General features: G+C 67.0%; 49 protein-coding genes and 2 pseudogenes (2 of these 51 cut by a window edge). 31 read left to right on the top strand and 20 right to left on the bottom strand.

Annotation, left to right across the window (positions count from 1 at the left end; genetic code table 11):
* Together BLS50_RS20445 and BLS50_RS20440 are read left to right on the top strand one after the other, a co-directional pair.
* A protein-coding gene (locus tag BLS50_RS20445; protein WP_069230936.1) for a c-type cytochrome crosses the window boundary here: on the top strand, nt 1-2383 show its 3' portion. 38 nt of this gene lie to the left of the window's left edge; 2383 of the gene's 2421 nt are visible here — the last part of the coding sequence; its start codon lies beyond the left edge, outside the window; the stop codon is at nt 2381-2383.
* Nucleotides 2384-2607: 224 nt separating this feature from the next.
* The gene (locus tag BLS50_RS20440; RefSeq protein WP_011548018.1) at nt 2608-2940 is read left to right on the top strand and encodes a hypothetical protein; all 333 of its coding nucleotides are present in this window, start codon (nt 2608-2610) and stop codon (nt 2938-2940) included.
* A gap of 115 nt (nt 2941-3055) precedes the next feature.
* Here BLS50_RS20440 and mmsB read toward each other — a convergent pair whose 3' ends face one another.
* From mmsB to BLS50_RS20425, 3 genes are all read right to left on the bottom strand, one after another.
* Complete coding sequence (gene mmsB / locus BLS50_RS20435) at nt 3056-3946, bottom strand: 3-hydroxyisobutyrate dehydrogenase (protein ID WP_069230937.1); 891 nt, start codon at nt 3944-3946, stop codon at nt 3056-3058.
* 14 nt (nt 3947-3960) lie between these two features.
* Nucleotides 3961-5487 carry a CoA-acylating methylmalonate-semialdehyde dehydrogenase gene (locus tag BLS50_RS20430; RefSeq protein ID WP_074803763.1) on the bottom strand — a complete coding sequence of 509 codons (1527 nt, stop codon included), beginning with the start codon at nt 5485-5487 and terminating at the stop codon, nt 3961-3963.
* A gap of 111 nt (nt 5488-5598) precedes the next feature.
* On the bottom strand, nt 5599-6918 hold the full coding sequence (locus BLS50_RS20425; protein WP_074803761.1) for an MFS transporter: 1320 nt from the start codon (nt 6916-6918) through the stop codon (nt 5599-5601).
* Between the two features lie 158 nt (nt 6919-7076).
* Here BLS50_RS20425 and BLS50_RS20420 point away from each other — a divergent pair, with 158 nt between their 5' ends.
* Nucleotides 7077-8036, top strand: a complete 960-nt coding sequence (locus BLS50_RS20420; protein WP_069230939.1) for a LysR family transcriptional regulator — start codon at nt 7077-7079, stop codon at nt 8034-8036.
* Between the two features lie 150 nt (nt 8037-8186).
* Nucleotides 8187-9020: pseudogene (locus BLS50_RS20415) on the top strand (IS630 family transposase).
* A 160-nt stretch (nt 9021-9180) separates the two neighbouring features.
* Here BLS50_RS20415 and BLS50_RS20410 read toward each other — a convergent pair.
* From BLS50_RS20410 to BLS50_RS20400, 3 genes are all read right to left on the bottom strand, one after another.
* Nucleotides 9181-10635, bottom strand: coding sequence for an amidase (locus BLS50_RS20410; RefSeq protein ID WP_074803759.1), 1455 nt, complete (start codon nt 10633-10635; stop codon nt 9181-9183).
* Nucleotides 10636-10887: 252 nt separating this feature from the next.
* Nucleotides 10888-12213: an MFS transporter gene (locus BLS50_RS20405; RefSeq protein WP_080486899.1), complete on the bottom strand. Its 1326-nt coding sequence runs from the start codon at nt 12211-12213 to the stop codon at nt 10888-10890.
* Nucleotides 12214-12262: 49 nt separating this feature from the next.
* Entirely contained in the window at nt 12263-13450 is a 1188-nt protein-coding gene (locus tag BLS50_RS20400; RefSeq protein ID WP_074803757.1) for a M20 aminoacylase family protein, read from the bottom strand.
* Between the two features lie 121 nt (nt 13451-13571).
* On the opposite strand from BLS50_RS20400, the gene BLS50_RS20395 reads away from it, so the two are divergent.
* Both BLS50_RS20395 and BLS50_RS35450 read left to right on the top strand, forming a co-directional pair.
* Nucleotides 13572-14480, top strand: coding sequence for a LysR family transcriptional regulator (locus BLS50_RS20395; RefSeq protein WP_080486898.1), 909 nt, complete (start codon nt 13572-13574; stop codon nt 14478-14480).
* A gap of 162 nt (nt 14481-14642) precedes the next feature.
* Nucleotides 14643-14759, top strand: a pseudogene (locus BLS50_RS35450) (IS630 family transposase); the annotation flags it as partial.
* A 13-nt stretch (nt 14760-14772) separates the two neighbouring features.
* Here BLS50_RS35450 and BLS50_RS20385 read toward each other — a convergent pair.
* A complete protein-coding gene (locus BLS50_RS20385; RefSeq protein ID WP_069230940.1) occupies nt 14773-15495 on the bottom strand; it encodes a haloacid dehalogenase type II in 723 nt (240 codons plus the stop codon).
* Nucleotides 15496-15697: 202 nt separating this feature from the next.
* Nucleotides 15698-16336, bottom strand: coding sequence for a hydrolase (locus BLS50_RS20380; RefSeq protein ID WP_023476540.1), 639 nt, complete (start codon nt 16334-16336; stop codon nt 15698-15700).
* Between the two features lie 120 nt (nt 16337-16456).
* Between BLS50_RS20380 and BLS50_RS20375 the strand changes: the two genes are divergently transcribed.
* Together BLS50_RS20375 and BLS50_RS20370 are read left to right on the top strand one after the other, a co-directional pair.
* Nucleotides 16457-17350 (top strand): LysR substrate-binding domain-containing protein, encoded by an 894-nt coding sequence (locus BLS50_RS20375; protein WP_027808942.1) that lies wholly within the window; start codon nt 16457-16459, stop codon nt 17348-17350.
* A 283-nt stretch (nt 17351-17633) separates the two neighbouring features.
* Nucleotides 17634-19883 (top strand): putative bifunctional diguanylate cyclase/phosphodiesterase, encoded by a 2250-nt coding sequence (locus tag BLS50_RS20370; protein WP_074803753.1) that lies wholly within the window; start codon nt 17634-17636, stop codon nt 19881-19883.
* Nucleotides 19884-19905: 22 nt separating this feature from the next.
* On the opposite strand, the gene BLS50_RS20365 is transcribed toward BLS50_RS20370, so the two are convergent.
* Both BLS50_RS20365 and cheB read right to left on the bottom strand, forming a co-directional pair.
* Nucleotides 19906-20967, bottom strand: coding sequence for a diguanylate cyclase (locus tag BLS50_RS20365; protein ID WP_053524310.1), 1062 nt, complete (start codon nt 20965-20967; stop codon nt 19906-19908).
* 77 nt (nt 20968-21044) lie between these two features.
* The gene (gene cheB / locus BLS50_RS20360; RefSeq protein ID WP_011694698.1) at nt 21045-22049 is read right to left on the bottom strand and encodes a chemotaxis response regulator protein-glutamate methylesterase; all 1005 of its coding nucleotides are present in this window, start codon (nt 22047-22049) and stop codon (nt 21045-21047) included.
* 312 nt (nt 22050-22361) lie between these two features.
* On the opposite strand from cheB, the gene BLS50_RS20355 reads away from it, so the two are divergent.
* Nucleotides 22362-22790, top strand: coding sequence for a hypothetical protein (locus tag BLS50_RS20355; RefSeq protein ID WP_053524309.1), 429 nt, complete (start codon nt 22362-22364; stop codon nt 22788-22790).
* Between the two features lie 48 nt (nt 22791-22838).
* Here the strand turns inward: BLS50_RS20355 and BLS50_RS20350 are convergent, their stop codons facing one another.
* On the bottom strand, nt 22839-23063 hold the full coding sequence (locus BLS50_RS20350) for a hypothetical protein (RefSeq protein WP_011548005.1): 225 nt from the start codon (nt 23061-23063) through the stop codon (nt 22839-22841).
* Between the two features lie 271 nt (nt 23064-23334).
* Between BLS50_RS20350 and BLS50_RS20345 the strand changes: the two genes are divergently transcribed.
* Genes BLS50_RS20345 through BLS50_RS20335 form a run of 3 tightly spaced genes read left to right on the top strand, consistent with a single transcriptional unit; the run spans nt 23335 to nt 26013 of the window.
* Nucleotides 23335-24024, top strand: a complete 690-nt coding sequence (locus BLS50_RS20345) for a DUF969 domain-containing protein (RefSeq protein ID WP_011548004.1) — start codon at nt 23335-23337, stop codon at nt 24022-24024.
* Nucleotides 24021-24971, top strand: coding sequence for a DUF979 domain-containing protein (locus BLS50_RS20340; protein WP_011548003.1), 951 nt, complete (start codon nt 24021-24023; stop codon nt 24969-24971). Before BLS50_RS20345 ends, BLS50_RS20340 begins: the two co-directional genes overlap by 4 nt.
* Nucleotides 24972-24990: 19 nt before the next feature.
* Entirely contained in the window at nt 24991-26013 is a 1023-nt protein-coding gene (locus BLS50_RS20335) for a DUF2891 domain-containing protein (RefSeq protein ID WP_074806550.1), read from the top strand.
* Between the two features lie 64 nt (nt 26014-26077).
* Here the strand turns inward: BLS50_RS20335 and BLS50_RS20330 are convergent, their stop codons facing one another.
* Nucleotides 26078-28318 (bottom strand): TonB-dependent receptor, encoded by a 2241-nt coding sequence (locus tag BLS50_RS20330; RefSeq protein ID WP_074803751.1) that lies wholly within the window; start codon nt 28316-28318, stop codon nt 26078-26080.
* Between the two features lie 323 nt (nt 28319-28641).
* Between BLS50_RS20330 and BLS50_RS20325 the strand changes: the two genes are divergently transcribed.
* Nucleotides 28642-29703, top strand: a complete 1062-nt coding sequence (locus BLS50_RS20325; protein ID WP_053524308.1) for an asparaginase — start codon at nt 28642-28644, stop codon at nt 29701-29703.
* 57 nt (nt 29704-29760) lie between these two features.
* On the opposite strand, the gene BLS50_RS20320 is transcribed toward BLS50_RS20325, so the two are convergent.
* Nucleotides 29761-30735 (bottom strand): LysR family transcriptional regulator, encoded by a 975-nt coding sequence (locus BLS50_RS20320; RefSeq protein ID WP_069230946.1) that lies wholly within the window; start codon nt 30733-30735, stop codon nt 29761-29763.
* Between the two features lie 142 nt (nt 30736-30877).
* Here BLS50_RS20320 and aspA point away from each other — a divergent pair, with 142 nt between their 5' ends.
* Together aspA and BLS50_RS20310 are read left to right on the top strand one after the other, a co-directional pair.
* Nucleotides 30878-32284 (top strand): aspartate ammonia-lyase, encoded by a 1407-nt coding sequence (gene aspA / locus BLS50_RS20315; protein ID WP_074803749.1) that lies wholly within the window; start codon nt 30878-30880, stop codon nt 32282-32284.
* Between the two features lie 77 nt (nt 32285-32361).
* Nucleotides 32362-33867, top strand: coding sequence for an amino acid permease (locus tag BLS50_RS20310; RefSeq protein WP_074803747.1), 1506 nt, complete (start codon nt 32362-32364; stop codon nt 33865-33867).
* 67 nt (nt 33868-33934) lie between these two features.
* On the opposite strand, the gene BLS50_RS20305 is transcribed toward BLS50_RS20310, so the two are convergent.
* Nucleotides 33935-34618, bottom strand: a complete 684-nt coding sequence (locus tag BLS50_RS20305; protein WP_074803745.1) for an alpha/beta hydrolase — start codon at nt 34616-34618, stop codon at nt 33935-33937.
* Nucleotides 34619-34780: 162 nt separating this feature from the next.
* Here BLS50_RS20305 and BLS50_RS20300 point away from each other — a divergent pair, with 162 nt between their 5' ends.
* A complete protein-coding gene (locus tag BLS50_RS20300; protein ID WP_256334103.1) occupies nt 34781-35014 on the top strand; it encodes a virulence-associated protein in 234 nt (77 codons plus the stop codon).
* Here BLS50_RS20300 and BLS50_RS20295 read toward each other — a convergent pair.
* A complete protein-coding gene (locus BLS50_RS20295; protein WP_176934267.1) occupies nt 34991-35245 on the bottom strand; it encodes a hypothetical protein in 255 nt (84 codons plus the stop codon). The two genes, BLS50_RS20300 and BLS50_RS20295, sit on opposite strands and share 24 nt — an antisense overlap.
* A 96-nt stretch (nt 35246-35341) precedes the next feature.
* Between BLS50_RS20295 and BLS50_RS20290 the strand changes: the two genes are divergently transcribed.
* The 7 genes from BLS50_RS20290 to BLS50_RS20260 all read left to right on the top strand — a co-directional run bounded on the left by BLS50_RS20290 (nt 35342) and on the right by BLS50_RS20260 (nt 42139).
* Nucleotides 35342-37729, top strand: a complete 2388-nt coding sequence (locus BLS50_RS20290; RefSeq protein ID WP_074803740.1) for an ATP-binding protein — start codon at nt 35342-35344, stop codon at nt 37727-37729.
* Nucleotides 37730-37739: 10 nt separating this feature from the next.
* The gene (locus BLS50_RS20285; RefSeq protein ID WP_412668070.1) at nt 37740-38480 is read left to right on the top strand and encodes a methyl-accepting chemotaxis protein; all 741 of its coding nucleotides are present in this window, start codon (nt 37740-37742) and stop codon (nt 38478-38480) included.
* A complete protein-coding gene (locus tag BLS50_RS20280) occupies nt 38477-39058 on the top strand; it encodes a hypothetical protein (RefSeq protein WP_074803738.1) in 582 nt (193 codons plus the stop codon). The genes BLS50_RS20285 and BLS50_RS20280 overlap by 4 nt, the downstream gene beginning before the upstream one ends.
* 22 nt (nt 39059-39080) lie before the next feature.
* On the top strand, nt 39081-40040 hold the full coding sequence (locus BLS50_RS20275) for a chemotaxis protein CheX (protein ID WP_074803736.1): 960 nt from the start codon (nt 39081-39083) through the stop codon (nt 40038-40040).
* Nucleotides 40041-40076: 36 nt separating this feature from the next.
* A complete protein-coding gene (locus BLS50_RS20270; RefSeq protein WP_006486240.1) occupies nt 40077-40442 on the top strand; it encodes a response regulator in 366 nt (121 codons plus the stop codon).
* A 145-nt stretch (nt 40443-40587) separates the two neighbouring features.
* A complete protein-coding gene (locus BLS50_RS20265; protein WP_074803734.1) occupies nt 40588-41040 on the top strand; it encodes a DUF3592 domain-containing protein in 453 nt (150 codons plus the stop codon).
* Between the two features lie 295 nt (nt 41041-41335).
* A complete protein-coding gene (locus BLS50_RS20260; RefSeq protein WP_249191678.1) occupies nt 41336-42139 on the top strand; it encodes a hypothetical protein in 804 nt (267 codons plus the stop codon).
* Nucleotides 42140-42151: 12 nt separating this feature from the next.
* On the opposite strand, the gene BLS50_RS20255 is transcribed toward BLS50_RS20260, so the two are convergent.
* Nucleotides 42152-43030, bottom strand: coding sequence for a LysR family transcriptional regulator (locus tag BLS50_RS20255; RefSeq protein WP_176934265.1), 879 nt, complete (start codon nt 43028-43030; stop codon nt 42152-42154).
* Nucleotides 43031-43167: 137 nt separating this feature from the next.
* Here BLS50_RS20255 and BLS50_RS20250 point away from each other — a divergent pair, with 137 nt between their 5' ends.
* Nucleotides 43168-44607 (top strand): MFS transporter, encoded by a 1440-nt coding sequence (locus tag BLS50_RS20250; protein ID WP_069230954.1) that lies wholly within the window; start codon nt 43168-43170, stop codon nt 44605-44607.
* A 185-nt stretch (nt 44608-44792) separates the two neighbouring features.
* Nucleotides 44793-45587, top strand: coding sequence for an enoyl-CoA hydratase (locus BLS50_RS20245; protein ID WP_027811768.1), 795 nt, complete (start codon nt 44793-44795; stop codon nt 45585-45587).
* A gap of 204 nt (nt 45588-45791) precedes the next feature.
* Here BLS50_RS20245 and alr read toward each other — a convergent pair whose 3' ends face one another.
* Nucleotides 45792-46913: an alanine racemase gene (gene alr, locus BLS50_RS20240; protein WP_074803730.1), complete on the bottom strand. Its 1122-nt coding sequence runs from the start codon at nt 46911-46913 to the stop codon at nt 45792-45794.
* Between the two features lie 302 nt (nt 46914-47215).
* On the opposite strand from alr, the gene BLS50_RS20235 reads away from it, so the two are divergent.
* Nucleotides 47216-47587: an MAPEG family protein gene (locus BLS50_RS20235; protein WP_053525340.1), complete on the top strand. Its 372-nt coding sequence runs from the start codon at nt 47216-47218 to the stop codon at nt 47585-47587.
* A gap of 45 nt (nt 47588-47632) precedes the next feature.
* Here the strand turns inward: BLS50_RS20235 and BLS50_RS20230 are convergent, their stop codons facing one another.
* The gene (locus BLS50_RS20230) at nt 47633-48580 is read right to left on the bottom strand and encodes a LysR family transcriptional regulator (RefSeq protein WP_069230956.1); all 948 of its coding nucleotides are present in this window, start codon (nt 48578-48580) and stop codon (nt 47633-47635) included.
* A 118-nt stretch (nt 48581-48698) separates the two neighbouring features.
* On the opposite strand from BLS50_RS20230, the gene BLS50_RS20225 reads away from it, so the two are divergent.
* Entirely contained in the window at nt 48699-52238 is a 3540-nt protein-coding gene (locus BLS50_RS20225; RefSeq protein WP_074803728.1) for an ABC transporter ATP-binding protein/permease, read from the top strand.
* Nucleotides 52239-52766: 528 nt separating this feature from the next.
* Here BLS50_RS20225 and BLS50_RS20220 read toward each other — a convergent pair.
* On the bottom strand, nt 52767-53078 hold the full coding sequence (locus tag BLS50_RS20220; protein ID WP_074803726.1) for a HigA family addiction module antitoxin: 312 nt from the start codon (nt 53076-53078) through the stop codon (nt 52767-52769).
* Between the two features lie 49 nt (nt 53079-53127).
* Nucleotides 53128-53406 (bottom strand): type II toxin-antitoxin system RelE/ParE family toxin, encoded by a 279-nt coding sequence (locus BLS50_RS20215; RefSeq protein WP_074803724.1) that lies wholly within the window; start codon nt 53404-53406, stop codon nt 53128-53130.
* 449 nt (nt 53407-53855) lie between these two features.
* Between BLS50_RS20215 and glnH the strand changes: the two genes are divergently transcribed.
* The 4 genes in view from glnH to BLS50_RS20195 are tightly spaced (at most 20 nt apart) and all read left to right on the top strand, a layout consistent with a single transcriptional unit that may run on beyond the window.
* A complete protein-coding gene (glnH, locus tag BLS50_RS20210; protein ID WP_012338385.1) occupies nt 53856-54608 on the top strand; it encodes a glutamine ABC transporter substrate-binding protein GlnH in 753 nt (250 codons plus the stop codon).
* Nucleotides 54609-54623: 15 nt separating this feature from the next.
* Nucleotides 54624-55331 (top strand): glutamine ABC transporter permease GlnP, encoded by a 708-nt coding sequence (gene glnP, locus BLS50_RS20205; protein WP_176934263.1) that lies wholly within the window; start codon nt 54624-54626, stop codon nt 55329-55331.
* Nucleotides 55328-56056, top strand: a complete 729-nt coding sequence (gene glnQ / locus BLS50_RS20200) for a glutamine ABC transporter ATP-binding protein GlnQ (protein ID WP_011547980.1) — start codon at nt 55328-55330, stop codon at nt 56054-56056. The genes glnP and glnQ overlap by 4 nt, the downstream gene beginning before the upstream one ends.
* Nucleotides 56057-56076: 20 nt before the next feature.
* On the top strand, nt 56077-56861 hold the 5' portion of the coding sequence (locus BLS50_RS20195) for a C45 family autoproteolytic acyltransferase/hydolase (RefSeq protein ID WP_074803720.1). 265 nt of this gene lie beyond the right edge of the window; 785 of the gene's 1050 nt are visible here — the first part of the coding sequence; it begins with the start codon at nt 56077-56079; the stop codon falls past the right edge of the window.

Below are 56861 nucleotides of genomic sequence, written 5' to 3'. Positions count from 1 at the left end.
TGTGGCGGAACCCGCGCCGCACGATGACGCGGCCGCCGCCGCCGCGCCGCCGCACCGCGCACGCTACGCCTGGCCGATCGGCGATGCGCGCACGCCTGCATCGTTCGATATCGAAACGCGGACCGCGCCCGACGGCAGGATGACCACGTGGCGCTATCGCGCGCAGGCGGTCGGCTCAGCCACGAACGATGCTCGCGGAGCCGCGGCACGCGCTGATTCCGGCGCCGCATCGCCGTTCGTCTACCGGCACGCGCAGACGTCGATCGAGCTGGCCGATGCCGATGGCGCGATTCCCGGTCACGCGCACGTCTTTGCCCGCGAATCCTTCGTCGACGAACTCGCGGGCGCGTTGCGGCGCGACCCGGTCGCGTTGCGGTTGCAACATCTGGATGCCGCGCGGGACGCAGGGCCGCGCGAAACGATCCGGATGGTCACCGAACGCGCCGCCTGGGGCGTGCCGGTTGCGTCGCGGGCGAACGCGGCGTCGCGTGTCAGCGGTCGCGGCTTCGCCTTCGATGGCGAGCGGGGCGACGCGCGCACAGTCGCATCCGCATCCGACGACGATGCCGACCGTCACGGCGATCCGCGCTGGTCAGCATGGGTCGTGGATCTCGAGGTCGACCGTGCGACCGGCGACGTCTCGGTGCGGCGCGTCGTGGCCGGGCAAGGCAGCGGCGAGCCGGGCGACGCGTCGCTGGCCGGCCTGCCCGCATGGCAGATCGAGGCCGCGATTTCCCGCGTGATGGGCGCACGGTTGTCCGCGCGGCCCGCGCACGACGAGACCGATGCCGGCGAGCGGGCCGACGCGATCGCGCACGAACTGATTGCAGTCGATGCGGCCGCGCATCGCGCGCACGGCGACCTGTCCGAACACGATGCGCGGCGAGTCGAGCAGGCAGCCGCACCGGCCGCGGCGGCCATCGCCAACGCGCTGTACGACGCGACGGGCGTGCGTTTTCGCGCGCCGCCGTTCGATGCGGCGCACATTCGCGCCGCGCTCGCGCAACCGGTGCCGGCCGATGCCGCTGACAGGCCGCACGCGGCCCCGCGCCGCGCATCGCGCTGGCGTCGCTGGCTGGCCGGCGGCGGCGCGGGCGGCGTGGTCGGCGGACTGATCGGGCTGGCGTGCGCGATCCTGCCGGGCCCCGCGCCGATCGCGCCGCTTGCGCCTGTTGCGCCCGGCGGCGCGGACGGCGGGATGTGGAGCGCGGCGACGCTCGAACGCGGCCGCCTGGTCGCGCTCGCCGGCGATTGCGCGGTGTGCCACACGGCGCCCGGCGGCGCGACCAATGCGGGCGGGCTCGCGCTCGATACGCCGTTCGGCACGATCTACACGACGAACCTCACGCCCGATCCGGAAACCGGCATCGGCAACTGGTCGTATCCGGCGTTCGCCCGCGCGATGCGCGAAGGCATCTCGCGCGACGGCTCGCACCTGTACCCGGCGTTCCCGTACACCGCATTCGCGAAGCTGAGCGAGCCCGACCTGCTCGCGCTCTATGCGTACCTGATGTCGCAGCCGCCGGTGAAGCACGTGCCGCCGCAGACGAAGCTGCCGTTCCCGCTCGACCAGCGGCGGCTCGTGGCCGGCTGGAACTGGCTGTTTCACGACGCGCGGCCGTTTGCGCCGGACCCGGCGCGCTCGGCGATGTGGAATCGCGGCAAGTATCTGGTCGACGGCGCCGGGCACTGCGGCGCCTGCCACACGCCGCGCAACGCGCTGGGTGCGGAGAAGGGGGGGCTCGCCTACCTGTCGGGCGGCGAAGCGGAAGGCTGGGTCGCGCCGCCGCTCGTCGCGTCGCCGGCTTCGCCCGTGCCGTGGACCGAAGGCGCGCTGTTCGACTATCTGCGCACCGGGTTCTCGGCACAGCACGGCGTCGCGGCCGGGCCGATGGCGCCGGTCGTCGCGGGGCTCGCGGCGCTGCCCGAATCCGACGTGCGGGCGATCGCGCATTATCTGGCGTCGCTGTCGCCGCCCGTCGATGCGGCAATCGCCGCGGCTGCGGCCGACCGCCAGGCGCGCGGCGCGGAAACCATCGCGACACTCGGCCTCGAGAACGGCCGCCGCGCGTTCGACGCAGCGTGCGCGGTGTGTCATGCGGAATCGGGCGGCGTCGGACATTTCGGCGTGCGGCCGCTGATGGGGCTCAACACGAGCGTGAGCCAGTCGGCGCCGGACAATCTGCTGCGCGTGCTGCACCACGGGATCGACGAGCCGGCCACCGACCGGCTCGGCTACATGCCGGGCTTCGGCGATGCCTTCGACGATCGGCAGATGGCCGAGCTTGCCGCCTACATCCGCGCGCGCTACGCACCGGGGCAGCCGGCGTGGCGCAACCTCGCGGAAGCATCCGCGCGAATCCGTCAGGCGGGTGCACATTGACCGTCGCGCCGGCGTGAGCGGCCGCGCCGGCGGGCATGCCGGGCGAAATGACCTGACGAACGAAAACGATGGCCGGCGACGGCTGTAATTCTTGCCAGATTCGGCCATCGTTTAACCATTCGAAACAATGTGTTCACCGAAAGGGGCATGATCTCCGGCGATCGAGCAGGCATACTGTCGCCTATGTTGCTCAATGCACGTCGACTGACGTGCGCCTGCCCTCCATGTCCATTCCAGTCTCTTTTCGAACCCTGCGGTGGTTGACCATTGCGGCTGCTGCATGCTTGCTCGCCGCGTGTTCGACTGCTTCCGACGTGACCGCGACGTCGAACCCGAACGTGTACACCGTGACGACGCGCACGGTCGGCGTGTCGACGACGTGGGCCGACGCCCACGAGAAGGCCGTCAACGAAGCCACCAACTACTGCACGCAGCGCGGGATGCGCGCCAGCGTGAAGCAGGAATCGCTGACCGGCGGCCGCCGCGTCGACGCGCGCTCCGAACTCGCGTTCGAGTGCCATCCGACCTTCGAGACGGCGTCGAACCCGCGCGGTTGACCGACCGGCGGCATGATGACGCCGCCCGCGTTTTTCTTCCCCCGCCTGCAAACCGACCCGCGATGCCGTTCCGGCCCATCGCGGGTCGACGCACGTCCGGCGTCGGCCGGGCGCATCAGGCCGGCTGCGCCTCGTACAGCTTCACGCACGCGGAGAAGTCGAGCGTGCCGAGCCCCTGCTGGCTCATCGACTGATACAGCTGCTGCGCGAGCGCGCCCATCCAGACCGGCTGATGCGCGCTGCGTGCGGCTTCGGTCGCGAGCCCGAGATCCTTCAGCATCAGGTTCGCCGCGAAGCCGCCCGCATAGCCGCGCGCGGCCGGCGCGGTGTCGCTCACGCCCGGATACGGGTTGTACGTGTCCGAACTCCAGCAGCGGCCGGTCGACGTGTTGATGATGCCGGCCAGCACGGTTGGATCGATGCCGAGCGCGGCGCCGAGCGCCATTGCTTCCGATACGCCCATCATCGAGATGCCGAGCAGCAGGTTGTTGCAGATCTTCGCGATCTGCCCGGTGCCGGTGCCGCCGCAGTGCACGACGTTCCTGCCCATGTCGAGCAGCACCGGGCGGATGCGCTCGAACAGCGCGCCATCGGCGCCGACCATGAAGGTCAGCGTGCCGGCCTGCGCGCCGCCGGTGCCGCCCGACACCGGTGCGTCGGCGAGCGGGAAGTCGCGCTGCGCGGCCGCGTCGGCCACCGCGCGCACGGTGCCCGGATCGATCGTGCTGCAGTCGATCAGCGTCGCGCCGGCGCGTGCGCCGGCCAGCACGCCGTCGTCGCCGAGGTAGACGGCGCGCACGTGCTGCGCGGCCGGCAGCATCGTGATGATCAACGAGCCGCGCGCGGCGGCTTCACGCGGCGACGTCGCCGCCGCCGCGCCGGCGCGCACCGCGGCATCGACCGCATGCGCGTCGAGGTCGAACACCGTCAGCGCGTGGCCGGCCTTGAGCAGGTTGGCGGCCATCGGGCCGCCCATGTTGCCGAGTCCGATGAATGCGATTTCCATGGCGAGGCTCCCCGTCAGCGCAGCGCGATCGTCGTGTTCACGCCGCCGGCCGTCGCGTCGTCGTCGAACCAGCGTGCGGTGACCGTCTTGGTCTGCGTGTAGAACTGCACGACCTGCTTGCCGTACGGGCCAAGATCGCCGAGCTTCGAGCCGCGCGAACCGGTGAAGCTGAAGTAGGGCACCGGCACCGGAATCGGGATGTTGATGCCGACCTGGCCGACGTCGATCTCGCTCTGGAACTTGCGCGCCGCCGCCCCGCTCTGCGTGAACAGCCCCACGCCGTTGCCCATCGGGTTGCGGTTGACGAGCGCGATCGCGTCGTCGAGCGTGTCGGCTTCCATCACGACCACCACCGGCCCGAAGATTTCTTCCGTGTAGATCGACATGTCGGCCGTCACGCCCGAGAAGATCGTCGGGCCGACGAAGTTGCCGTGCTCGTAGCCGGGCACCTTTACGTCGCGGCCGTCGAGCAGCAGCGTCGCGCCTTCCTTCACGCCGGCGTCGATCAGCGACAGGATGCGTGCTTTCGCCGCCTTCGACACGACCGGGCCGACGTCGGTGCCGGCTTCGGCGCCCGCGTTGACCTTCAACGCCTTCGCCTTGTCGACGAGATCGGGCAGCCAGTCGCGCGCCTTGCCGACCAGCACGACGACGGAGGTCGCCATGCAGCGCTGGCCGGCCGCGCCGAAGCCCGCGCCGACCAGCGCGTTGATCGACTGCTCGCGGTGCGCATCGGGCAGCACGACCGCGTGGTTCTTCGCGCCCATCATCGACTGCACGCGCTTGCCGTGCTGGCTGCCGAGGTTGTACACGTGCGTGCCGACGCGCGTCGAGCCGACGAACGAGATCGCCTTGATGTCCGGGTGCGTGCACAGGCGGTCGACCACCGTCTTGCCGCCGTGCACGACGTTCAGCACGCCCTGCGGCACACCGGCCTCGAGCGCGAGTTCGACGAGCTGCATCGTCGACAGCGGGTCCTGCTCGGACGGCTTGAGCACGAACGTGTTGCCGCAGACGATCGCCATCGGGAACATCCACAGCGGAATCATCCCGGGGAAGTTGAACGGCGTGATGCCGGCGCAGACGCCGATCGGCTGGCGCAGCGTGTAGGTATCGACGCCGCCCGCGACGTTCTCCGCGAATTCGCCTTGCTGCAGCGTGCCGATCGAGCACGCGTGCTCGACCACTTCGAGGCCGCGGAAGATGTCGCCCTGCGCGTCGGGCAGCGTCTTGCCTTGCTCGGCCGTCAGCGTGTGCGCGATCCGTTCGAGATTGCGGCGCACGAGATCCTGGAACTTCAGCATGATGCGCAGCCGCGCGCCGATCGGCGTCGTCTTCCAGGTCTGGAATGCGCGCTGCGCGGACGCGATCGCGGCATCGACCTCGTCGAGCATCGCATACGGCACGCGGCCGATGACTTCCTGCGTCGCGGGGTTGACGATGTCGCCCCATTCGGTGCTGTGCGATTCGACGAACGCGCCGTCGATCAGCAGCTTGGCGGTGGGCAGGGCGAGGGTGGTCTGGGGAACTGCTGCATTCATGGAACTCTCCGGGGAAACGATGTGCGATGACGAAAGGGGGCCTGCGTCCGCCACGCGTGCTGGCGCGGCGGGCGACAGGACGAACTGAGGATCGAATGCCGGCCGGCGTGCTCAGGCGCGCGCCGGGCGCATCAACGCGGTACACACGAGCGCGAACACGCCGAAGCCGACGAGGTACGCGATCACGTAATGCGGCTGGCCGCCGCCGGCCTTGAGCAGCGACGTCGCGATCATCGGCGCGAAGCCGCCGCCGATCACGCCGGCCAGCTGCACCGACAGCGAGATGCCGCTGTAGCGGATTTCCGCGGGGAACTGCTGCGCGAACAGCAGCGATTCCGGCGCATAGAGGATCGGGAACACGACGCCGAGGCCGAGCACGATCGCCCACCATGCGGTCGACGTCTGCTGCGTGCCGAGCATCATGAAGAACGGTGCGGCGAACGCGCACATCAGCACGAGGCCGATCGCGAACATCCGGCGCTGCCCGATGCGGTCGCTCAGATGCCCGCACAGCGGCATCGTCACGAGCGACAGCGCCGCGCCGGCCGTGATCGCGTGCAGCATCTCGGCCTTCGGCAGATGCAGCTGCTGCGTCGCGTAAGCGAGCGCGAACGTGACGACCATGTAGAACCAGGTGTTCTCGGCGGCGCGTGCGCCGACGATCGTCAGCACCTCGCGCGGATGGCGGCGCAGCGCGGCCGTCACCGGCGATTTCTCGGCCTTGCCCTGGCGCTGCATCTTCTCGAAGTCCGGCGATTCCGGTACCTTCGCGCGGATGAACCAGCCGAGGCCGACGAGCGCGATGCTCGCGAGGAACGGCACGCGCCAGCCCCACGACAGCATGTCGGCTTCCGGCAGCGCGGCCACCGCGGCCATCGCCACCGACGACAGGATCAGGCCGAGCCCGACGCCCGTCTGCGGCAGGCTGCCGAACAGCCCCTTGCGGCCCTTCGGCGCGTGCTCGACGGCCATCAGCACCGCGCCGCCCCATTCGCCGCCCACCGCCATGCCCTGCAGGAAGCGCATCGCGATCAAGAGCGCGGCGGCCCAGTAGCCGATGCTGTCATACGACGGGATCAGCCCGATGATCATGCTCGGCACGCCCATCAGCAGCAGCGTGATCATCAGCATCGACTTGCGGCCGATGCGGTCGCCGAAGTGGCCGAACACGATGCCGCCCATCGGCCGCCCGATGAAGCCGACCGCGAACGTGCCGAACGCGGCGAGCGTGCCGACGACCGGGTCCAGCGACGGGAAGAAGATGCGGTTGAACACGAGCGCGGCGGCCGTGCCGTACAGGAAGAAGTCGTACCACTCGATCGTGGTGCCGGCCATGCTGGCCCAGCCGGCCAGCAGGTAGTGCTTCGCGGTGCGCTCGGGCGCCGGCGTCGCGCTGGTCGCATGCTCATCGAGGGTGGATCGGGTCTGCATGGTGTCTCCGGTTTTATTGCCCGCGGCTCATGGTCCGCAGGTCACGGTCGAGTATAGTTATGCGCAGATTCATGATGTACCGATAAAGAAACCGGTTGGATGTGCATTTATGCACATCGACGGCCGGCCCGGAGACGCCCGCCTTTTTTCCCTCGCCGATGCGACATGCCACCGAGCCGGTTTCCGGCAACCTGAACTGGGACGACCTGCGCTTTTTCCTCGAGGTCGCGCGCACGCAGCGCGCGAGCGGCGCCGCGAAGCGGCTCGGGGTCGACTACACGACCGTCGCGCGGCGCATCCGCGCGCTCGAGGCCGCGATGGGCACGCTGCTGTTCGACAAGTCGCGCTCGGGCGGCTTCACGCTGACGGCCGAAGGGCAGCGGCTCGTCGCGTATGCGGATGCGATGGAGACGACCGTGCAATCCGCGTGCGACCAGGTCGCGAACACGGGCGAGGCGCTGTCGGGCCACGTGCGGATCGGGTCGACCGAAGGGTTCGGCTGCTTTTTCCTCGCGCCGCAGCTCGCGCGGTTCCGTGCCGCGCATCCGCACGTGACGGTCGACCTGCTGCCGGTGCCGCATTTCGTCAACCTGCCCAAGCGCGAGGCCGATCTCGCGATCACGCTCGAACGGCCCGAGCGCGGGCCTTACGTGGTCACGAAGCTGTGCGACTACCAGTTGCGGCTCTATGCGACGCACGACTACCTGGCGAACCACGCGCCGATCACGTGCACCGACGATCTTGCGCGGCATGCGTTCATCAGCTACGTCGACGATCTCGCGTTCAGCAGCGAACTGCTGTACCTGGACCGCGCGGTGCCCGGCGCGACGGCGGGCTTGCGCACGACCAGCGTGATCGCGCAGGTTTTCGCGGCGCTGCAGGGCGGCGGCCTGGCGATCCTGCCATGCTTCATGGCGGCCACGCAGCCGGCGCTGGTGCCCGTGCTGCCGGACGACGTGGTCGTCACGCGGTGTTTCTGGCTGACGTGCCGCGAGGATCTGCGCAAGCTGCGGCGCGTGACCGCGCTGTGGGATTACCTGCGCGCGGCGGCGGACGCGAATCGCGCGTTGCTGTCGGGGGAATCGGCTACGCTGCGCTTCGTGGGCGAGCCGGCATAGCGGTCGACGGGCGGCGCGCGATGGCGACGCGACGATCGATCTGGATCACAACACGGCCGGCGACGCTTCGACCGGCTAGTGTCCTGTTCCGTTGTTAACTGATATATGTTCGCGCAGCATGTTGACGTCAACGGAACGGGAGACGCCAGCATGGCTATGGGGCGACCGAAGGCGGAACTGGTGCTGAGCGAAGACGAACGCTCGCAATTGATGTCGATAGCACGCTCTCGTTCGATTTCGGCTGCGCTGGTAGCGCGATCGCGCTGCGCCTGCAACTCACGCGCGCCACGGTGGGCACGTGGCGTCTGCGGTTTCTGGAGCAGCGAAAGCTTCAAGCTCTCGACCGATCAGTTCTTCATCGAGAAGTTGCGCGATGTGGTCGGCTTGTACTTGAGCCCGCCAGAGAACGCCCTGGTGCTGTGCGTGAACGAGAAGAGCTAGTATCAAGAGATCGAGCGCACGCAACCCATGCTGCCGATGGGATTCGGCTACGTCGAGGGCGTGACGCACGATTACGTGCGTCACGGTACCACCACGCTGTTTGCCGCTCTGAACGTACTCAACGGCGCCGTGCTCGCGACTTGCAAGCCACGCCACCAACATCAGGAATTCCTGTCGTTCCTGCGCGAAATCGACAAAGCCGTGCCAGCCGAACTCGACGTGCACTGCATCGTCGCCAACTATGGCAGTCACAAGCATCCGAAGGTCAAGGCATGGCTGGCTGCACGTCCCCGCTGGCACATGCATTTCATTCCCACCTACAGTTCGTGGCTCAATCAGGTCGAACGCTTCTTTGCGTTGATCACCGATAAGGCGATCCGCAGAGGATCGTTCGGCTCGGTCAAACAACTGATCAAGCGTATTGAGCAATTCGTCTTCCACTACAACGAAAACTGCAAGCCATTCGTCTGGACCGCGTCTGCCGATTCCATCCTCGAAAAGCTACACCGACTTTGTTCGCGAATCAGCGGAACAGGACACTAGTGGTTCGGTGGTAAAGAAGCGGCCAACTGCCAAGGGCGCGCCGCAGAAGCCCTGAGTCGGTTGGGATTTTCCCAGCTTAGATACCCACGAACACGATGGATGCGATCGACGCCGCCGACTATGCAGCGGCATCGACACAGCCACTCCCTCCTATCGGAAGTTAGCGCGTTGCGCCTTTAGCGACGCCCCCTTGGGCGATACGATCACTCCAAGGCTGCAGCGCTTCTAGTTGGGCCGACAAGCGTAGCACTACGTCTTCCCGGCCAAACTTTCCGATAACTTGGGTTCCCACCGGCAACCCGTCTTCGGTCCAGAATAAGGGCAAACTCGCAGCCGGTTGCCCTGACGCGTTAATTGGCGCCGTAAACGTTCCATATCGCGCTACCTGTATGCGAAAGTCCAGGAATGATCGAGTTCGCATGGAAAGCGTACCGAGCTTCAGTGGCAATTGAGTCAAGGTTGGCGAAATAACGATATCGTAACCCTCCATGTAAGCCTCCAGCATTCGTCCGGTCGCGTGGAGGCGATTGATGGCGGTAACGTATTGGGCCGCACTCAGTGACTTGCCGTATTCGTAGCCCTGGCGGATGGCTGGCTCCAAGTCGTCGCCGCCAAGGGGCTGTCCGGTCTGGGCCAGCTTGGTGTCAACAGACAGTACGATATTTGATGCGAGGACGTTCGCGTGAGCCAGCACAAACGCGTCGTAGCTGATATCGGGCGGTGCACAAACGACTACCTGATGGCCGAGTTCCTCGCACAGTCGTGCGGTGTGTTCAACTGCCGCCACGCATTCGGGCGCTACGTCGATGCCGCACCATGCTTCGCGCCAGACAACTATGCGTAACTGGCGCGGTGCCTCCGTCAGCGCATGGAGATATGAGGTCGGCGCGGGCGGTGCTGCATATGGCGCGCCGGCTTCGTAGCCGGCGATCGCGTCCAGCGCAGCAGCAGTATCACGGACGGAGCGTGACAGGACGCCATCGGTGGAAAGTCCACCCCAACCTTCGCTACGGAAAGGACCAACCGGGACACGTCCGCGGGACGGTTTCAGTCCGTACAGGCCGCAGCATGAGGCTGGTATCCGAATCGAACCACCGCCGTCGCTGCCGTGCGCTAACGGGACGATCCCGGTTGCAACGGCGACCGCCGCTCCACCGCTGGACCCGCCTGCGGAGCGTGTCGGGTCCCACGGGTTTCGAGTCGGGCCACCGTTGCGCACGGCTTCAGTGGTGGGCGCCATGCCGAACTCTGGAACTGTGGTGCGAGCGAAGGGAATCAGGCCTGCGGTTTCAAAGCGATCGGCAACGGTGGCGTTGCCAGCGTGTTCGCTGTCAGCAAGCAATTGAGATCCTAAGCTGGACGGGAAGCGGCGATGTGCGATAGCGGAGTCTTTCAACAGGAACGGAATCCCACGAAATGCGCCGTGCATAAGCCACTCTCGTGCCACGGCTAGAGATTCCTCATAGCGTTCGTAGCACAGCGCATTCAGCCCCGGCGCTAGCTCGCGAGCCAACCTGATGGCGCAGGCCATCAATTCTTCGGGGCTGACTTCGCCGCGTTCCAACAATTCAGCTAAACCTAAACCGTCTGACGCTTGATACTCGGTATCACGCATATCGATCACTCTTAAAAAAGTTGGTTAAGAAAAATGTGCAATTTTGAGTCGGGCAGAAAGTAAAACAAGTGACGTCGAACGGCATACTCGTTCGTGCTCGCGGCAAGACAAGGCTGCATCGGGCGGAATTGCTTCGGCACTCGGTTCAAGTCCCGCGACTCAGACGATTCACTAATCGACGCCGCCGTCGACTCGATCGAACCGAAGTATTTCTATGCGGAGCAATGTGAGATGGCTTGATTGCTGCTGGCCTTATTTCAGAGCCTTACCACCAGTTTCCTCGAGCAGCGAAATCGCCACGATCGAGATGATGACGCTTACCATCATGTACCACGCGGGCGCCATCACGTTGCCCGTAACGCGAATCAACCACCCTGCAACCAGCGGAGCAGTACCCCCGAATAGCGTGAGGGAAATTGCGTAGGAGCTCGACATAAAGCCGGCCCGAATTGGCTTTGGAAAACTCTCCGGCATTAAGGCGTAGGCAGGTGCCGAACCCATCGTGTAGCAGAGCATCAAAACCAGTACGAGCCCAAGCACCACTGGTAGCGTTGGAAAGTGAATCATCCCCCAGAACACCGGGTAAATGAGACAGAACAACGCAATGCGCCCGAACAGTATCAACGGCTTGCGCTTGCCCAAGCGATCCGACAAAGCGCCATAGATGGGGCACATGACAAGCGACACCGAGCTCGTGAGTACTCCCACAAATATTGACAGCTTTGCGGGCACCTTCAGGTACTGGATACAGTACGTCGGCAGGTAGTACACGAGCAGATACGTGCTCACTGTCATGCCCATGATCGCAAAAACGACGAGAAACCAATTTCTTACATCGGCCGTATTCCATTTCTTCGCACGAGTGTCGACTTCCCGCCGTTCTTCGACAATGTGCCGGCGCAGATAGATACCGACTGGCGCAATGAGGGTCCCCATGAGGAATGGCACGCGCCAGCCCCAAGTCTGCAGTTGCGTGTCGTTGAGGAAGTGAGCCAACGCAGCAGCGGTGCCAGAGCCGAGCAGTGCGGCTCCGCCCTGGCTCGCCAATTGCCAGCTCGCCCGGAATGCGCGGCTGCTGTCCGAGCCCGTCTCCAGCAACGTGGCGGTGGCGGCGCCAACCTCGCCACCCTGTGCAAAGCCTTGAATCAGCCGGGCAAGAACGATCAGTACGGGTGCGGCCAAGCCGATCTGCGCATACGTTGGCGCGCACCCGATCATCGCGGCGCCGAGCGCCATCAGGGCAATTGTCAAGGTAAGCGCGGGGCGGCGACCGGCGCGGTCTGCGTAACGACCGATCACGATGCCGCCCAGCGGGCGTGTGACAAAGCCTACGGCAAACGCGGCGAACGACACCATCGACGAAGTAACCGGGTCATCTGCCGGGAAGAACAACTTGCCGATCGTCAGCGCGAAATAGCTGTAGACGGTGAAATCGAAAAACTCCAGCAGGTTTCCGACGACCGCAGCGACGACGACGTTACGCGGCGTCGTGGTACGCGTACGCCCCGCTTCCTCCACCGTCCCGGCAATCGCTGTCACGGTTCCGCCCTCGTCCTGCGGTAGGCTGTATAGACGCATTTTCAAGAGTCCTCTCCATTAGATGTGTATAAATGCTGCACTGCTAAGGTTATTCGACTGCCAGATACTGCTCGACGAGCCGCGTCCAGAACGCGGCACCAATCATCAGATTGTCATCGGCGAAGTCGTAGTGCGCGCTGTGAAGCATCGGCGTGCCCACGCCGTTCCCAAGACGCAGGAAGCAACCTGGACGATGCTGCAGGAAGTAGGCGAAGTCTTCGCTGCCGGGGACAGCAGGGAATGGAGCGATCACGCCTTTCTCGCCGACGAGCTCGAAGGCGACCCGGCGAGCGAGCTCAGTCTCCGCGTCGCTGTTGACCAGCACCGGATAGCCGCTGACAACGTCTACTTCGGCGTGGCCCCCGTAGGCGGCAACGTGCGCTTCGGTGAGCTCGTAAATACGGGTTTCCAGAGTCTGACGCACGTCATCGTTGAAGGATCGAATGCTCAGCTCGAGCGTCGCCCGTTCTGGAATGACGTTGGCGGCATGGCCAGCCTGTATCGTGCCAACTGTCACGACGGCCGTTTCGGTCGGGTCGATATTGCGCGACACAACGGTCTGTAAGGCCATCACCAGACTGCTCGCCATCACGATCGGATCGGCGGCCAAGTGTGGGCGCGCCGCGTGGCCGCCTTTGCCGTGAATGGTGATCTTCACTGTATCGCAGGCGGCCATGAACGGACCCGGGCGGAAGAGGAATGTGCCGATCGGCATGCCAGGATGATTGTGAAGGCCGAAGATCGCATTGCACGGAAACCGCACGAACAAGCCGTCGGCAATCATGCGCTTCGCGCCGCTGTTCGCACCGGCCTCCTCTGCCGGCTGAAAGATAAGGTGTACGGTACCGTCAAAGCGGCGCGTATGCGCTAGCTTGCGTGCCGCGCCGAGCAGAATTGCTGTATGACCATCATGACCGCAGGCGTGCATCTTGCCGCTATGGACACTGGCGTACGACAAGCCCGTCTGCTCGTGGATCGGCAAAGCGTCCATTTCGGCGCGAATGCCGATCGCGCGCGTGCTCAGGCCAGCCCTCAACGTACCGACAACACCATGGCCGCCGACATTTCGACAAACGTCGTAGCCCCACGCTTCAAGCATGTCCCCAACGAGAACTGCAGTGTCTGCTTCGTGGAAGGACAGCTCCGGGTGGCGATGAATGTGGCGACGTATCGTCAGGAGTTCTTCGTGTTCGCTCGCTCGTCCCGCGAGAAGCGCGGGGTCTATCTGGTCGGTCATGATGCAGGTCTCTACTCAACGAATCGTGCACCGAGTATTGCATCGCTAAAATCTCGCTGAAATGCACCCAGCGATGCGAGAATGTTGACCTAAAGTCAACGATTCAAGGGGCGCTATGACAATGAACATCGATCCACTAAACTCCCGATCTGTGGCCTATCTATGTGAAGTGGCCACTTACGGAGGTGTACGTATGGCGGCGGAAGCGCTCGGCGTTAATGCCTCCGTTGTGAGCCGGCAGATTGCTCTGCTCGAACGTGCACTGCGTATGCCACTGCTGTCTCGGAAGGGCCGTACTGTGGCCATCACGGAAGTGGGCCTCACACTTGTGAATTTCCATCGGGAGCAGCAACGGCGAGTGCGTCAGCTACGCGTGCAACTGGATGAGTACCGCGATCTCGAACGTGGTCGGATCGCCGTAGGCGTTATCGAGGGCATTGTCGAAGGATTTATTGAGAGCACGTTGCGGCGCTTCAGTGCCAAATATCCGCGGGTTGCCATCGATATCCGGTCCGGTTCAACGCTCGAGATCATCACGATGCTTCGCAACGACGAAATCGATATTGGGCTCTGCATAGGGGCAGGGCCCGAACCTGGTTGCAAGGTGCGCACTTTTGCGCTTGGACCGTTATGCGCTGTCGTGGCGCCAGACCATCCGCTTGCGGCTTATAGCAAACTACCACCTGCTGAATTGGTACAGCATCGCTTGATCTTCACATCGGATCGCTTCGCTGCGCAACAGACGGTCCAGTCTATGGTAGACAACGAGGGATTGGCGCTGGCGCCAACCTACCGTTGCGACCTCTTTTCGACCGCGCAGGCGCTCGCGGCCGCAGGGCTTGGCGTGGCTTTCATGTCAGCCACGGCGGCACGTCGACGCATCGAGGAAGGGCAACTCGTTGCCATCCCTCTTGACCACCCGATTGCGCGGAGCTTTCATGCTCAGCTCCTGACACGCGGCGGCCACCGACTGTCGTCCGCGGCGGATCACATGTGGAAGCAATTGGCACAGGCAATGTCTGGTAGTTAGCCAGCGAACCTCTCCTGGCCGGCGGGCGTTAATACAGACAATTGCCACGCTATCGCGTCGATTGAGCGATCGCACGCGCGGTCTTGCCTAGTGTCCTGTTCCGTTGTTAACTGATATATGTTCGCGCAGCATGTTGACGTCAACGGAACGGGAGACGCCAGCATGGCTATGGGGCGACCGAAGGCGGAACTGGTGCTGAGCGAAGACGAACGCTCGCAATTGATGTCGATAGCACGCTCTCGTTCGATTTCGGCTGCGCTGGTAGCGCGATCGCGCATCGCGCCGCAGGCCTTCAACGCGGGCAGCCGAGCCGATCCGCCAATTCGTTCAGGTCCCTGACGTCGAAATCCCACGCATCGTCGGCTTGCAGGTCGGTCGTCTGGCCGGGCCCGTGCTCGGTCGGCCGCAGCACGAACGCGGTCGACAGCCCGAGCCGGCGCGCGGCGCCCAGATCGCCGTTGTGCGCGGCCACCAGGCACAGCTCGGCCGGCGCGAGGCCGAGAATCTCGACCGCTTCGGTATAGACCGCCGGCGACGGCTTGTACGCGTGGGCGACCTCGGCGCCGAGAATCGCATCCCACGGCAGCCCGCCATGCTTCGCGACGTCGACCATCAGCCGGATATTGCCGTTCGACAGCGGCGCGATGATGTAGCGCTGCTTCAGCCGGTGCAGCCCGGCGACGGCATCGGGCCACGGATCGAGCCGATGCCACGCGAGGTTGAGCGCGTCGATGTCGGCTTCGGGCACGTCCACGATCCCGAAACGGTCGAGCGTGCGCACCAGGTTCTCGCGATGCAGCACGTCGAGCCGCACGTAACGGCGGCGTCCGCTGCGGATTTCTTCCATCGACGGCGAATATTCGGCGCGCCACGCATCGGCGAACGCGAACGGGTCGAGCGTCGGCGCGTGGCGATCCAGGAACGCGGCGGCGCCGCGCGCGACACCGCTTCTCCAGTCGACGATCGTTCCGAAGACATCGAAAACGAGCGCCTTGATTTCGGCAGGGTTCGTCATGGTGATCCAGTGAAGGTCGTTCGATGAGGGTTCACATCGCCGTGCCGCCGGATGGCGCGGCGCCGGTTCGATCGACATTGAATCACGGATACGAAAACGCGGCCGGGGAGGCCGCGATAGGTGGCTCGCGCGCCGGTCACGCCGGCACCAGCGAGCGGGGGGCAGGGCGCGCGGCGCCGGCCGCCGCGCACGCTCTCGCCGGTCAGCTCTTGTCGTACGAGAACTGGATGCCGGCCGTGCCGCCGGTTTCGATGAACAGGTTGATGAACGCTGGCACGGTGGCGCTGCGCGCCCAGTCGCGCTGCAATTCGCAGAACAGCTGCGCGACGCTGATCATCTGGCCGCCGGCCTGCTCGATGCGGCGCAGCGCCGCTTCGTGCGCGGCGACCGACGTGCCGCCGACCGCATCGACGACCACGTACACCTCGTAGCCGGCCTTCAGCGCATCGAGCGCCGGGAACGTCAGGCATGCCTCGGTCCACAGCGCGGTCATGATCAGTTTCTTGCGGCCGGTCGCCTCGACGGCCTGGCGGAACTCGACGTCTTCCCACGAGTTGATGCTCGTGCGGTCGTAGGTCGGATAGCCTTCGAGCGCCGCGCGCAGTTGCGGGATCGGCGGCTTGTTCAGCCCGGTCTTCACGTTGACGGTCGAGTGGACGATCGGGAGGTCGTACGCCACCGCCGCCTTCGATGCGCCGACGATGTTGTTGATCAGCAGCTGGCGATCCATCGACGCGATGGAGTTCACCTGGACCGGCTGGTAATCGATGACGATGAACGCGGAATTCTGCGGGGTGAGCAGGTGGTCGTTCGCGGGGTCGCGAATCGGTTCGCTTGCCATGGTTGCCTCCAGAGAGGGTTCGGGAATGTGAAGGGATACGTCGAAACAGGATGCTATGCGTGCAACAACCGCCGTTCCAGTCCCTTAAAATGCCGTCAGTGTTCTATGAATGGAACAATCATGGATGACCTGAACGACCTCTACTATTTCGTGAAGGTGGTCGAACACGGCGGATTCACGCAGGCCGGGCGCGCGCTGGACGTGCCGAAATCGACGCTGAGCCGGCGCATCGCGGCGCTGGAAGCGCGGTACGACGTGCGGCTGCTGCAGCGCACGACGCGCCATTTCACGGTCACCGAAACCGGGCGCGAATTCTACGAGCGCTGTCTCGCCGTGCTGGTCGAAGCCGACGCGGCGCGCGAGGTGATCGAGCGCCGGCACGCGGAGCCGCGCGGCATCGTGCGCGTGAGTTGCCCGACCGCCTTGCTGGAATTTCGCGTGAGCGAACTCGTCGCCCGTTTCATGGCGATTCATCCGCAGGTGCACGTGCACCTCGAGGCGACGAATCGCCGCGTCGACCTGCTGAGCGAAGGGTTCGACCTGGCGCTGCGTGTGCGCTTCCCGCCGCTGGAGGACAGCGACCTCGTGATGCGCGTGCTCGCCGACAGCCCGCAGCGGCTAGTGGCCGCGCCGCAGTGGCTGGACGGGCGCACCGCGCCGTCGGACCCGGCCGAACTGATCGGCGTGCCGAGCCTCGACTGGGGGCCGGCGCGGCATCACGTGTGGCAACTGGTCGGGCCGAACGGCGAGCATGCGCAGTTGCGCCATCACCCGCGCTTCGTGACCGACGACATGCACGCGCTGCGCGATGCGGCGATTCACGGCGTCGGTATCGTGCAACTGCCGTGCATGGTCGTCGAGGACGACCTGCGCGACGGCACGCTGGTCGACGTGCTGCCCGGCTGGGCGCCGAAGGGCGGCGTGGTGCACGCGGTGTTTCCGTCGCGGCGCGGGTTGCTGCCGCGCGTGCGCCTCCTGATCGACTTCCTGGCCGAGCACATCCGGAAGGATTGACGGGGCGGCGCGCCCGCCTTTTCGTGCGGCGCAGCAACCTGGCGGCGCGCCGGTCGCCGCCGGCGAGCCGCCCGGCAACCGAGCGTATCCCCTGATGCAGGCGGATACGCCGATCGTCACGGATTGGTGTTAAATACATTTCGGCGCGCCCTGGCTCGGCGCGCGAAAACGGGGCGCACCGGGTATCGGCGTAAACCCGGGGCGGACAGGGTACGAAAAGGCACGAAATATCGATAACGAATCGGGCGCATCAGACCCGGTCGGACAGACGGCAGGATTCATATTGAATACCGAACCGCAAAGTTCTCGCTACAGCCTCGGGCTCGCCGCGGAAGTACTCGCGTCCGAGCAGAGCGTACTGAGGCTGATCACGCGCAACACGCCGCTACCGGAACTGTTGGTCGAGGTTTGCCGGCGTGCCGAGGCTTTGCTCGGCGACGGCGCGTCCTGCACGATCCTGCTGCTCGATACGGACGGCGTGCACGTGCGCGTCGGCGCGGCGCCGTCGTTGCCCGCGCAGTACAGCGCGGCGATCGACGGCGCGACGATCGGGCCCGCGGCCGGCTCGTGCGGCACGGCGATGTACGAGCGCCGGATGGTCGCCGTCGAAGACATCGAAACCGATCCACTGTGGGCTGACTACCGCGCCATCGCGTTGCCGCTGGGCTTGCGCGCGTGCTGGTCGGTGCCGTTCCTCGACGATGCGGGCGCCGTGCTCGGCGCGTTCGCCGTCTATCACCACCGGCCGTGCCGGCCGAGCGACGAGGAAACCGCGCTGTTGCGCGATATCGGCAACAGCGTCGGCCTCGCGGTGCACCAGGACCGGATCGCGCGACAACTCGCGCGCAGCGAGGAACATCACCGGCTCGTCGTCAACAGCCTGAGCGAGGGCATCCTCGTCATATCGCGCGAAGGCGTCGTGATCGCGAGCAATCCGAGCGCGAACCGGATGATGCGCGTGAAGGGCGAACTCGTCGGCCGCCGGCTGTCAACGGTGATCCTGCGCAAGCTGCGCGAGGACGGCACGCCGATCGACCCGCACGACTGGCCGAGCCGGCGCGCGCTCGAGACCGCCACGCCGATGCTCGACTATACGGTCGGCTTCGGGCTCGCGGACGGCGACATCATCTGGGTGCGCGGCAACGCGGTGCCGATCGTGAGGCCGGGCGAGACGCAGGCCGACTCGGTGCTCGTGTCGTTCAACGACATCGGCCCCGTGCGCGAAGCGCAGCAGCAGTTGCGCTACATGGCGACCCGCGACGCGCTGACGGGCCTCTACAACCGCCGCTGGCTCGGTGACCGCATGCGCGAGCTGTTCTGCGTGCGCGATGCGGCGGCCGGGCCCGCGCGCGTCGCGATCCTGTTCATCGATCTGGTCGGCTTCAAGAAGGTCAACGACACGGCCGGCCACGACGCCGGCGACGCGTTGCTGCGCAGCGTCGCCGCGCGGCTCGCGGCCTGCGGGGAGGGCCGCTACGCGCTCACGCGCGTCGGTGGCGACGAGTTCGTGATCCTCGTCGACGATTGCGACGATCCCGATCGTCTGTCGGTGCTTGCACGCGAGGTGATCGAGGCGATCGCGAAGCCGTTCGCGATCGCGAACAACGAGTACTGGCTCGGCGTATCGATCGGCATCAGCGTCGCGCCGCGCGACGGCGACGATGCCGTGACGCTGATGCGCAACGCCGATTCGGCGATGTACGACGCGAAGCAGCGCGGCCGCAACCACTTCACGTTCTTCACCGCGCAGCTCAACCTGCGGCTGCAGCGCCGCTTCGCGATCGAGCAGTCGCTGCGGCGCGCGCTCGCGTCGGACATGCTGCGGCTCGCGTATCAACCCGTCGTCGATGCGCGCAGCGGCCGCACGGTCGGCGCCGAGGCGCTGCTGCGCTGGACGAGCCCCGAGCTCGGGCCGATGTCGCCGGCGGAATTCATTCCGGTCGCGGAAGATACCGGGCTGATCGTCGCGATCGGCCAGTGGGTGCTCGAAACCGCGTGCCGGCAGGCGGCCGAGTGGCGCCGCACGATCGCGCCGGATCTGATGCTGGCCGTCAACCTGTCGCCGCGGCAGTTTCACGAGGGGCTCGTCGAATCGGTCGGCCGCTGTCTCGCGCAGACGCGGCTCGACCCATCGGCGCTCGAACTGGAGATCACCGAAGGCGTGCTGATGAACGACACAGACACCGTGCTGCCGATGCTCGAAGCGCTCACGGACATGAACGTGCGTATCTCGGTCGACGATTTCGGCACCGGCTATTCGTCGCTCGCGTACCTGAAGCGCTTTCCGCTGCACAACCTGAAGGTCGATCGCTCGTTCGTGTCGGGCGTGCCCGATCATCACGACTCGGTCGCGATTACGCAGGCGGTCGTCGCGATGGCGCATTCGCTCGGGATGAAGGTCACGGCCGAAGGCGTCGAGACGCAGGCGCAGTCGTGGTTTCTGCAGCAGATCGGCTGCGACATGCAGCAGGGCTATCTGTTCAGCCGGCCGCTGGACGCGGGCGATTACGCGCGCCGGCTCGGCGCCGCATGAAAGCGCGCTCGGCGGCGTTCCGCTAGTGCGCGCCGAACCCGCCGGCGCCAGGCGGCGGCGACGGCGGATCGATCTCGACCCGGTTCTTGCCTTCGTGCTTCGCGCGATAGAGCGCGCGGTCGGCCGCCTCGATCAGGACGGTCGTCGGCAGGCCGGGGGCGGGCACGATGCTCGCGCCGCCGATGCTGATCGTCACGGTGTGGTTGCCCGTCGACGAATGCGCGTGCCGCAGTCGCAGCGCCTCGACCGCGAGCCGGATCTTCTCGCCGAGCAGCCGCGCGGCGCCCGGCGACGAGGCCGGCATCACGACCGCGAATTCCTCGCCGCCGAAGCGCGCGGCGAAATCGCCCGATTGCCCGAGGCAGCGCTCGATTGTCGACGCGATCTGCTTGAGCACGCTGTCGCCCGACACGTGTCCGTACGTGTCGTTGTAGAGCTTGAAGTTGTCGACGTCGATCATCAGCAGCGACAGCTCGCTGCGCTCGCGCGCGCCGCGTCGCCACTCGGCGGCCAGGTATTCGTCGAGATAGCGCCGGTTCGAGAGCCCCGTCAGGCCGTCGGAGTGCGTGAGGCGCCGCAGTTCGAGATTGGCCTCGAGCAGTTGCTGTTGCGACTGCCGTAGCGCGCGATAGGCTTCGTCGCGCTGCAGCAGGTTCAGGTACGAGCGCGAGTGGTAGCGGATGCGCGCGACGAGTTCGATGCGATCGGGCAGCTTGACCAGGTAGTCGTTCGCGCCCGACGCGAACGCGGCGCTCTTGATCACCGGTTCTTCCTGCGTCGACAGCACGATGATCGGCACGTCGCGCGTCGCCGGATTCGCGCGGTACGCCTTCACGAGGCTCAGCCCGTCGGTGCCCGGCATCACGAGGTCCTGCAGGATCACGGTCGGGCGCGTCTCGACCGCGGTGGCCATCGCGTCGTCCGAACGCGGGCAGTAGTGGAAGTCGATGCCTTCCTCGTCGACGAGCGCGCGCCGCACGGCTTCCGCGACGATCGTCTGGTCGTCGACCAGCAACACCATCGCCGGCGCGTCGGCGGGCGACGCGGTCGGGCCGCCCGGCGGTCGAGTCAGGTCAATCGTCATGGTCGATGCGGGTTGTGGCGGTGGTCGCGGTCGTTGCAGGGGCAGGCATGGGTGTTGCGCGTGGTCATCGTCGGGGTTCAGATCCGCGCCAGCGCCGCCAGTTCGCCCGCGATGCGCCCGAGCGGCAGGATCGCCCGCGCCGCGCCGAGCGTCGCGGCCGCCTTCGGCATCCCGTACACGGCGCTGGTCGCCTCATCCTGCGCGATCGTATGGTAGCCCTTCATCCGCAGCGCCTTCAGGCCGATCGCGCCGTCGCGGCCCATCCCCGTGAGCAGCACGCCGATCACGCGGCCCGGCCAGTGCTCGGTCAGGCTGTTGAAGAATACGTCGACCGACGGGCGATACGGCGTGGCGGCCGGCTCCCGTGTGTATTCGAGCGTGCCGGCGCGCGTGATGCGCAGGTGATCGTCGGTCGCGGCGAGCAGTGCGACGCCCGGCTGCGGGCGGTCGCCTTCGCGCGCGACGCGCACGGCGAGCCGGGTCTGGCCGTCGAGCCATTGCGCCATGCCTTCCGCGAACGCACGATCGACGTGCTGCACGATCACGATCGGCGCATTGAAATCGGCCGGCAGGTTGCCGAGGATCGACGCGAGCGCGCCGGGGCCGCCGGCCGATGCGCCGATCGCGATCAGCGGGCCGGCGCCGCCGCGCGCGGCCGCGCCGGCGAGGCGCGAGCTGCCCGGCGCGTCGAGCAGGCGGCCGATCTGGTCGATCTTCGCGAGCAGCAGTTTCGTCGTGTCGCCGGCCGCGCCGTCGCCGAGCCGCGGCGTGTCGACCGCGTCGAGCGCACCGGCGCCCATCGCCTCGAACACGCGCCACGCGTTCGCGCCGATGCAGCTCGTCACGATCAGGATCGCGCACGGTCGTTCGGAGCGCATGATCCGACGCGTCGCCTCGATCCCGTCGAATTTCGGCATGATCAGATCCATCAGCACGATGTCGGGCGGCTGGGCGGCGCACAGTTCGACGGCCTGCGGGCCGTCGGTCGCGACCCACAGCACGCGGTGCTCGGGCCGTCGCGCGATCGCGCGGCGCATCGCCTCGACGGCAAGCGGGAGGTCGTTGACGATGCCGATGTTCACAAGCGGAATTCTCCGGTCGGTTCGTAGTGTTGGAGGTGGGCCGGGTTCATGGAAGGGCGCTGCCTGTTCGGCGCGGCCGGGCGGCATCGGCGGCCGGACGGCGCGGCATTCTTTTCGGTTGGCGACGCCCGAATGCTGTCATGCGGCGCGGGCGGCGGCAATCGAAAAATATGCGCATTGTGCGGTTTCAGTACGTTTCCTCTATGGCGATCCCGCATTGCCGGCAAGCGGGGCGGTCGATCCTGTCCGACAGGCCGCAAAAGTCCGCATGTTACCGTGCCGGCATCGACAAAAACGCAAGGAGAGAACCGGATGAGCGCACCCGATACCGTCCTCGTCAGCCGCGACCCGTATGCGCCGATCGTGATCGAGCAGGACGGCCGTTTGCTGTACCGGATCCACATCGAGAGCGGGCACGCGTCGTTCGACCGCGATTTTCCGGTCGAACCCGATGCGGTGCGCGTGCTGCGCGACGATGCCGAGCGCTACTACTTCCTGTTCGCGGCGCTTCACCATCCGTACCAGCTGAGCGCGACGAACCTCTCCGACGCGCAGCGCGAGCGTTATTTCCGCACCATCCTGTTCGCCGGCCGCGACGAAGTCGAAGCCTTCATGACGGAACGCGATCGCGCCAGCAACGGCGCGGTGGCGAACTTGCTGAGCATCTTCACGCAGGCCGATTACCGGCAACTGCGCGAGGGCCGGTGGTTCGGCATGGGCGCGGGCATGCCGGCCGCGTAGCGGGCCGTACCGCGCATCGGGCCGCGCGGCGGCCGTGCCGCCACGCCGTCAATGGCTGCGCGCGTAGCCCTGGATCAGCGCGCGCATCATCCCTTCGACCGTCGCGTCGCGCAGGTCGGCTTCCTGCTCGGCTTCCTCGACGAGCGCGGCATAGGCGGTCGCGAGCGTCACGCGGTCGACTTCATGGCGTTGCTCCATCAGCGTCACCATCCCGTCCTTCGCCAGATGAGCGGAGAACGCGCGGCTGCCGATGGTCTGGAATACGTCAATCATGGCGGCTCTCCCGTACGTTGCCGATGCTCTTCAGTGTAGTCGGCGTCCCGGAGCTGCGCCACGCGCGCCGGGCGGCCCGATTCATCCGATGAAACGCGGCCGACACATGGCGCGGGCACGGTGTCCATCGGCTTCAACGTTTACCCGAACCGGCAAATTGTCGACTTTTTATCGATAAAGTCTCGTGTTAGATTGCGCCGTCCGAGCCCGATGCAAACCGGGCCGGCAGCGCGTGGCCGACGTGCCGCGCGTCCAGACACAAGGAGGGGAAATGCTGGTGCTGATTGGGGTGCCGATCGTCGTGATCGGCTTCGCGCTGCGCTTCAACGCGCTGCTGGTGGTCACGATCGCGGGGCTCGCGACGGGGCTGGCGGGCGGGCTGAATCTCGTCGACATCGTCAGCGCGTTCGGCAAGGCGTTCACCGAGAACCGCTACATGGGGCTGATCTGGCTCACGCTGCCGGTGATCGCGCTGCTCGAGCGCAACGGGCTCAAGGAGCAGGCGAAGCGGATGATCTCGCGGGTGCAGGCGGCCACCACGGGCCGCGTGCTGATGCTGTATTTCGTGCTGCGCCAGGCGACCGCCGCGCTCGGCCTCACGTCGCTCGGCGGCCACGCGCAGATGGTGCGGCCGCTGATCGCGCCGATGGCCGAGGCCGCCGCGGTCGGCCGGCACGGCGAGCTGCCCGAGGCGGTGCGCCAGCAGATCCGCGCGCATGCGTCGGGCGCCGACAACGTCGCCGTGTTCTTCGGCGAGGACATCTTCATCGCGATCCAGTCGATCCTGCTGATCAAGGGCTTTCTCGAACAGAACGGCATCGCCATCGAGCCGCTGCACCTGTCGGTGTGGGCGATCCCGACCGCGATCGCCGCGCTGCTGATCCACTGCACGCGCCTCGCGCTGCTCGACCGCCGGCTCGCGCGCGGCTTCGGCCTGGTCAGGCAGGAGGGCGCGCGATGATCGGCCTCGAATCGCTGTACACGCTCGCGGGGCTGATGTTCGCCGCGTTCGCGTACTTCAACCTGACGGATCGCACGAACCCGCGGCGCGTCGTCAATTTCGCGTTCTGGGCCATCTACGCGGTCACGTTCCTGTTCGGCGCGCTGCTGCCGCATTTCGTGACGGGGTGCCTCGCGATCGCGCTCGCGGTGATCGCCGGCTCCGGCAAGCTCGGCCGCGGCCGGTCCGACGAGGCCGGCGAAGCGGCGGCCGGGCGGCGCGAGACGCTCGCGCAGCGCTTCGGCAACCGGCTGTTCCTGCCCGCGCTGCTGATTCCGCTCGTCACGCTGATCGGCACGTTCGCGCTGAAGCTCGTGCCGTTCGTCGAGCCGAAGAGCGTGACGCTGATCTCGCTCGTGCTCGGCACGATCGTCGCGTTCGTCGTCGCGCTCGCGATGCTGCGCGATTCGCCCGTGCATGCGCTGAAGGAGGCGCGCCATACGATGGATGCGGTCGGCTGGGCCGCGATCCTGCCGCAGATGCTCGCGGCGCTCGGCGCGCTGTTCGCGGTCGCGGGCGTCGGCGGCGTGGTGTCGGGGCTCGTGAAGGACTGGGTGCCGATCGATTCGCCGTTCGCGGTGGTCGCGGCCTATACGGTCGGCATGGCGCTGTTCACGATGATCATGGGCAACGGCTTCGCCGCGTTCCCGGTGATGACGGCCGGCATCGGCCTGCCGCTGATCGTCCACCAGTTCCACGGCAATCCGGCGATCATGGGCGCGATCGGGATGCTGAGCGGCTTCTGCGGTACGCTGATGACGCCGATGGCCGCGAACTTCAACATCGTGCCCGCCGCGCTGCTCGAACTGAAGGACAAGAACGGCGTGATCAAGGCGCAGTGGCCAACCGCCGTGCTGCTGCTGGCCGTGAACACGCTGCTGATGTACGCGTTCGTATTCCGCTTCTGATCCGATGGACGAGATCCTCATGACCGACCGACTCACCTCCGAACTCGCGTCGAAATTCGCGTCGCTCGCGCTCGCGCACCTGACCCGCGAATATCCGAACAAGCTCACGCATGCGCTCGAAGGTCCGCACGACGTGCAGGGCCCGCGTGCATTGCACCCGATCTTCTACGGCAGCTACGACTGGCATTCGTGCGTGCACGGCTACTGGCTCGTGCTGCGCGTGCTCGAACGCTACCCGGCACTGCCGGAAGCCGAGCGCATCGTCGCGACCGTCGATGCGCATTTCACCGACGCGAACGTCGCCGGCGAGCGCGCGTATCTCGCGCTGCCGCACAACGCCGGCTTCGAGCGGCCGTACGGCTGGGCGTGGCTGCTCGCGCTCGCCGCGCAGCTCGAGCGGCTCGCGCTGAAGGGCGCGCTGCCGCAGGCCGCGCGCTGGGCGAAGACGCTGGCGCCGCTGGCCGACCTGTTCGTGTCGCGCTTCGAGACGTTCCTGCCGAAGGCCACCTATCCGCTGCGCGTCGGCACGCATTTCAACACCGCGTTCGCGCTGGCGCTCACGCTCGATTTCACTCGCGATACACAGCGCGACGGGCTCGCGGCGTTGATCGTCGATACCGCGAAGCGCTGGCACCTGAACGACGTCGCGTGCCAGGCGTGGGAGCCGTCGGGCGACGAATTCCTGTCGCCCGCGCTGATGGAAGCCGAACTGATGCGGCGCGTGCTGCCGGCCGCCGAATTCGACGGCTGGTTCGCGCGCTTCCTGCCCGATCTCGCGCGCGGCGAGCCGGCGACGCTGTTCGAGCCGGCGACGGTCAGCGACCGCAGTGACGGCAAGATCGCGCACCTCGACGGGCTGAACCTGAGCCGCGCGTGGTGCCAGCGTTCGCTGGCCGGCGCGCTGCCGGAAGGCGATGCGCGGCGCGCGAAGCTGCTCGATGCGGCCGACCGGCATCTCGCGAGCGCGCTCGCGCACGTGGCCGGCGATTACATGGGCGAGCACTGGCTCGCGACGTTCGCGTTGCTCGCGATCGAAGCGTAGGCGCTTCGGCGGGGAAGCGGGGCGTGCGCGATCGGTCGCGCGTGCCCGCTGCCGTTACCGTCGCTTACTGATAGAAGTTGAGCGTGACCATCGCCGAACGGCCCGGCGCCCACGTCGCGTAGATCGGGTACGCGCTCGCGTAATACTGCTTGTCGAACAGGTTCTGCACGTTCAGTTGAACGTCCATCGTCTTGTTCACGCGCCACGTCGCGGCCGCGTCGAAGCGCGCATAGCCGGGCGTCCACTTCTTCGTCGTCGCCGATACCGACGCGTAGGTCTGGCTCATCACCGTCGCGCCCGCGCCGAGCGTGAGCTTCGGCATCACGTCGTAGCTGGTCCACAGCGTGAAGTTGTGCTTCGGCACCATCACCATCGGCAGGCCAGACGCGCCCGGGCTGCCGGGGCCCGCGTCGGTCGTGATCGCGTTCAGGTACGAATAGCCGCCGAACACGTGCCACTTCTGCGTCAGGTTGCCCGCGAAACCGAACTCGAAACCGCGCACGCGCTGCTTGCCCGCGTTGACCGTGTGACCGAGGCCGTCGCTGACGCGCGCGTTGGTCTTTTCGGTCTGGAACAGCGCCGACGTCAGCGACAGCTGATCCTGCAGCACGTCCCACTTCGCGCCGATCTCGATGTTGCGCGCGCGCTCGGGCGCGAGGTCCTGGTTGGTCGCGGTGATCTGGTCGGTGCCGCCGCCGAGGCCGCCGTTCGACCCCGGCGGATTCGACGACGTGCCGTACGACGCATACAGGCTCACGTTGGTCACCGGCTTGAACACGAGACCGAACTGGTAGCTGAACAGGTTCGACGTGTTCGAGAGATCGGCGACGCCGGCCTGCTTGCCGGTCGTGTCGTAGCGGTCGAAGCGCAGCCCCGTGTTGAATTGCCAGCGCTCGGACAGCTTCACCGTGTCGAAGAGGTACGCGGAAACCGTATCGGTGCGCGTGTTCGTCGTCGGGCCGGGGAAGCCCTTGTCGCCGTTCAGCACGATGCTGCCGGTCCACGGCCGGTTCGGGTTCCAGCCGCCGGCGAGCGGCGTGCAGTTGCCGGCCACCGCGCACGGGCTGTTCGAGCGGATGTTGTTGCCGGCCGAATCCGACACGAGATAGCCCTCGTAACGTGCCTGCTCGTGGCTGAACTCGACGCCGGCCGTCATCGTGTGCTTCATCCCGAACAGGCTCGCGCTGCCGGTCACTTCCGTCTGGTTCGAGAAGCCGTTGAGCGCGTACTTGCCGCTCTTCGCCTGCAGCCCGAGCATGGCCGGGTTCGCCGCGAGGATCTGCGGATTCGTCGCCACGTAATCGAGCGTCGAGCGGCCGAACATCGTCGTGTTCTTCAGCTTCCACGCGTCGTTGATCTTGTGCTCGACGCGAATTTCGCCGGTGTCGGTCTGCCCGTAGCGGTAGTCGCGTGTGTTCAGCCCGAAGAACTGCCCGCGATCGGTCGGCACCGGCGTGCCGCCCGACGCGCGGAACGGCACGCTGAAGTCCGGCATGTCGTACGCGTTCATGTGGTAGTAGCTGACCGTGACCGTGGTCGGCGTGTTCAGCCCGAACACGATCGACGGCGCGACGCCCCAGCGCTTGTTGTATACGTCGTTGCGGCCGGCCTGGTTCGCGTCGTGGCCCATCACGTTCAGGCGGACGGCCGTCGTGTCGTTGATCTTGCGGTTCGCGTCGACGGTCGCGCGCTTGTAGCCGTCGGTGCCGAAGCCGATGCTGCTGTTGATGAAGTTGTCGTTCTGCGGCGTCTTCGTGACGATGTCGATGCTGCCGCCCACCGAGCCGCGGCCCGCGTAGACCGAATCGGGGCCCTTGATCACGCTGATCTGCTCGACCGCGAACGTCTCGCGGTTCTGCAGGCCGGAGTCGCGCATGCCGTCGACGAAGATCGAGTTGCGCGATTCGAAGCCGCGGATCACCGGACGGTCGGCCGACGGGTTCGCGGCCGCATCGCCGCCGAGGAACGTGATGCCCGGTACCGAGCGCAGCGCGTCCGCGAACGACGTGACGTTCTTTTCCTTGATCAGTTGCTCGGGGATCACCGTGACCGAGCGCGGCGTATCGAGCAGCGGCGCGGTGAACTTGTACGACGGCGAGCGTTTCACCTGCATGTCCGACAGCGCGGACGACTGCACGGCGATCGTCGGCAGCGTCGCCGGCACGTCGGCGGCCGGAGCCGGCCGATCGGCGGCAGAAACGGAGGCGGGAGCGGTTTCGGCGGCGGCGAGCAGCGGCGTCAGGAACACGGAGCAGGTCAGTGCCGATACGAGGGTGCGAGGCCTCGTCTTGAACTGGGCAGACATATCGGGAAGCAGCGGAAGGTTCGGTGATCGGGCGCGTTTTCTCGATGCCGGCGGGGCGCGCCAGATACATCGGAAAGCGTCAATGTAAATGCGTATGATTCGCGTTTGCGGCCGCAATTCTACGGATTGGTATCGAATATGTAAACGATTGAATGGTTTTTGTACTGATTCGGTCAGGTTTCCGTGAGGGGCGAGCGCCTTTGCGTCGTGTGCAACACCGCTTTCCACGACAGGGCCGACGCGCGGCGGCGACGACTCGCTACACTGCCGTACCGGTTGGACGGGCCCCGGCATCAGGCCCGCGAGCAAGGAGACAGAAGAGGATGGAGACCCCACGCGCAGCGGTCGTCACGTACCGCGGCAATGCGATCGAGAACACGCACGTCGCCCATGTGGCGGTCGTCGATGCACGCGGCCGGCTGCTGGCCCGGTTCGGCGATCCGTACCGGATGACGCTCGCGCGGTCGGCGGCCAAGCCGGCGCAGGCGCTGTCGGTGATCGAGACGGGCGCGCCGGAACGCTTCGGCTTCGACGATGCGGACATCGCGCTGATGTGCGCGTCGCACAGCAGCGAGGATCGTCACATCGAACGCACGCGCGCGATGCTCGCGAAAGTGGCCGCGCACGAATCGGATCTGCGCTGCGGCGGCCATCCGCCGTTGTCCGATGCGGTGTACCGGTCGTGGATCAAGCGCGACTACACGCCCACCGGCGTATGCAGCAACTGTTCGGGCAAGCATGTCGGGATGCTGGCCGGCGCGCAGGCGATCGGCGCGGCGATCGCCGATTACCATCTGCCCGACCATCCGATGCAGGTACGCGTGAAGCAGGTCGTGGCCGACGCGTGCGGCCTGCGCGACGACGAGGTCGACTGGGGCATCGACGGCTGCAACCTGCCGACGCCGGCGTTCTCGCTGGACCGGCTGGCGCGCCTGTACGCGTCGCTGGCCGACGGCGCGGACGCGGTGGAAGCGGGCGGCGCGGTAACCGAGCGGGTGCGCGCACTGGCGCGCATTCATCGTGCGATGACCGCCTATCCGGAACTGGTCGCGGGCGACGGACGCTATTGCACGGTGCTGATGAACGCGTTCGGCGGGCAGGTGGTCGGCAAGCTCGGCGCCGATGCGTGCTACGGGATCGGCGTGCGCGCGTCGGAACGCACGCGGCAACTCGGCGCGGACGGTGCGCTCGGCATCTCGGTGAAGATCGAGGACGGCAATCTCGACGTGCTCTATATGGTCGTCAGCGAAATCCTCGAGCGGCTGCGGATCGGCACGGCCGAGCAGCGCGCGCAACTGTCCGCGTTCCACCGGCCGCGGATGCTCAACACGCAGGGCGTCGAGTTCGGGCACGCGACGTTCCCGTTCGACTTGCAGGCGGCCTGAACGCGGTCATCGTGCCGATGCCGCCGGCCCGCGATCCGGGCCGCGCATCGGTGCGCGCTACGCGCGTGCGTCGCGAATCTTTGCCAGCTCCCGCTCCGACAGCTCGCCGATCTGCGCGAGGTGTTCCGCCAGAAAATCCTTGAGCACGCGCAGCTTCGCCGAGCTGCGCCGGTTCGCCAGATACGCGATGTAGATGTATTCGCCGGTCAGCCGGTTTTGCAGCCGGTAACGCGGCAGCACGGCTTCGAGCTGGCCGCTCGCGAGCAGGTCGCGCACCAGCCAGATCTCGAATTCAGCGATGCCGAGCCCCGCGCAGGTCGCTTCCAGCAGCAGCTCCGAGTGGTCGGTGACGAGATTGCCGGCCGGCAGCACGCTGTGCTGCGTGTCGCCGCGCACGAGCGCCCAGCGCGGATCGCCTTCCGGGTGCACGTAGCGCAGGCAGTTGTGGTGCGTCAGCTCGTCCGGCGTTGCGGGGCGCCCGCAGCGGTCGAGGTAGCCGGGCGTCGCGCACAGGATGCTGTCGTTGCGCGACAGCCGGTGGACGACCAGGTTGTCCAGGTAGTTCTCGCCTTCGTGGATGTCGAGGTCGAAGCCGCCCGCCACGAGGTCGTTGTGGTTGTCGGTGAGCCGCACGTCGAGCTGGATCGTCGGGTAGCGCGCCAGGAACGGCGCGATCAGGGGCGCGAGATGACGGCGGCCGAACGCGACCGGCGCGGTGAGCTTCAGCGGGCCGCTCGGCTGCGCATTCAGCTCGGCGACGACGCGCAGCGTGTCGTCGAGATCGGCGATCAGCGTGACCGCGCGCTCCAGGTAGATATGGCCGGCTTCGGTGAGCGTCACGCTGTGCGTGGAGCGGTGCAGCAGCGCGACGCCGAGCGCTTCCTCGATCGCCGTGACCTTGCGCGCGACGGTCGACGTCGATACGTGCATCTCCTTTGCGACCGCCGAAAAACTCCCTGTTTCGACCACCCGCACGAACGCGCGCATCGCGCCCAGATGATCGATGCCGGTTTCTCTCGCGCCTTTTTTCATTCGATTCTCGCTGTTGCGTCCCACGCAAAACCGCTTTCGATAATACAGAAGCTAGCTTGTTTTTGCAAAGGCATAGAATGCGAACCCGTCGCGTCGGGAAGCGGTGAACGACGAGCGGCACGAGACATCCAGGAGGGGCACGATGACCGAAAACGGCTTCCGCGTCGAAGCGGATCTTTTAGGCAAACGAAGTATTCCGGATACCGCCTATTACGGCGTCCACACGCTGCGCGCGAAAGAGAATTTCGACATTTCCGGCCGCACCATTGCGTCACTGCCGTACCTCGTGATGGCGCTCGCGTCCGTGAAGGAAGCGGCGGCCGACGCCAATTGCGAACTGGGGCTGCTGCCGCGGCCGTACCGCGATGCGATCGCCGCCGCGTGCGTCGAGATCCGCGAAGGGCGGCTGCACGACCAGTTCGTCGTCGACGTGATCCAGGGCGGCGCCGGCACGTCGACCAACATGAACGCGAACGAGGTGATCTGCAACCGCGCGCTCGAAATCATGGGGCACGCGCGCGGGCAGTACGAATACCTGCATCCGAACGAGCACGTCAATCTCGCGCAGAGCACCAACGACGTCTATCCCACCGCGATCCGGATCGCGACCTGCTTCGCGGTCGAGCACCTGCTCGAGGCGATGGCGCGGCTGCGCGATGCATTCGCGGAGCGCGCCGACGCGTTCGCCGGCTTGCTGAAGCTCGGCCGCACGCAGTTGCAGGACGCGGTGCCGATGACGCTCGGCCAGGAATTCTCGACCTACGCGGTGATGCTGACGGAAGACATCGCGCGGCTGCAGGAGGCCGGCTGGCTGATCCGCGAGATCAACCTCGGCGCGACCGCGATCGGCACGGGCATCACCGCGCATCCGCAGTACGCGGAGAAGGCGCTGGCCGCGCTGCGCCGCATCACCGGGCTCGACCTGAGCACCGCGCCGAACCTGATCGAAGCGACGCAGGATTGCGGCGCGTTCGTCCAGGTGTCGGGCGTGCTCAAGCGGATCGCCGTCAAGCTGTCGAAGATCTGCAACGATCTGCGGCTGCTGTCGAGCGGCCCGCGCGCGGGCTTCGGCGAGATCAACCTGCCGCCCGTGCAGGCCGGCTCGTCGATCATGCCCGGCAAGGTCAATCCGGTGATTCCGGAAGTCGTCAACCAGGTCGCGTTCGAGGTGTTCGGCAACGACGTGACCATCACCTTCGCGGCCGAGGCCGGCCAGCTTCAGCTCAACGCGTTCGAACCGGTGATCGCGAGCGCGCTGTTCCGCAGCTTCAGCCACCTGACGGCCGCATGCACGACGCTCGCGCAGCGATGCGTGAGCGGCATCACCGCGAATCCGGAACGGCTGCGCGAAACGATGGAGCGCTCGGTCGCGCTCGCGACCGCGTTGAATCCGTACATCGGCTACAAGCGCGCGACCGCCGTCGCCGCCGAAGCGCATGTGACCGGCAAGTCGATCCGCGAGGTCGTGCTGGCGCGCGAACTGATGACCGAGGCGCAGCTCGACGAAGCGCTGCAGCCCGAAGCGCTGATCCGGCCGCGCGCGTTCTGACGCGAGCCGGTTCGCGGTCGTACCGAAAGCGCCCCCGCAGCGGGGCGCGACACATCTACAAACAACGGAGACTCACGATGACACACCCCAGCGAGCGCCCGGCCGGTCCGGCCGGCGGCGCGGATGCCGCGCATGCCGATCCCGATGCGATGTTCGCGTCGCACGAAGCCGGCTACGCGAAGCAGTTGAAGCCGCGGCACGTGCAGATGATCGCGATGGGCGGTGCGATCGGCACCGGCCTCTTTCTCGGCGCGGGCGGCCGCCTGCAAAGCGCGGGGCCCGCGCTCGCGCTCGTGTATCTGGTGTGCGGCGTGTTCGCGTTCCTGATCATGCGCGCGCTCGGCGAACTCGTGATGCACCGGCCGACCAGCGGCAGCTTCGTGTCGTACGCACGGGAGTTCATGGGCGAACGCGCGTCGTTCGTCGCGGGCTGGATGTACTACCTGAACTGGGCGACGACCGGCATCGTCGACATCACCGCGGTCGCGATCTACATGAAGTACTGGGCCGTGTTCACCGACGTGCCGCAATGGGTGTTCGCGCTCGGCGCGCTCGGGATCGTGTCGGTGATGAACATGATCGGCGTGAAGGTGTTCGGCGAGATGGAATTCTGGTTCTCGCTCGTCAAGGTCGGCACGCTCGCGGTGTTTCTCGCGGTCGGCTCCGTGTTTCTCGCGAGCGGCCATCCGGTGGCGGGGCAGATGACGGGGCTGCATCTCGTCGCGGATCACGGCGGTATCTTCCCGCACGGGATTCTGCCGGCCGTGCTGATCGTGCAGGGCGTCGTGTTCGCGTATGCGAGCATCGAGCTCGTCGGCGTCGCGGCGGGCGAGACGGCCGACGCGCGCAAGGTGCTGCCGAAGGCGATCAACAGCGTGATGTGGCGCATCGCGCTGTTCTATGTCGGCTCGGTCGTGCTGCTGACGATGCTGCTGCCGTGGACCGCGTACAGCGCGCACGAAAGCCCGTTCGTCACGTTCTTCAGCAAGCTCGGCGTGCCGTACGTCGGTACGGTGATGAACGTCGTGGTGCTGACCGCCGCGCTGTCGAGCCTGAATTCCGGCCTCTATTCGACGGGTCGCGTGCTGCGCTCGCTCGCGATGGGCGGCTCGGCGCCGCGTTTCGTGTCGCGGATGAACGCGCGCGGCGTGCCGTACGGCGGAATCCTGATCACGGTCGCGATCAACGCGATCGGTGTGCCGCTCAACTACATCGTGCCGGCCCAGGCGTTCGAGATCGTGTTGAACATGGCGTCGCTCGGGATCATCACGACGTGGGGCTTCATCGTGATGTGCCAGATCCTGTTCCGCCGCGCGGTCGATCGCGGCGAGATGAAGGCCGTGTCGTTCCGGATGCCCGGCGCGCCGTTCACGTCGTGGCTCACGCTCGCTTTCCTGGCCGGCGTGCTGGTGCTGATGGCGTTCGACTATCCGGGCGGCACGTGGACCATCGCGACGATTCCCGTCGTCGTGCTCGCGCTGGTGATCGGCTGGAAGCTGGCGAAACGCGGCGCCGAGCGCGAGCGGGCGGCGGCGATGCCCGCATCCGTGCGTGGCGTGGCGGACCCTGCGCGGAACGCGTGACGGCATGTACCGGGGGCGCCGGTCCGTTCGCGGGCCGGCGCCCCCGGTGCGTTCGGTTCACATTCCGTTAGTTCGACCCGGTACGCTCAACGACCCATCGGCCGAAATCGCCGGCCATCTCCGCGGTCAGCTCGTGGCCGGCCGCATACAGCCGCGTGTCGTGCGCGACGCCGAGCGCCGTCAGCTTCGCGTCGGCCTTGTCCGCCCACGAGACGGGCAGCTTGTCGTCGAAGCGGCCGTGCATCACCAGCGCGTGCAGCGTGCCTAATGCATCGCGCGGCGCGATCAGCGGATCGATTTCCGGCAGGATGCGCCCGCACAGCACGGCGAACGCACTCACGTCGCCCGGCGACGTGAGGCCGACGCTCGCGCTCATGATGCCGCCCTGACTGAAGCCGGCGATCACGGTCGGCAACGCGGGCGCGGCGCCATCCCGCGCGCGCAGCGCATGCAACAGCGTGATCAGTTGCACGCGGCTTTCGTCCGCGCGCGCCGCATCGATTTCAGGGCCGTTCGGGCCGAAGCGCACCGGAAACCACGCATGCTGACTGGGACCGAACGTGAGCGGGCCGCGCAGGAACGCGATTTCGATGCGCGGATCGATCACGTCGGCCACGTTCAGCAGGTTGGTTTCGTTGCCGCCGACGCCGTGCAGCAGCAACAGGCGGGCGGCGGGGCGGCCGGCGGCCGGGCGTACACGGTACTGCAGGCCGGAATCGGGATCAGTGGTCAGCGGCAGGACGTCGGTCATCGCGTGGGTCCGGTTGGGGGAGTGATCCGACAGTCTAGAACGCCCGGCGGGGCGAGGTGAATCGCCGGATTGCGATTGATTCTTTCTCGCTAGGAATGAATTGACCGGCTTGAAAGTTTTTTGTCAGAATCGGGTGCGACCACCGACACACCGGGAGATCCGATGAATTCGACGAAAAGATTTGAAGCCGACGATGCCAAAGCTGAACGGCTTCCCAACGACGCGGGATTCGGCGCTCGCGGTTCCCATGAACCTCGTCGCAGCGCAGTGAGCGCGAACGAGCCGGCGCTGAAGCAGTGGGCGTGGCTGGCACCTCTGATCGGACCAATAGACCCGGAGTTTGAAAACGCGCTCGCGTCGCGACCCGCGATTTCAGACGAGAGCGGATGCATTTGACGTTGCGGCAGCAAGCGAATGCGCAAACGTTTTACCGGTATTCGACCGGATTGAATTGTCGGATCGAGAAATAAAAGAATGAATATCCAGATCCGATTTGCCGAGGTCACCGGGCAAGCCGGACGGGACGCCCGGGCCAGCAGTTAACGGCCCGTCCAATAAGAACTTTAGCCTTTTCTCCCTGCAATTAATCATTGCGATTTCCTCAATGGCCGATTGATTTTCGGTCATCGGACAGTCATACACCATCCCCGATAATTCGGCGCTCACATTCTTTCAATAGACCAAAGGGCGATCGAACCCGGATCGCTGCGGGGAGCTGTACTCATGACCATCCGTCATCGCATTACGCTGCTAGTCGTCCTGACGTTCTTCGCGCTGTCCGCGATCGGCATCTACGCCGTGTACCAGACGCGCAAGAGCGCATCCGAGGTGCGTCAGGTCACCCAGGGAATCGTGCCGAGCGCGCTCGCGTCGGCGGATCTCGTCGCCGATGTGAAGAACATCCAGATCGCGACGATGACGCTCGTCTACGCGCCCGACGCGAACACCGCCGCCCAGGCGCGCGACGAGCTGAAGGCGAAGCAGGCCGCGCTGCGCGTCGCACTCGACGCGCAGGCGAAATCGGCGGTCGGCCAGGCGCAGGTCGGGCTCGTCGCGCAGGCGAAGGACAGCGCCGCGAACTATTTCGCGGCGATCGCCGACACCGTGAAGATGAAGACGGACGGCAAGGCCGAGATGGCGCAGGCCTACCTGTTCGCGAACGTCGCGCAGTATCGCGACGAACTCGAAAGCATCGTCGACACGCTGCGCGTCGAGAAGAACCGCCAGAAGGACGACGCGATCGGCGCGCTGAACGGGATGCTCGCGACCACGGCGACCGCGATCGCGGGCGTCGCCGGCACGGTGATCGTGCTGCTGACCGCGCTCGGCTTCGTGCTGTATCGCCAGATCACGCGCCCGCTGATCGGGATGCAGACGGCGATGAGCGAGATCGCGACGAGCCAGGATTTCACGCGCCGCGTGCCGGTGGGCCGGATGGACGAGATCGGCCATTCGATCGTCGCGTTCAACGGGATGATCGAGAAGATCCAGGAGAACGCCGCGCAACTGAAGCAGAAGACGGCCGACATCCAGGCGATGCTGCAGAACATGCAGCAGGGCATCCTGACCGTCGTCGAGGGCGGCGTCGTGCACGCGGAGTATTCGGCGTACCTCGAAACCATCTTCGAGACGAACGACATCGCCGGCCGCGACCTGATGGCGCTCGTGTTCGACGATTCGGCGATCGGCGCCGACGCGCGCTCGCAGGTCGACGCGGCCGTGCACGCGTGCCTCGGCGAGGACAGCATGAACTTCGAATTCAACGAGCACCTGCTCGTCAACGAAGTCGCGAAGCGGATGCCGGACGGCCGCGAGAAGTGGCTCGACCTGAGCTGGTCGGCGATCACCGACGAGACCGACACGGTGGTGCGCCTGATGCTGTGCGTGCGCGACGTGACCGAGATCCGCGAGCTGACCGCGCAGGCCGGCGAACAGCAGCGCCGCCTCGAGATGATCGGCGAGATTCTGTCGATCAGCCAGGACAAGTTCCACGACTTCGTGCACAGCGCGAAGGGCTTCCTCAGCGAGAACGAGCGGATGATTCGCCAGCACGAGCGCGTCGATCATTCGATCGTCGCGGCGCTGTTCCGCAACATGCATACGATCAAGGGCAATGCGCGCACGTACAGCCTCCAGCATCTGACGAACATCGTCCACGAAGCGGAGCAGGCGTACGAATCGCTGCGCCGCGCGGATAGCGGCCCCGAGTGGAACCGCGACGCGCTGATGGAGGATCTGGCGCGCGTACGCGAGGCCGTCGACCACTACGCGACGATCAACGCGGTCACGCTCGGCCGTAGCGGCGAGCCGGCGCAGAACGGCGCCGATTTCCTGATGGTCGAGCGCGCGCACATCCGCGAGAGCCTGCGGGTGCTCGACGGCGCCGATCCGGCGAACGCGTCCGACTGGCACGCGGCGCGCGATGCGGTGCGCCGCATGTTGAGCCAGCTCGGCACGCAAGGGATCGGCGACGTGCTCGGCGGCGTGATCGAGTCGCTGCCGTCGCTCGCGGCCGAGCTTGGCAAGCCGGCGCCCGTCGTGCATATCGACAGCCACGGCCAGCGCGTGCGCAGCGAGATCGTCGCGACGCTGAAGAACGTGTTCATGCACCTGCTGCGCAATGCGATCGACCACGGGATCGAGTCATCCGACGCGCGGCGCGCGGCCGGCAAGCCGGCATCCGGCACGATCGACATCGCGGTCGGCGTGGGCGGCGGCGAACTGTGGTTCGTGCTCGCCGACGACGGCCGCGGCCTCGCGCTCGACCGGATTCGCGGCATCGCGCGCGAGCGCGGCTGGATCGATGCCGCGAACGAAGCGGCGCTGTCCGACGAGGACGTCGCCGAGCTGATCTTCCGGCCGGGCTTCTCGACCGCGCAGACGGTGACCGAAGTATCGGGGCGCGGCGTCGGCATGGACGCGGTGCGCAATTTCCTGAAGCGCGACGGCGGCGATATCGCGCTGCGCTTCACCGACGATCGCGTCGGTGCCCCGTATCGCGCGTTCGAGACGATCGTGTCGCTGCCGGCACGCTTCGCGGCGGACGGCGCCGCGCCCGGCACGGGGCACGCGCAGCGCGCACGCGTCGCGGATATCGGTGCAGCGGAGTGACGGCGTGATCGTGCAGGCGTGGATGACTCAGATGGCCGCTGCGCTGGCGGGCGGCGTGGTCGTCGCGATGGCGGCGGCGATCGTGTTTCGTGCGATGCGCCAACGGCTCGTCGCGACGCTGGCGCGCGAGGCCGACGCGTTGCGCGATGCGCTCGACGCAGCCGCCGCACGCGCAGATGACGCGGCGTCCGCGCATGCGGAAGCGGCCGACGCATGGGCGCAACGCGAGGCGCAGCTCGGGGAGGCGCTGACGCGCGAGACAGCCGCGAACGGCGCGCAGCGCGACGCGTTGCAGGCGCTGTCGGCCGACCGCGCGGTGCTCGCGCAGCATGCGATGAAGATCGCCGACGAAGCCGCGCGCCTGCGCGGGCTCGCCGGCACGTTCGAGCGCTGGCACGAGCAGATGATCTCGCTGACCACGCAGAACCAGGACATGCGCGCGAAGAACCTGGAGCTGTCGGCGATCGTCGCGCACGTGTCGATCGTGTCGCTGAACGCGTCGATCGAGGCGGCGCGCGCGGGCGCGGCCGGGCGCGGTTTCTCGATCGTCGCGAGCGAGGTGCGCGGGCTGGCCGCGCGCTCGCAGCAATTGTCGAACAGCTATCGCGACAGCCTGAACCGCAACGATCTCGTGACGGCCGCGACGTTCCAGGACATCCAGGCCGGCGGCAAGATGATCACGGCCGCGCTCGCGACCGTCGAGACGCTGGCCGGGCAACTGCATGAGCGGATCGAAGGAGAGGCCGCGTGATCAGTGCGCAGGCGAGGGCGGGTTTCGAGCGGATCTTTTTCGATGCCGCACGCACGCGGCTCGCCGCCGGCGGCACGTGCGACATCCGGCCGGCCGCCGGTCACGACCCCGACGCGCCCGATCGGGAGCAGGCGAAGTCGCGATCGAAGCCGAAGGTGCCCGAGCATGTGGTCGTGCTGACGATCTCGGCGCTGCATTTCCGCCTGCTGCTCGCGTTGCGCTTCAGCGACGACGACGCGACGCGCCGCCATTTCGCCGGTACGACGGCGAGCACGAACAGCCAGCGGCCGCTGACCGACGCGTTCATGGAAGTCGCGAACCTGTGTTGCGGCGCGATCAACCAGGCATTGACCACGCCGTTTCCCGATCTCGGGATGTCGACGCCTTACCTGCTGAGCGGCGCGAGCATTGACTACCTGCACGCGCTCGCACCCGATTACGTGGCCGCGTACGACCTGACGCTCGACGGCGACGTGCGGGTCGGCGCGACGCTGTGCGTGTGCGCGAACGCGCCGGTCGATTTCCACGTGCCGGAAACGGCCGCGGTGGACACCGGCGGCGAGCTCGAACTGTTCTGACCGACCATCAGGAATCGATGAGATGACCGAAGACCAACCCGTCAGCAAGGTGCTCGTGCTCGATGACAGCCGCGTGCACGCCGATGCGATCAAGCGTTTCTGCGACGCCCACAACCTGGTCGGCCTGACCGTGCGGCGCAGCCGGCTGCTGAAGGTGCTGCGCTCGAACATCGATCTCGGCGCGATCCTGCTGGCCGAGGATTACGGCGGCTCGCCGGCCGAGAGCGCGATCATCGCGACGCAAATCGACGCGCTGCGCCCGGAACTGCCGATCATCCTGCGCCGCGAATCGCTGGCGTCGCGCGACGGGCTGCCCGATGCGCTCGCGCGGGTCGCGTGCGCGGCCTACGTCGCCGACGACATGACGCCGCTCGAGCGCGCGATCGACGAATACCTGTTCAGCCGCGACTACCCGAACGCGCTCGTGCGCGGCATCTCGGAGATCACCGAGGCGCGCATCGATAGCCTGTTCCCGGGCATGACGATCGAGCACGACACGCCGTGCATCGTGCGCGACCAGATCATCTTCGGCGAGGTGTTCAGCCTGATCGCGCTCGAAAGCGCATGGTGCCGCGGCTACATGCTGCTGCAGACGAGCGAGCAGCCGCTGCTCGACATGCTCGGCGGCACGCGCGACGGCGGCCGCGCGCCGGACTTCCGCGACGTGAACAGCGTGCTCGGCGAGCTGACCAACCTCGTGTGGGGCGCGTTCAAGAACCGCTATCTCGGCGACGCGGAGGCGCTGGCGCGCCATCCGGTGCAGGTGCCGCTCGTCGTCAATCACAAGCAGAAGTTCATCTCGTTCGGCGGCGACTGTCCGCAGCTCTGTTTCAAGTACCGGATGACCGATCCGGCCTCGGGGCGTTCGGTCCGTCTCGACCAGCGTTTCGTGTTCAGCCTCAGCTGGTCGCCGGAGGATTTCCGCGAATCGGTGCAGGACGTGGGGCCGATGGTCGAATCGGGTGAACTCGAACTGTTTTGAACGTTGAAGTCGGCAACGACGAAAGGGGAATACGACATGGCAAAGATTCTGGTGGTCGACGATTCGGGCACGGTGCGCGACGAAGTGGCAGGCTTCCTGCGCAATCACGGGCTCGACGTCGCGACGGCCGTCGACGGCAAGGACGGGCTCGCGAAGCTCAAGGCGACGCCCGGCGTGCGTCTCGTGATCAGCGACGTGAACATGCCGAACATGGACGGCCTGACGATGGTCGAGAAGATTCGCGGCGAACTGGCGAACACGGCGGTCAACGTCGTGATGCTGACGACCGAAAGCAGCCCGGCGATGAAGGAGCGCGGCAAGGCCGCCGGCGTGAAGGGCTGGATCGTGAAGCCGTTCAAGGGCGATGCGGTGCTCGACGCGCTGAAGAAGCTCGCGGGCTGACGCGCGAGCGGCCCGGCGCCAGCTTGCGTACGCAATTTACAGCGTGCCGGGATGTCCGTATCCTGCCGGATGCCGAGGGCGGCGTGGCGGCGCATCATGCGCCGCACGCCCGGCATTGACGAACATCAGGAGCGGAACGAAGCAGATGGCATCCGAAATCGGGCGACCCGCTGTGCAGCACATCGAGTGGCGGATCGCGAAGGGCATCGTTTTTACCATCGTGGGCATGTGCATGCTGATCGGCACTGCGTTGTATGCGCAGTCGACACGCGAATTCCTGCGAACGTCGGTCGTCGTGCCGGGGCGCGTGGTCAAGCTGAACGCGGGTCCGCATCATCCGGAGATCACGTTCACGACGCTCGTGGGCGAGCAGGTCGACTATGCGCAAGGCGGCGAAGTCAGCGTCGAGGACGGCGCGACGGTCGAAGTGCGCTATGCGCCGGACGCGCCGAGGACGACCGCGCGGATGAACACGTTCGGCGCGATCTGGGGCGATGTGCTGGCGTTCGGCGTGATGGGCGCGGTCTTTTTCGTCGGCGGGGTCGGTCAGTTGCGGTCGGGCGTTCGCATGTGGCGCAGCGGGCGCGAGCGGACGTGACCGCCCGCTGTGCGCTGAAACTTGTCGCACCCGGCAAGTAGAACATCACGGCACTCACATGGCACGGCGGGCCGATCCGGTCGTTGCGCACACGATTGCATGTGCGGCGTCGCAGTACGTTGCCTCGTTACTTCACAGGACATTCCAGCATGACAATTCGCTTGATGCCGTGGCTCATCGCGATCGGCGCCGTATTCGCGGGCTTCCCCGCGCACGCGGCCGGTACCGCGCATTCGCTCGACCAAGTGCCCGGAAGCTCGGTTCGCCCGAAGCCCGCGCCGCGTATGCGCGCGACATGAGCGGCGCGGAAGCGGACGGTTTCGGCGTGCACCTGCCGCCCGGCTTCACGAAGGAGGGGCTGGCGGCGCAGCTTGCCCCGGGCCAGCCGCTTGCGCGTGTCGTGCTGGTCGGCGCGAAACCGTGGCCGCAACGCCCCGGGGCGTTCGTCGCGATCGTGTGCGTGGCACCGACCGACGAGATTGCGCGCGAGGTGCTGCGATTCCGTGCGCCCACCGATTGCGAAGGCTTCGAGAGCCGCGCCGAGGCCGATGACCGGAAGGAATTCGTCTGGCTGGGCGTGTTCGAACGCGGTACGGACGGCGTGCCGCGCCTCGTCGCGCGGACCGAACAGCCGCTCGAACAGGCGATCGACTGGAGCGACACGAATCTCGACAGTCCCGACTACATCGAGCAGACGAAGCAGTCGCGTGATGTCGCGTTACGGCCCGAGCGGTGGTCGCGGTTCGATCTCGCGCCGTATACGCTGCGGGCGGGCGATGCCGCGTTCGGGGTGCGGGCGGGCTGGTCGATCGGCTATGCGGGTGGTGGTGCGTCGTTCGAGGCGCTGTACCTGTTCCAGATCGACGGCAAGACGCTGCGCGTCGTGTTCGCGCAGCCGATGATGTTCTACCGGGATATTGCCGGCGATTGGCATCGTAACGGCACGCGCGATCACGACATCACAGAAGGCAGCAATGCGCTGAGCGTGCTGTCGACGTCGACGGACGGTTTCCACGACTTGCAGTTGCGAGAGCGCGGCGGCAAATGGCGCCGGACGTTTCGCTGGTCTGCTGCCGATGGCGAATACCAGCCGCGCTGACGCACCGGCCCGTTAGCGGCCCGCCGCCGCCGTCGCGAATTCGTCGACGACGGCTTCGATCACCGCCTGCACGCGTGCGGTCTTGTAGAGATCGGCATGCGCGACGAGCCACACGTCGAAATGATTGCACCGCTGCGGCATGAGCCGCACCAGATCCGGCTCGGTGTCGGCGCGGAAGCACGGCAGCTCCGCAATGCCGAGCCCGGCCAGCGCAGCTTCCACCAGCATCATCGTCGACGAGGTCTGGAACATCACGCGGCCGCGTGAAGTCGGTTCGCCGCACAGCGCGTCCCACATCGTCGGCACCACCGGTTGCTGATACATCACCAGATCGTGCCCGTCGAACGCGCTGCCCGCGACCGGTTCGCCCCGTTCGGTCAGATAGCGGCGCGATGCGTAGATGCCCGTTTCGAGATGCCCGAGCCGCCTGACGATCAGGTCCGGCGATTCCGGCCGCAACGTGCGAATCGCGAGATCCGCTTCGCGGCGCGTGAGGTTGGTGATTTGCGCCGACGTCACGCACACGACGTCGATGCCGGCATGCCTGCGCCGCAAGTTGGCGATCGCGGGCACGACGAAACGCTTGCCGAGCGTGTCGGTCGTGGCGATGCGCACGGACCCGGCCAGTTGCTCGTCGAGCCCCATCACGCGGCGTTCGATCGTCAGCGATGCGCGTTCCATCGTTTCGGCCGGTTCGAGCAGCGCTTCGCCCGCGGTCGTCAGCACATAGAGGGACGGCGTGCGCAGAAACAACCGGGCCGACAGTTCGTCCTCGAGCGCGGCGATCCGCCGTCCGACCGTTGCCTGGTCGACGTTCAACTGCGCCGCGGCGCCGCGCAGCGTGCCGGTGCGCGCCAGCGCGAGGAAGAAGCGGGCGTTGTCCCAGTTCATACGGATCGATTGTGTCATCGGGCAAGCGGCGGCGGACGGGAATCGGTGATGCAGATCTGCATCAGGCCAATGCGAAATTATCACTTTTCCGCATCGCGCGCCGGGTCCTAGACTCCGGGCATCTGCCTGGAGGTGTCATGTCCGATTGCCATTCCGTTTCCGTCCCCGTTTCCACCGTTTCCACCGTTCCGCTGGCCGCGCCGAGCCGCCCGACGGCGCGCGAGCAGCGCCTGACGCTGGCGCTCGTCGCGATCGGCATGTTCATGGCGGTGCTCGATTCGACGATCGTCAACGTGGCGCTGCCGGCAATGCGCACGAGCCTCGGCGCGACGGTCGCGGAACTCGCGTGGATCGTCGACGCGTATACGCTCAGCTTCGCCGCGCTGATCCTCGCGGGCGGCGCGCTGTCCGACCGGTTCGGCGCGAAGCGCGTGTATCTCGCCGGGCTGGCGCTGTTCGTCGGTGCATCGGCGGCGTGCGGCGTCGCGTCGTCGGTGGCGCTCCTCGTGGCCGCGCGTTTCGCGCAGGGCATGGGCGCCGCGCTGTTCTTGCCCGCGTCGCTCGCGATCGTGCGCAGCACCTTCGACGTGCCGGCCGAACGGGCGCGGGCGATCGCGGTGTGGGCCGGCATCGCGTCGGTCGCGGTCGCCGTGGGGCCGGTGCTGGGCGGGCTCCTCGTCGACGATTTCGGCTGGCGCAGCGCGTTCCTGATCAACGTGCCGACTGGTGCGGTCGCCTTTGCCGGCGCGGCGGCGCTGGTTCGGGCAGCGGCCGCGCGGGAGGTGCGCCAGTTCGACTGGGTCGGCCAGTGCGTCGGTGCGGCGGCGCTCGGCGCGCTGTGTTTCGCGGTGATCGAATTGCCCACGCGCGGCGCCGGCGCCACCGAGGTCCGGTGCGCGCTGCTGATCGCCGTGCTCGCGGCCGTCGTGCTGGTCGCCGTCGAGCGGCGTGCCCGCCATCCGATGGTGCCGCTCGCGTGGTTTCGCAATCGCGTGTTCGTCGCGATGAACCTGATGGGCAGTCTCGTCTATGTCGGCTACTTCGGACTGCTGTTCGTGCTGAGCCTATACCTGCACGGACGCTTCGGCATGAGCGCGCGGCAGATCGGGCTGACGCTGTTGCCGTTCGCGCTGAGCCTGTCGCTCGGCAACCTGCTGTCGGGAAAACTGCATGGCCGGGTTCGCCCCGTCACGCTGATGGCGAACGGCCTCGCGATGGCGGCGCTGGCCGTTCCGGCGATCGCGCTGGCGCTCGCGCTGCGTGCGCCGTGGCTAGTGGTCTGGGTGGCCATGGCCGCATTCGGTACCGGCACCGCGCTGTCGGTGGCGCCGATGATCGCGACGGTGCTCGAACAGGTGCCTGCCGACGCGGCCGGTGTGGCATCCGGGTTCCTCAACGCGGCGCGTCAGGCCGGCAGCCTGCTCGGCGTGGCCATCGCAGGCGCCGCGACGATCCTGTTGCCGGATCTGACCGATGCGCTGTGGGCGGTCGCGGCGCTCGGGGGCGTCGCCTACGCGATCGCCGCGCTGGCGGCGAGGGCGGCCGGCCGGGCGGAAGCCGCGCAACGGGGTCGTTGACGCTCGTGCGGCATCGCGCGTTGCGCCGTGGCCGGCAGGCCGCCACGCACGCGCATGCGGCGGCGCGGCTGGACGCCATGCGGAATGTGGAGGACCATTTCCTCGACATGCCGCGAGCGGGCGGGCGCGATGGACGCTCGTTCGCCTCGCCGCGAAACCTGCCGAACCCCGTCGAGCGGAACACCATGGAACCCATTCACGAGACTGCCGAGCCGATCCTGCTGCGCGACGCGCACGACGGCGTCGTCACGCTGCGCCTGAATCGCCCGCAGCAGTTCAACGCGTTGTCCGAAGCGATGCTCGCGGCGCTGCACGATGCGTTCGACACGCTGGCGGCCGATCCGCACGTGCGCTGCGTCGTGCTGGCCGCCGAAGGCAAGGCGTTCTGCGCCGGGCACGACTTGCGGCAGATGCGCGGCAAGCCCGAACTCGACTACTACCGCACGCTGTTCGCGCAGTGCAGCCGCGTGATGCTCGCGATGCGCGCGTTGCCGGTGCCGGTGATCGCGCGCGTGCACGGCATCGCGACGGCGGCCGGCTGCCAGCTCGTCGCCGCGTGCGACCTCGCGATCGCGGCCGATACCGCGCGCTTCGCGGTATCCGGCATCAACGTGGGGCTGTTCTGCTCGACGCCCGCCGTCGCGTTGAGCCGCAACGTCACGGCCAAGCGCGCGTTCGACATGCTGATGACCGGGCGCTTCGTCGATGCGGCGACGGCCGCCGCGTGGGGGCTCGTCAACGAAGCCGTGCCCGAGGACGCGCTCGATGCGGCCGTCGCGCGCAAGGTCGCGGAGATCGTCGCGAAGAGCCCCGCCGCGGTGCGTTATGGCAAGCAGATGTTCTATCGTCAGCGCGAGTTGCCGCTCGACGAAGCCTATGCGTATGCGGGCGACGTGATGGCGCGCAACATGATGGAAGAGGATGCGGGCGAGGGGATCGACGCGTTCCTCGAGAAGCGGAAGCCGACGTGGCGTTCGTGATGCGTTGACGGAGGCGGGCGGGGAGCGCGTCGTATCGCGTCGTTGTGAGCAACGCGCAACGACGTATCGCATCGTCGCTGGTGCGCGTCGGCGGGGCGCCATAAACGCAGACAGGCCGCCAAGGCAGCCCGCAGGTAAGTACACGGCATGCGCGGCGACGCGGTTGCGCACCGCCGCACCGCCGCACTGCAGCAGCGACGCCGGTCAGCGCCCGTAGCTGCCCGTCCGCAGCGCTGGCTGCACGCTCGCCGCACCGGGCGGCACGATCACGACCGGCACGCGGCGCGCGAGCGCGCACATCAGCTCATAGCCGATCGTGCCGCTGGCTTCCGCAACATCGTCCACCTTCACCTGGTCGCCCCACAGCTCGACGCGCGAGCCGATGCCCGCGTTCGGGCACGGCGTCAGGTCGACGGTCAGCATGTCCATCGACACGCGGCCGACGACGCGCGTCATCACGCCGTCCACCGCGATCGGCGTGCCGGTCGGCGCGTGGCGCGGATAGCCGTCCGCGTAGCCGCATGCGACCACGCCGATCCGCATCGGCCGGTCGGCCGTGAAGCGGCGGCCGTAGCCGACCGTTTCGTCGGGCGCGAGCGTCTGCACGCCGATGATCTTGCTGCTCAGCGTCATCGCGGCCATCAGCGGCGTGTCGGCGATATGCCGCGCCGCGCCCGTCGGCGACGCGCCGTACAGGATCGTGCCGGGCCGCACCCAGTCGCGGTGCGCGCGCGGATGCCACAGCACGGCCGCCGAATTCGACACCGAGCGCTCGCCCGGAATCCCGGCCGTGGTCGCGTCGAACTGGTCGAGTTGCCAGTCGACCTCGCCTTCGTCGGCGTTCGCGAAATGCATCATCAGCGTGATCTTGCCGATCGACGGCGCACTCGCCGCGCGTTCCCACGCGGCGCGGAACGCGGCCGGCCGGTAGCCGAGCCGGTTCATCCCGGAATTCATCTTGAGCTGGATGTCGATCGGCTGCCGCGGCTTCGCGGCGATCAGCAGGTCGAGCTGTTCGTCGCAGTGCACGGCGACCGTCAGCCGGTGGCGATCGGCCAGCTCGACGTCGGCCGGCTCGAAGACGCCTTCGAGCAGCAGCACGGGCTTGTCCCAGCCGAGTTCGCACACGCGCACGGCTTCGTCGAGATCGAGCAGCGCGATGCCGTCGGCGGCCGCGAGGCCGGGGTAGATCCGTTCGATGCCGTGGCCGTACGCGTTGGCCTTGACCACGGCCCACACGCGCGATTGCGCGGCGGTGCGGCGGATGAAGTCGAGGTTGTGGCGGACGGCGTCGGGGCGGATATGGGCGACGATGGGACGGGGCATGGCAAGGGCTCGGGTCGGATGTCGTTCGGCGCACGGCGGCGCGGAGGGAAACGGCCGGCTGGCGCGATGGCACGTCAAGCCAGTGTCGAGTGCTATCTTATTGGTGTTCGACCAGTTTTAATTAACGTATTTGTCGACGATTTGGTGGAAATTTTGGTGTCATCGCGGCCCGGGCGCCTTCCCCGGCGGCCTGCGCGGCCGAGTCTCCCGTCTAGAAAACCGGTGCCCGAACGGCACGGCGCAATGCTAAGCTCTCGGCGATCTTGTCATTGATCAATGTAATCATAACGGAGGAGACTTTGATGACGACGTCCCAGCTGTGCCTGTTCATCGTGGCGCTGTTGCCGTTCCCGATGACGTTTCTCGCCAAGGCCCGCAAGGGTTATGACAACTGCGCGCCGCGCGACTACCTGGCGAAGCTCGAAGGCTGGCGCGCCCGCGCCCAGGCCGCCCATCAGAATGCGTGGGAAGCGCTCGCGCTGTTCACCGCCGCGCTGGTGGTGGCGTGGCACAACGGCGCGAACGTGCATCGCGTCGACCAGCTCGCGATGGCGTTCGTCGCGATCCGCATCGTCTATGCGCTGATGTACCTGCTGAACTGGGCGTCGCTGCGTTCGCTCGTGTGGTTCGGCGGCATGGCGTGCGTCGTCGCGCTGTTCTTCGCCACGCCGTAAGCGGCCCGCAGGCCACCCGAGGGCGGCATCGCATGCCGGCTCTCGTCAGGCGCCGCCCGCGCCTCGTGCGTGACTGTCATTGGATGCGGGCGCAACCTTCTTCGAGACGAACGGCGGCGCGTCCGCTTCGCTGCGCAGGAACGCGATCAACGGATCGAGCAGCCGGTGCCGCGTCGACGGATGGCGGCGCAACACGAAGCGCCATGACGCATCGCGCGAGAGGCCCGGCACCAGCGGCACCAGACGCCCGCTGCGCAGTTCGGGCTCGATCAGCGGCACGCGGCCGAGCGCGATGCCCGCGCCGCCGACGGCCGCGCCGATCACCTGGCTGAAACTGCTGTAACGGACGATCTTCGTGTCGAAGTCGTCCGGCAAGCCGAAATGCACCGCCCAGTTGCGCCAGTCGATCTCGGGGCTGTCCTCGTGCATCTCCTGCAGCAGCCGCGAGCGGCAGACGTACCCCGATGCGTACGGAAACAGCTCGGGGCTGCAGACCGGAAACACGGTTTCCCGCATCAGCACGTCGTCGTCGGCGCGCAGCCGGTGCGCGGGCACGTGCACGATCGCGAGGTCGACGCTGCTGCGCGCGAAATCCGGCTCGTCGTCGAGCACGACCGCATGCAGCGGGGTGTCGGGATGAAGCGACGAGAATTCCGCCAGCCGGCGCGCGAGCCACATCGACGAAAACGGCGCGTTGGCGGATACGGTGAGCCGTTGCGCGGTGCCGCGAATCTCGGCGCACGCGTCGGTGAGACGCGACAGCGCATCGCTGACGGCCGGCAGCAGGCGCGTACCGGCCGGCGTGAGACTGATGCCGCCGAGCCCGGTGCTGCGTTCGAGCAGCCTTGCACCCAGCGATTCCTCGAGCGAACGGATCTGGTGGCTGACCGCGCTGGTCGACACGTTCAGCTCGACCGCCGCGCGCGCGAACCCGCCGAGGCGGACGGCCGCCTCGAAAGCACGCAGTGCGCTGAGGGGAGGAAGGTGCGACATGCGGGGTATTGTAGTTGACTCAACACCCGTTGAAAAATCATCTTTTGCCGCGCGCGGGCGGCGCGGGTAGCCTCGATCCGGTCAAGAAAAACGCAACGAAACACCGACTGGAGGCTTCATGTATTTCGACCGACGACTATGGGCAATGATGGCGGGATTGCGCTGGCGGGTGGCGGCGGCCGTCGCGCTCGGGCTGCTCGCGATGGGTGTCGGCATCCTCCGCTTCGTATTCCTCGGCCGCGTGCTGGCGCTGGTTTTTTCCGGCGCGCCGGCGCGCAGCATCGGCGAAGCCGTCGTTGCAACGGCGGCCTGCGTGCTGCTGCGTGCATGGCTCGATCATCGCCGCACGGTGCTCGCACTGCACACGGCGGGCCGCGTGCAGGCCACGCTGCGCGCGCGGCTGTTCGACCGGATCGCCGCGCTCGGCCCCGCATGGTTCAGCGGCGAACGCACGGGCGGCGTGATGCTGGCCGTCGTCGACGGCGTCGAGCAGTTGCAGACCTTCTTCGGCGTCTACCTGCCGCAACTCGTGATCGCCGCGTGCGCGCCGCTGATGATCTTCGCGGTGCTCGCGTGGTGGGACGTGCCGACGGCCGCGGTCCTGCTGGTCGCGGCGCTCGTCACGCTCGCGCTGCCGCAGCTCGTGCATCGTGCGGACAAGCGCGCGGCGCTCGCCCGTTCGGCCGCGTTCAAGGCGTTCGGCGAGGAGTTTCTCGACGCGGTGCAGGGCCTGCCGACGCTGAAGGCGTTCGGGCAGAGCACCGCGTTCGGTGCGAAGCTGGCCGCGAAGGCGCGGGCGCTGTCGGACAGCACGTTCTGGGTGCTCGCGCTCGGGCTGCTGACGCGGCTCTTCACGGATCTGGGCACCGGCCTCGGCGCGGCCGCGGCGATCGCGGTGGGCGCGTGGCGCGTGCGGCATGGCGACATGAGCCTCGAAGCGCTGCTGATCGTGCTGATGGCCGGCAGCGAGATCTTCCGGCCGCTGCGCGACCTGCGCGCGGTGCTGCATCAGGGGATGATCGGCCAGTCGGCGGCGAATGCGATCCATGCGCTGCTCGACGCGGGCAGCCATGCCCCTTCCGTCGACGCGCCGCGCGTACCCGGCCTGCGGCCGGAGATCGCGTTCGATCACGTCAGCTTCGCGTATCCGGGGCGCCGCGCGGATGCCCATGCGGCGTTGAGCTTCACCGTGCGCGAGGGCGAGACGGTCGCGATCGTCGGGCCGAGCGGGGCCGGCAAGTCGACCATCGTGCGCCTGCTGCTGCGCCAGCACGACGCGCAGGGCGGTGCGGTCCGGATCGGCGGCCACGACGTGCGCACGCTCGATGCCGACCAGGTGCGCGAGATGATCGCGGTCGTCGCGCAGGATGCGACGCTGTTCGACGGCAGCGTCGCCGACAATCTGCGGCTCGGTCGCCCGGACGCGAGCGACGCGGACATGATCGCTGCCGCGCGCGCGGCCAATGCGCACGACTTCATCTCGGCGCTACCCGACGGCTACGCGACGCGTATCGGCGAACGCGGGCTCATGCTGTCGGGCGGCCAGCGCCAGCGCATCGCGATTGCCCGCGCGCTGCTGCGCGATGCGCCGATCCTGTTGCTCGACGAGGCGCTGTCGTCGGTCGATGCGGAAAACGAAGCGCTGATCCAGCAGGCGCTCGACCGGCTCACGCGCGGGCGCACGACGCTCGTGCTCGCGCACCGGCTGTCCAGCGTGATCGGCGCCGATCGCATCCTGGTGCTCGACCAGGGGCAGGTGGTCGACGAAGGGACCCATGCGGCGCTGATCGCGCGCGACGGCCCGTATCGCCGGCTGATGGGGCCGCAACTGGAAGCGGTCGCCGAATCCGTCGGCGCGACGGCGGCGGCCGGCGCGACCGCGCGCGCGTCTTCGGGTCCGCAGGTGCGGCCGCTGAACGACGACGCGGCGACGATCGGCTGGCCGGAAACGTTGCAGACCCTGCTGCGCTTCGTGCGTCCGTGGAAGGGCAAGGTGGCGCTGACCGTGCTGTTCGGGATCGGCCGCGTGCTCGCGTTCATCGGCGTCGGCGTGCTCGGCGCGCGGGTGGTCGGCGCGGTGCCGAGCGGCCAGGTCGGCACGGGGCTGGTGGCTGCGCTGCTCGTGATCGCGCCGGTCGCGGCCGTGCTGCACTGGCTCGAATCGTGGCTCGCGCACGACATGGCGTACCGGCTGCTCGCGGAAATGCGCATCGCGCTGTTCGCGACGCTCGAACGCCTCGCGCCGGCCGGGCTGCTGCGCCGCCGTTCCGGCGATCTCGTGTCGCTCGCGACGCAGGACGTCGAGACCGTCGAATATTTCTATGCGCATACGCTGGCGCCCGCGTTCGTCGCGGTGCTCGTGCCGGCCGGCGTGCTGGTGCTGCTCGCGTCGGTCGCATGGCCGCTCGCGCTCGTGCTGCTGCCGTTCCTGCTGTGGGCCGGGCTCGCGCCCGTGCTGGCCCGGCGCGACGTCGACCGGCTCGGCACCGGCGCGCGCGACGCGCTCGGCCAACTCGGCGCGCACCTGACCGAAACGATCCAGGGCCTCGCGGAACTGACCGCGTTCCAGGCGATCGCGCGCCGGCGCGCGGCATTCGTGGCCGAAGTCGATGCGTATCGCCGGCAGCGCGCGAAGCTGCTCGACGATCTGTCGACGCAAAGCGCCGCGCTGGAAGTCGCGAGCGGGCTCGGCGGGCTGGCGGTCGCGGCGCTCGGCGCGTGGTGGTGCGCACGCGGCGGGTTCCCGCGCGAGTCGTTGCCGCTGCTGGTGCTGGTCGCGGTGGCCGCGTTCATGCCGGTAGCCGAAATCGGCCAGGTCGCGCGCCAGCTTGCCGACACGATCGCGTCGACGCGCCGCTTGCGCGCGCTGGAGAAGGAACCCGTGACGGTGACCGACGGCGCGCATGCGATGCCCGGCAATCCGGCGGTGCGGTTCGAGGCGGCGTCGTTCACGTATCCGGGGCGCAGCGTGCCCGCGCTCGATCGCGTGAGCTTCGAGGTGTCGCCCGGCAGCACGGTCGCGCTGGTCGGCGCGTCGGGCGCCGGCAAGTCGACCGTCGCGAGCCTGCTGCTGCGCTTCTGGGACCCGCAGCAGGGCCGCGTGACGCTCGGCGGCGTCGATCTGCGCGATCTGCGGCTCGACGACCTGCGGCAGCACATCGCGCTCGTCGCGCAGGATACCTATCTGTTCAACGACACGCTCGAGGCGAACATCCGGCTCGCCGCGAACGACGCGTCGGATGCGGACGTACAGCGCGCGATCGACCACGCGGCGCTCGGCGATTTCGTCGCGCGACTGCCGGACGGGCTCGCGACGCGCGTCGGCGAGCGCGGCGTGCAGTTGTCGGGCGGCCAGCGCCAGCGTGTGGCGATCGCACGCGCGTTCCTGAAGGATGCGCCGGTGCTGATCCTCGACGAGGCGACGTCGCACCTGGACACGATCAGCGAGCAGCAGATCCGCGCGGCGCTGGAGGAACTGATGACGCAGCGCACGTCGATCATCATCGCGCACCGCCTGTCGACCGTGCGCAATGCCGACCTGATCCTCGTGATGGAGCAGGGCGCCGTGATCGAGGCCGGGCGCCACGCGGAACTGATCGCGCGGCAGGGCGCGTATGCGCGGCTCGTGTCGCATCAGGCGAGCGGAGTCGCGGCGTGAGCGGCGCGGCATCGGTGCGCCGTCGTTCGGCGATGCCGCGCGAATCCCGCAATCTGCGTTGAGCCGCGCCGGCGGTTGCCGGCCTGGCGCCCACGGTCGTCCCGCCGAGGCGGCTGGTTGAATCGCCGGCCGTCCGCGCAAACCGGCGTGCGGGTGGCGGCGATGGCGCGGTCGTCATCCTGCCGCACGCGTTGCGCTGGACGGCCGTCGTGCCGGCCCGCGCCAGCCGCTGCAACCTTCCCTTCAGCCCTCTGCCTTGAGCCGCCTGCGCACGACTCTTCTGAACGTCGTATGAAACGGGGGAACGTGTCGATTTCAAGTTCACGTCTTTGCCGTTCGATAACGAGCTGTTCCAGGTATTCAGCGATTTCAGGATCGAACTGACCGCACGCGGATACGACGTCGCGCCGATCGATGAGGGCGCCATCTACGTGCGACCGGAAGACGTGGGCGACGAATCATTAATAAAAAAGCCCGCGCAAGGCGGGCTTTAACTGAATAGGGATCCGGACCAAAGCCGGTTTCTCGTTAAGCATGCGCTGCCTCTGAAGGGGCAGGCTTAACCTTCGTCGGCGCATGCTTTCGTGCCTGCCACAGGTCATAGTCCAACTGCATGCCGAGCCAGAAATCAGCTCGGCCGCCGCGCTCCACACCAAGCCACTGCTCGAGGCGTAGCGCCATATCGGGCGAGATACTCGCCCTTTCGTTGAGAACACGGGACAACTGGACGCGCGAAACGCCCAGTTGTTCTGCCGCTTGAGTCACCGTCAGGTTCAGTGCCGGAAGCACATCTTCCCGAAGGATTGCCGCGGGATGCGGCGGGTCAAACATGATGGACATAGCCATTGTAATGAACGCTGTACTGTAGAACCGTAGTAGAAGCGGCCTGTCAGTGAGGATCGAGATAATCGACGAGGACTGCATCCTCCCCATCGAACTCGAACGTCAACCTCCAATTTCCGTTCACGTCGACCGACCATACACCGTCGCCGGTTCCCTTCCAAGGGTGCAACCGCCACCCCGGTTGGTTCATGTCGTTCGGGCTTTTCGCCCGGTTCAACGCAGAGAGTAGCCGCTTAAGTTTGCTCATGTGCGCCGCTTGAATGCCCGCTGTGGAGCCAGATTCAAAGAAGCGCTGAATGCCTTTATGGCGAAAGCTCTTGATCATAGAAATTACGCATGGTGAAAGCTCTCCTTTTGGCAGTGAATCAAAGCATCTCGCACAAGACGCAAGGCAAGTATAGCTTGTAACGTTACGCGTTACAATCATTGTGAATGCGATCAACCTCGACGGATTCGCTCCCCATCAAGCCGCCGATTTTTGCGGGGCAGCGCCCGCGCATCCGTTCATCCATTACCGTCGTACAACCTGCACGCCCGCCCCGTGCGTGTCGCCCGCCATCCGCCACTTTCCTCCGATCTATCTATCCCGCCGCGCGCCCCGGGTTTGCCTCGATGCATTTATTTGTTGCGGACTTTTTTGTTGTCGTAGTATCGCCATTGACAACACTTGTTGCACTAATGTCTAATTCAACATCGCATGTTGCGGTGCGGCTTGATGTCGTCGTTCCCCGGCCAGCCGGCCGGTTACATCGCTCAACCATGCGGAGAAATGCCATGAGTCGCCGTTCCTTCCTGAAAGCCGTCGCGGTTGCTGCCGCGCTCGGCGCCAGCCTCGCGCACGCGGACACCAAGACGCTCGTCGTCGGGACCGATACGTCGTTCATGCCGTTCGAGTTCAAGCAGGGCGACAAGTACGTCGGCTTCGATCTCGACCTGTGGGCCGAGATCGCGAAGGACCAGGGCTGGAAATACACGATCCAGCCGATGGATTTCGCGGGCCTGATCCCGGCGCTGCAGACGCAGAACATCGACGTCGCGCTGTCGGGGATGACCATCAAGGAAGAGCGCAAGAAGGCGATCGACTTCTCCGCGCCGTACTACGACAGCGGGCTCGCCGCGATGGTGCAAGCCGGCAATACGTCGATCAAGTCGATCGACGACCTGAACGGCAAGGTGATCGCCGCGAAGACGGGCACCGCGACGATCGACTGGATCAAGGCGCACCTGAAGCCGAAGGAGGTCCGTCAGTTCCCGAACATCGACCAGGCCTATCTCGCGCTGGAAGCCGGCCGCGTCGACGCAGCGATGCACGACACGCCGAACGTGCTGTTCTTCGTGAACAACGAAGGCAAGGGCAAGGTGCAGGTCGCCGGCCAGCCGGTCAGCGGCGACAAGTACGGGATCGGCTTCCCGAAGGGCAGCGCGCTCGTGCCGAAGGTCAATGCGTCGCTCGTGAAGATCAAGGCCGACGGCCGTTACGCGCAGATCTACAAGAAGTGGTTCGGCGCCGAGCCGCCGAAGATGTGAGCGTGACCAGGTGCCATGGCGCGGCCGGGCGGCCGCGCCGGTCTTGATTCGAACGGGGAGCGACAAGTGAATTTCGATTGGTCGGCGATCTGGGCGGCGTTGCCGGACCTGATGGACGGGGTCCGGTTGACGGTGTTCATCGCATTACTGGGGCTGGTGGGCGGTTTCATCGTCGGGATGATCGCGGGGATGTTCCGCGCATACGGACCGAAGGTGATGAACGTGCTCGCACAGGTCTATATTGAATTGATCCGCGGCACGCCGATCGTCGTGCAGGTAATGTTCCTGTATTTCGCACTGCCGCTGCTCGCGCATATCCGCATCGACGGCCTGACGGCCGCGATCATCGCGATCACGGTGAATTCCGGCGCGTATCTCGCGGAAGTGGTGCGCGGCGCGCTGCTGTCGATCCCGAAGGGGCTGACGGAGGCGGGGCTCGCGATGGGCCTGTCGATGCCGCGCGTGCTGCTGAAGATCGTCGGGCCGCTGGCGTTCCGGCGGCTGATTCCCCCGCTCGGCAACCAGTGCATCGTGAGCCTGAAGGACACGTCGCTGTTCATCGTGATCGGCGTGGGCGAACTGACGCGCAAGGGGCAGGAAATCATCGCGGGCAATTTCCAGGCAGTCGAGATCTGGAGTGCGGTGGCCGTCATCTATCTGATATTGACCGGCGCGATGACGCTGACGCTGCGGATCGTCGAGAAGAGGATGCGTATCCTATGAGCATGATCGAATTCCAGAACGTGTCGAAGAGCTTCGGCCACGTGCCGGTGCTGAAGAACATCGACCTGAAGATCGACGCGGGCGAGGTGGTCGTCGTGGTCGGCCCGTCGGGCTCGGGCAAGTCGACGATGCTGCGCTGTATCAACGCGCTCGAGAAAATCACCGGCGGCGAGCTGCTGGTCGACGGCCAGAGCGTGCGCGGCAACGCGACGACGATCCGCAACATCCGGCTCGAAGCCGGCATGGTGTTCCAGCAGTTCAACCTGTTCCCGCAGATGACCGCGCTCGAGAACGTGATGTTCGGGCCGATGCAGGTGCGCGGCGCGTCGCGCGCCGACGCACGCGACCAGGCGATGGCGCTGCTCGACAAGGTCGGCCTCGAATCGCGCGCGAATCATTACCCGTCGGAGCTGTCGGGCGGCCAGCAGCAGCGCGTCGCGATCGCGCGTGCGCTTGCAATCCGGCCGCGGCTGATGCTGTTCGACGAGCCGACGTCGGCGCTCGATCCGGAGCTGCGCCATGAAGTGCTGAAAGTGATGCAGGATCTCGCGACCGAAGGGATGACGATGATCGTCGTCACGCACGAGATCGGCTTCGCGAAGCGGGTCGGCACGCGGCTGCTGTTCATGGATCAGGGCGGCATTGCCGAGGACGGCCATCCGGTCGACCTGATCGACCGGCCGCCGACGCCGCGCCTGAAGGAATTCCTGAAACACGTATCCTGAACGGAACCGAACCCGCCGACATGCCGCTTTCCCTTTCTCCCGTCATCGCCGGCACGCCGTTCGACATCGGCGTGCGCTTGGGCGAGCTTGCCCGCCCGGTATTCGACGCGTACATGCAGCAGAGCAGCGCATGGGAGGCCGTGCGCCGCTGGCGCGGTCATCCGTTCGTCGCGGTGCTGCGGCAGGCCGCGCTTGCCGCGTATCCCGATCTCGTCGCCGAACTCGACGGCATCGCGGCGGGCATCGGCTGGCCGGCCGAGGACATCTTCCTGTGGAACTGCCGCGGCGAGCTGATCCACAACGCGCCGGACGGCTGCACGACGCTCGCCGCGCGCGAGGCGAACGGCACGCGCTGGATCGCGCACAACGAGGACGGCGATCCGTACCTGCGCGAGCGCTGCCTGCTCGTCGACGTGCAGCCGGCGGGCAAGCCGGGTTTCGTCAGTTTCTACTACCCGGGATCGCTGCCGGGCCATACCTTTGCCGCGAACCGCGCGGGTATCGCGCAGGCGATCAACAACCTGCGAATCCGCACGCCGGCGCCGGGCGTGCCGCGCATGATCCTCGCGCGCGCCGTGCTCGACGCGACGTCGCTCGATGCGGCCGCCGACGTGCTGCGATCGCATGCGCGTGCGAGCGGCTTTCATCACACGCTCGGTGCGACCGACGATGCGCGCTTGCTGAGCATCGAGGCCAGCGTCGCGCGCTGCTCGATCGTCGACGTCGCGCACCTCAGTGGGCACGCGAATCATCTCGTGCATGCCGGCTGCGACGCGGAAGCACAGATCGTCACGCAGTCGTCGGC

The sequence above is a fragment of the Burkholderia orbicola genome (genome assembly GCF_900100915.1).
GTDB lineage: Bacteria > Pseudomonadota > Gammaproteobacteria > Burkholderiales > Burkholderiaceae > Burkholderia > Burkholderia orbicola.
This window is presented reverse-complemented; position numbering and strand designations above follow the sequence as displayed.

Coding starts and splice junctions, on each gene's coding strand:
- BLS50_RS20440 (WP_011548018.1), top strand. CDS start 2,608: ATGTCCATTCCAGTCTCTTTTCGAACCCTGCGGTGGTTGACCATTGCG.
- mmsB (WP_069230937.1), bottom strand. CDS start 3,946: ATGGAAATCGCATTCATCGGACTCGGCAACATGGGCGGCCCGATGGCC.
- BLS50_RS20430 (WP_074803763.1), bottom strand. CDS start 5,487: ATGAATGCAGCAGTTCCCCAGACCACCCTCGCCCTGCCCACCGCCAAG.
- BLS50_RS20425 (WP_074803761.1), bottom strand. CDS start 6,918: ATGCAGACCCGATCCACCCTCGATGAGCATGCGACCAGCGCGACGCCG.
- BLS50_RS20420 (WP_069230939.1), top strand. CDS start 7,077: ATGCGACATGCCACCGAGCCGGTTTCCGGCAACCTGAACTGGGACGAC.
- BLS50_RS20410 (WP_074803759.1), bottom strand. CDS start 10,635: ATGCGTGATACCGAGTATCAAGCGTCAGACGGTTTAGGTTTAGCTGAA.
- BLS50_RS20405 (WP_080486899.1), bottom strand. CDS start 12,213: ATGCGTCTATACAGCCTACCGCAGGACGAGGGCGGAACCGTGACAGCG.
- BLS50_RS20400 (WP_074803757.1), bottom strand. CDS start 13,450: ATGACCGACCAGATAGACCCCGCGCTTCTCGCGGGACGAGCGAGCGAA.
- BLS50_RS20395 (WP_080486898.1), top strand. CDS start 13,572: ATGAACATCGATCCACTAAACTCCCGATCTGTGGCCTATCTATGTGAA.
- BLS50_RS20385 (WP_069230940.1), bottom strand. CDS start 15,495: ATGACGAACCCTGCCGAAATCAAGGCGCTCGTTTTCGATGTCTTCGGA.
- BLS50_RS20380 (WP_023476540.1), bottom strand. CDS start 16,336: ATGGCAAGCGAACCGATTCGCGACCCCGCGAACGACCACCTGCTCACC.
- BLS50_RS20375 (WP_027808942.1), top strand. CDS start 16,457: ATGGATGACCTGAACGACCTCTACTATTTCGTGAAGGTGGTCGAACAC.
- BLS50_RS20365 (WP_053524310.1), bottom strand. CDS start 20,967: ATGACGATTGACCTGACTCGACCGCCGGGCGGCCCGACCGCGTCGCCC.
- BLS50_RS20355 (WP_053524309.1), top strand. CDS start 22,362: ATGAGCGCACCCGATACCGTCCTCGTCAGCCGCGACCCGTATGCGCCG.
- BLS50_RS20350 (WP_011548005.1), bottom strand. CDS start 23,063: ATGATTGACGTATTCCAGACCATCGGCAGCCGCGCGTTCTCCGCTCAT.
- BLS50_RS20345 (WP_011548004.1), top strand. CDS start 23,335: ATGCTGGTGCTGATTGGGGTGCCGATCGTCGTGATCGGCTTCGCGCTG.
- BLS50_RS20340 (WP_011548003.1), top strand. CDS start 24,021: ATGATCGGCCTCGAATCGCTGTACACGCTCGCGGGGCTGATGTTCGCC.
- BLS50_RS20335 (WP_074806550.1), top strand. CDS start 24,991: ATGACCGACCGACTCACCTCCGAACTCGCGTCGAAATTCGCGTCGCTC.
- BLS50_RS20330 (WP_074803751.1), bottom strand. CDS start 28,318: ATGTCTGCCCAGTTCAAGACGAGGCCTCGCACCCTCGTATCGGCACTG.
- BLS50_RS20325 (WP_053524308.1), top strand. CDS start 28,642: ATGGAGACCCCACGCGCAGCGGTCGTCACGTACCGCGGCAATGCGATC.
- BLS50_RS20320 (WP_069230946.1), bottom strand. CDS start 30,735: ATGAAAAAAGGCGCGAGAGAAACCGGCATCGATCATCTGGGCGCGATG.
- aspA (WP_074803749.1), top strand. CDS start 30,878: ATGACCGAAAACGGCTTCCGCGTCGAAGCGGATCTTTTAGGCAAACGA.
- BLS50_RS20310 (WP_074803747.1), top strand. CDS start 32,362: ATGACACACCCCAGCGAGCGCCCGGCCGGTCCGGCCGGCGGCGCGGAT.
- BLS50_RS20305 (WP_074803745.1), bottom strand. CDS start 34,618: ATGACCGACGTCCTGCCGCTGACCACTGATCCCGATTCCGGCCTGCAG.
- BLS50_RS20300 (WP_256334103.1), top strand. CDS start 34,781: ATGAATTCGACGAAAAGATTTGAAGCCGACGATGCCAAAGCTGAACGG.
- BLS50_RS20295 (WP_176934267.1), bottom strand. CDS start 35,245: ATGACCGAAAATCAATCGGCCATTGAGGAAATCGCAATGATTAATTGC.
- BLS50_RS20290 (WP_074803740.1), top strand. CDS start 35,342: ATGACCATCCGTCATCGCATTACGCTGCTAGTCGTCCTGACGTTCTTC.
- BLS50_RS20275 (WP_074803736.1), top strand. CDS start 39,081: ATGACCGAAGACCAACCCGTCAGCAAGGTGCTCGTGCTCGATGACAGC.
- BLS50_RS20270 (WP_006486240.1), top strand. CDS start 40,077: ATGGCAAAGATTCTGGTGGTCGACGATTCGGGCACGGTGCGCGACGAA.
- BLS50_RS20265 (WP_074803734.1), top strand. CDS start 40,588: ATGGCATCCGAAATCGGGCGACCCGCTGTGCAGCACATCGAGTGGCGG.
- BLS50_RS20260 (WP_249191678.1), top strand. CDS start 41,336: ATGAGCGGCGCGGAAGCGGACGGTTTCGGCGTGCACCTGCCGCCCGGC.
- BLS50_RS20255 (WP_176934265.1), bottom strand. CDS start 43,030: ATGAACTGGGACAACGCCCGCTTCTTCCTCGCGCTGGCGCGCACCGGC.
- BLS50_RS20250 (WP_069230954.1), top strand. CDS start 43,168: ATGTCCGATTGCCATTCCGTTTCCGTCCCCGTTTCCACCGTTTCCACC.
- BLS50_RS20245 (WP_027811768.1), top strand. CDS start 44,793: ATGGAACCCATTCACGAGACTGCCGAGCCGATCCTGCTGCGCGACGCG.
- alr (WP_074803730.1), bottom strand. CDS start 46,913: ATGCCCCGTCCCATCGTCGCCCATATCCGCCCCGACGCCGTCCGCCAC.
- BLS50_RS20235 (WP_053525340.1), top strand. CDS start 47,216: ATGACGACGTCCCAGCTGTGCCTGTTCATCGTGGCGCTGTTGCCGTTC.
- BLS50_RS20230 (WP_069230956.1), bottom strand. CDS start 48,580: ATGTCGCACCTTCCTCCCCTCAGCGCACTGCGTGCTTTCGAGGCGGCC.
- BLS50_RS20225 (WP_074803728.1), top strand. CDS start 48,699: ATGTATTTCGACCGACGACTATGGGCAATGATGGCGGGATTGCGCTGG.
- BLS50_RS20220 (WP_074803726.1), bottom strand. CDS start 53,078: ATGTCCATCATGTTTGACCCGCCGCATCCCGCGGCAATCCTTCGGGAA.
- BLS50_RS20215 (WP_074803724.1), bottom strand. CDS start 53,406: ATGATCAAGAGCTTTCGCCATAAAGGCATTCAGCGCTTCTTTGAATCT.
- glnH (WP_012338385.1), top strand. CDS start 53,856: ATGAGTCGCCGTTCCTTCCTGAAAGCCGTCGCGGTTGCTGCCGCGCTC.
- glnP (WP_176934263.1), top strand. CDS start 54,624: ATGGCGCGGCCGGGCGGCCGCGCCGGTCTTGATTCGAACGGGGAGCGA.
- glnQ (WP_011547980.1), top strand. CDS start 55,328: ATGAGCATGATCGAATTCCAGAACGTGTCGAAGAGCTTCGGCCACGTG.